Source organism: Agrococcus sp. GW821-FHT14H11 (genome assembly GCF_058803545.1).
On sequence record NZ_JBXAPA010000004.1, the window covers coordinates 109704 to 164149 of the forward strand.

Annotated in this window: 60 protein-coding genes and 1 pseudogene (2 of these 61 cut by a window edge); 19 read left to right on the top strand and 42 right to left on the bottom strand. The window is 73.2% G+C overall.

Annotated features, from left to right (window positions below; all coding sequences use genetic code 11):
- From AC1RNL_RS05945 to yczE, 4 genes are all read right to left on the bottom strand, one after another.
- A protein-coding gene (locus tag AC1RNL_RS05945; protein WP_492934714.1) for a bifunctional copper resistance protein CopD/cytochrome c oxidase assembly protein crosses the window boundary here: on the bottom strand, positions 1–1308 show its 5' portion. 681 nt of this gene lie to the left of the window's left edge; only the first 1308 of its 1989 coding nucleotides appear in the window; it begins with the start codon at positions 1306–1308; its stop codon lies beyond the left edge, outside the window.
- Positions 1309–1317: 9 nt separating this feature from the next.
- Positions 1318–2076: a hypothetical protein gene (locus AC1RNL_RS05950; protein ID WP_492934715.1), complete on the bottom strand. Its 759-nt coding sequence runs from the start codon at positions 2074–2076 to the stop codon at positions 1318–1320.
- 121 nt (positions 2077–2197) lie between these two features.
- Positions 2198–2482, bottom strand: coding sequence for an HU family DNA-binding protein (locus AC1RNL_RS05955; protein WP_128190407.1), 285 nt, complete (start codon positions 2480–2482; stop codon positions 2198–2200).
- Between the two features lie 194 nt (positions 2483–2676).
- Positions 2677–3378: a membrane protein YczE gene (yczE, locus tag AC1RNL_RS05960; RefSeq protein ID WP_310123071.1), complete on the bottom strand. Its 702-nt coding sequence runs from the start codon at positions 3376–3378 to the stop codon at positions 2677–2679.
- Positions 3379–3455: 77 nt separating this feature from the next.
- Here yczE and yczR point away from each other — a divergent pair, with 77 nt between their 5' ends.
- Genes yczR through AC1RNL_RS05975 form a run of 3 tightly spaced genes read left to right on the top strand, consistent with a single transcriptional unit; the run spans position 3456 to position 7597 of the window.
- Entirely contained in the window at positions 3456–4862 is a 1407-nt protein-coding gene (yczR, locus tag AC1RNL_RS05965; protein WP_128190406.1) for a MocR-like transcription factor YczR, read from the top strand.
- Between the two features lie 48 nt (positions 4863–4910).
- Entirely contained in the window at positions 4911–5912 is a 1002-nt protein-coding gene (locus AC1RNL_RS05970; protein WP_128190405.1) for a TIGR03885 family FMN-dependent LLM class oxidoreductase, read from the top strand.
- Positions 5909–7597 (top strand): alpha-amylase family protein, encoded by a 1689-nt coding sequence (locus AC1RNL_RS05975; RefSeq protein ID WP_492934716.1) that lies wholly within the window; start codon positions 5909–5911, stop codon positions 7595–7597. The genes AC1RNL_RS05970 and AC1RNL_RS05975 overlap by 4 nt, the downstream gene beginning before the upstream one ends.
- A gap of 70 nt (positions 7598–7667) precedes the next feature.
- Here the strand turns inward: AC1RNL_RS05975 and rpsN are convergent, their stop codons facing one another.
- The 9 genes from rpsN to AC1RNL_RS06020 form a co-directional block, all read right to left on the bottom strand.
- Complete coding sequence (rpsN, locus tag AC1RNL_RS05980) at positions 7668–7973, bottom strand: 30S ribosomal protein S14 (protein WP_128190403.1); 306 nt, start codon at positions 7971–7973, stop codon at positions 7668–7670.
- Positions 7974–8144, bottom strand: a complete 171-nt coding sequence (gene rpmG, locus AC1RNL_RS05985; RefSeq protein ID WP_123696729.1) for a 50S ribosomal protein L33 — start codon at positions 8142–8144, stop codon at positions 7974–7976. It abuts the gene before it with no gap.
- Positions 8144–8380, bottom strand: coding sequence for a 50S ribosomal protein L28 (gene rpmB / locus AC1RNL_RS05990; protein ID WP_128190402.1), 237 nt, complete (start codon positions 8378–8380; stop codon positions 8144–8146). The genes rpmG and rpmB overlap by 1 nt, the downstream gene beginning before the upstream one ends.
- A gap of 192 nt (positions 8381–8572) precedes the next feature.
- A complete protein-coding gene (locus AC1RNL_RS05995; protein ID WP_310123089.1) occupies positions 8573–9607 on the bottom strand; it encodes a hypothetical protein in 1035 nt (344 codons plus the stop codon).
- A gap of 97 nt (positions 9608–9704) precedes the next feature.
- A complete protein-coding gene (locus AC1RNL_RS06000; protein ID WP_128190548.1) occupies positions 9705–10121 on the bottom strand; it encodes a Fur family transcriptional regulator in 417 nt (138 codons plus the stop codon).
- Positions 10118–10993 carry a metal ABC transporter permease gene (locus tag AC1RNL_RS06005; RefSeq protein ID WP_310123096.1) on the bottom strand — a complete coding sequence of 292 codons (876 nt, stop codon included), beginning with the start codon at positions 10991–10993 and terminating at the stop codon, positions 10118–10120. Before AC1RNL_RS06005 ends, AC1RNL_RS06000 begins: the two co-directional genes overlap by 4 nt.
- Entirely contained in the window at positions 10990–11868 is an 879-nt protein-coding gene (locus AC1RNL_RS06010; protein ID WP_310123099.1) for a metal ABC transporter permease, read from the bottom strand. Before AC1RNL_RS06010 ends, AC1RNL_RS06005 begins: the two co-directional genes overlap by 4 nt.
- On the bottom strand, positions 11865–12686 hold the full coding sequence (locus tag AC1RNL_RS06015) for a metal ABC transporter ATP-binding protein (RefSeq protein ID WP_310123102.1): 822 nt from the start codon (positions 12684–12686) through the stop codon (positions 11865–11867). The genes AC1RNL_RS06010 and AC1RNL_RS06015 overlap by 4 nt, the downstream gene beginning before the upstream one ends.
- The gene (locus AC1RNL_RS06020) at positions 12683–13744 is read right to left on the bottom strand and encodes a metal ABC transporter substrate-binding protein (RefSeq protein WP_310123105.1); all 1062 of its coding nucleotides are present in this window, start codon (positions 13742–13744) and stop codon (positions 12683–12685) included. Before AC1RNL_RS06020 ends, AC1RNL_RS06015 begins: the two co-directional genes overlap by 4 nt.
- A 126-nt stretch (positions 13745–13870) precedes the next feature.
- Between AC1RNL_RS06020 and nadE the strand changes: the two genes are divergently transcribed.
- Positions 13871–14734, top strand: coding sequence for an NAD(+) synthase (gene nadE, locus AC1RNL_RS06025; protein WP_128190544.1), 864 nt, complete (start codon positions 13871–13873; stop codon positions 14732–14734).
- 15 nt (positions 14735–14749) lie between these two features.
- Here the strand turns inward: nadE and AC1RNL_RS06030 are convergent, their stop codons facing one another.
- From AC1RNL_RS06030 to AC1RNL_RS06045, 4 genes are read right to left on the bottom strand one after another with little or no spacing between them, the layout of a single operon-like run.
- Positions 14750–16087, bottom strand: coding sequence for a dihydrolipoamide acetyltransferase family protein (locus AC1RNL_RS06030; protein WP_492934717.1), 1338 nt, complete (start codon positions 16085–16087; stop codon positions 14750–14752).
- Positions 16088–16099: 12 nt separating this feature from the next.
- On the bottom strand, positions 16100–17062 hold the full coding sequence (locus AC1RNL_RS06035) for an alpha-ketoacid dehydrogenase subunit beta (RefSeq protein ID WP_310123958.1): 963 nt from the start codon (positions 17060–17062) through the stop codon (positions 16100–16102).
- 35 nt (positions 17063–17097) lie between these two features.
- Entirely contained in the window at positions 17098–18219 is a 1122-nt protein-coding gene (locus AC1RNL_RS06040; RefSeq protein WP_128190581.1) for a thiamine pyrophosphate-dependent enzyme, read from the bottom strand.
- Complete coding sequence (locus AC1RNL_RS06045; RefSeq protein ID WP_492934718.1) at positions 18216–19274, bottom strand: histidinol-phosphate transaminase; 1059 nt, start codon at positions 19272–19274, stop codon at positions 18216–18218. The genes AC1RNL_RS06040 and AC1RNL_RS06045 overlap by 4 nt, the downstream gene beginning before the upstream one ends.
- Positions 19275–19333: 59 nt before the next feature.
- Between AC1RNL_RS06045 and AC1RNL_RS06050 the strand changes: the two genes are divergently transcribed.
- Entirely contained in the window at positions 19334–19738 is a 405-nt protein-coding gene (locus AC1RNL_RS06050) for a phage holin family protein (protein ID WP_146354559.1), read from the top strand.
- 26 nt (positions 19739–19764) lie between these two features.
- On the opposite strand, the gene AC1RNL_RS06055 is transcribed toward AC1RNL_RS06050, so the two are convergent.
- Positions 19765–21393 (bottom strand): hypothetical protein, encoded by a 1629-nt coding sequence (locus AC1RNL_RS06055; protein ID WP_492934719.1) that lies wholly within the window; start codon positions 21391–21393, stop codon positions 19765–19767.
- The gene (locus AC1RNL_RS06060) at positions 21390–21647 is read right to left on the bottom strand and encodes a hypothetical protein (protein WP_146354563.1); all 258 of its coding nucleotides are present in this window, start codon (positions 21645–21647) and stop codon (positions 21390–21392) included. The genes AC1RNL_RS06055 and AC1RNL_RS06060 overlap by 4 nt, the downstream gene beginning before the upstream one ends.
- A gap of 125 nt (positions 21648–21772) precedes the next feature.
- On the opposite strand from AC1RNL_RS06060, the gene AC1RNL_RS06065 reads away from it, so the two are divergent.
- The 3 genes from AC1RNL_RS06065 (at position 21773) to AC1RNL_RS06075 (ending at position 24758) form a co-directional block, all read left to right on the top strand.
- Positions 21773–22285, top strand: coding sequence for a low molecular weight protein-tyrosine-phosphatase (locus AC1RNL_RS06065; RefSeq protein WP_225792633.1), 513 nt, complete (start codon positions 21773–21775; stop codon positions 22283–22285).
- A 9-nt stretch (positions 22286–22294) separates the two neighbouring features.
- Entirely contained in the window at positions 22295–23674 is a 1380-nt protein-coding gene (purB, locus tag AC1RNL_RS06070; protein WP_492934720.1) for an adenylosuccinate lyase, read from the top strand.
- A gap of 67 nt (positions 23675–23741) precedes the next feature.
- Positions 23742–24758 (top strand): zinc-binding dehydrogenase, encoded by a 1017-nt coding sequence (locus AC1RNL_RS06075; RefSeq protein ID WP_492934721.1) that lies wholly within the window; start codon positions 23742–23744, stop codon positions 24756–24758.
- A gap of 87 nt (positions 24759–24845) precedes the next feature.
- On the opposite strand, the gene AC1RNL_RS06080 is transcribed toward AC1RNL_RS06075, so the two are convergent.
- The 6 genes from AC1RNL_RS06080 to AC1RNL_RS06105 all read right to left on the bottom strand — a co-directional run bounded on the left by AC1RNL_RS06080 (position 24846) and on the right by AC1RNL_RS06105 (position 29349).
- Positions 24846–26351, bottom strand: coding sequence for a catalase (locus tag AC1RNL_RS06080; RefSeq protein ID WP_492934722.1), 1506 nt, complete (start codon positions 26349–26351; stop codon positions 24846–24848).
- A gap of 128 nt (positions 26352–26479) precedes the next feature.
- Positions 26480–26911 (bottom strand): Fur family transcriptional regulator, encoded by a 432-nt coding sequence (locus tag AC1RNL_RS06085; protein WP_492934723.1) that lies wholly within the window; start codon positions 26909–26911, stop codon positions 26480–26482.
- Positions 26912–27087: 176 nt separating this feature from the next.
- Positions 27088–27927: a sulfurtransferase gene (locus tag AC1RNL_RS06090; RefSeq protein ID WP_492934724.1), complete on the bottom strand. Its 840-nt coding sequence runs from the start codon at positions 27925–27927 to the stop codon at positions 27088–27090.
- A gap of 23 nt (positions 27928–27950) precedes the next feature.
- Complete coding sequence (locus AC1RNL_RS06095; protein WP_492934725.1) at positions 27951–28556, bottom strand: hypothetical protein; 606 nt, start codon at positions 28554–28556, stop codon at positions 27951–27953.
- Positions 28553–28825: an ABC transporter ATP-binding protein gene (locus AC1RNL_RS06100; protein WP_128190465.1), complete on the bottom strand. Its 273-nt coding sequence runs from the start codon at positions 28823–28825 to the stop codon at positions 28553–28555. The genes AC1RNL_RS06095 and AC1RNL_RS06100 overlap by 4 nt, the downstream gene beginning before the upstream one ends.
- On the bottom strand, positions 28822–29349 hold the full coding sequence (locus AC1RNL_RS06105) for a hypothetical protein (protein ID WP_492934726.1): 528 nt from the start codon (positions 29347–29349) through the stop codon (positions 28822–28824). Before AC1RNL_RS06105 ends, AC1RNL_RS06100 begins: the two co-directional genes overlap by 4 nt.
- A 166-nt stretch (positions 29350–29515) precedes the next feature.
- On the opposite strand from AC1RNL_RS06105, the gene AC1RNL_RS06110 reads away from it, so the two are divergent.
- The 3 genes from AC1RNL_RS06110 (at position 29516) to AC1RNL_RS06120 (ending at position 31784) form a co-directional block, all read left to right on the top strand.
- Positions 29516–30736: an amidohydrolase gene (locus AC1RNL_RS06110; protein ID WP_492934727.1), complete on the top strand. Its 1221-nt coding sequence runs from the start codon at positions 29516–29518 to the stop codon at positions 30734–30736.
- 99 nt (positions 30737–30835) lie between these two features.
- A complete protein-coding gene (locus AC1RNL_RS06115) occupies positions 30836–31414 on the top strand; it encodes an NADPH-dependent FMN reductase (RefSeq protein ID WP_492934728.1) in 579 nt (192 codons plus the stop codon).
- 103 nt (positions 31415–31517) lie between these two features.
- The gene (locus tag AC1RNL_RS06120; RefSeq protein ID WP_310123145.1) at positions 31518–31784 is read left to right on the top strand and encodes a YciI family protein; all 267 of its coding nucleotides are present in this window, start codon (positions 31518–31520) and stop codon (positions 31782–31784) included.
- 24 nt (positions 31785–31808) lie between these two features.
- Here AC1RNL_RS06120 and AC1RNL_RS06125 read toward each other — a convergent pair whose 3' ends face one another.
- Together AC1RNL_RS06125 and AC1RNL_RS06130 are read right to left on the bottom strand one after the other, a co-directional pair.
- Positions 31809–32702 (bottom strand): Fpg/Nei family DNA glycosylase, encoded by an 894-nt coding sequence (locus AC1RNL_RS06125; RefSeq protein WP_492934729.1) that lies wholly within the window; start codon positions 32700–32702, stop codon positions 31809–31811.
- 46 nt (positions 32703–32748) lie between these two features.
- A complete protein-coding gene (locus tag AC1RNL_RS06130) occupies positions 32749–33741 on the bottom strand; it encodes an NYN domain-containing protein (RefSeq protein ID WP_492934730.1) in 993 nt (330 codons plus the stop codon).
- A gap of 114 nt (positions 33742–33855) precedes the next feature.
- Here AC1RNL_RS06130 and AC1RNL_RS06135 point away from each other — a divergent pair, with 114 nt between their 5' ends.
- Positions 33856–34542: a Type 1 glutamine amidotransferase-like domain-containing protein gene (locus AC1RNL_RS06135; RefSeq protein ID WP_492934731.1), complete on the top strand. Its 687-nt coding sequence runs from the start codon at positions 33856–33858 to the stop codon at positions 34540–34542.
- On the opposite strand, the gene AC1RNL_RS06140 is transcribed toward AC1RNL_RS06135, so the two are convergent.
- A complete protein-coding gene (locus tag AC1RNL_RS06140) occupies positions 34532–35788 on the bottom strand; it encodes an MFS transporter (protein ID WP_492934732.1) in 1257 nt (418 codons plus the stop codon). The two genes, AC1RNL_RS06135 and AC1RNL_RS06140, sit on opposite strands and share 11 nt — an antisense overlap.
- A 128-nt stretch (positions 35789–35916) precedes the next feature.
- On the opposite strand from AC1RNL_RS06140, the gene AC1RNL_RS06145 reads away from it, so the two are divergent.
- Positions 35917–36198, top strand: a complete 282-nt coding sequence (locus tag AC1RNL_RS06145; RefSeq protein WP_128189654.1) for a Fe-S cluster assembly protein HesB — start codon at positions 35917–35919, stop codon at positions 36196–36198.
- 160 nt (positions 36199–36358) lie between these two features.
- On the opposite strand, the pseudogene dnaB reads toward AC1RNL_RS06145, so the two are convergent.
- The 6 genes and pseudogenes from dnaB to AC1RNL_RS06175 all read right to left on the bottom strand — a co-directional run.
- Positions 36359–37708 (bottom strand): annotated as a pseudogene (gene dnaB, locus AC1RNL_RS06150) (replicative DNA helicase); the annotation flags it as partial.
- A gap of 379 nt (positions 37709–38087) precedes the next feature.
- Complete coding sequence (gene rplI / locus AC1RNL_RS06155) at positions 38088–38540, bottom strand: 50S ribosomal protein L9 (protein WP_128189653.1); 453 nt, start codon at positions 38538–38540, stop codon at positions 38088–38090.
- Positions 38541–38552: 12 nt separating this feature from the next.
- Positions 38553–38807 carry a 30S ribosomal protein S18 gene (rpsR, locus tag AC1RNL_RS06160; protein WP_128189652.1) on the bottom strand — a complete coding sequence of 85 codons (255 nt, stop codon included), beginning with the start codon at positions 38805–38807 and terminating at the stop codon, positions 38553–38555.
- Positions 38808–38866: 59 nt separating this feature from the next.
- A complete protein-coding gene (locus AC1RNL_RS06165) occupies positions 38867–39406 on the bottom strand; it encodes a single-stranded DNA-binding protein (protein WP_128189651.1) in 540 nt (179 codons plus the stop codon).
- Between the two features lie 2 nt (positions 39407–39408).
- Positions 39409–39807 carry a 30S ribosomal protein S6 gene (gene rpsF / locus AC1RNL_RS06170; protein WP_128189650.1) on the bottom strand — a complete coding sequence of 133 codons (399 nt, stop codon included), beginning with the start codon at positions 39805–39807 and terminating at the stop codon, positions 39409–39411.
- 209 nt (positions 39808–40016) lie between these two features.
- Positions 40017–41483: a CCA tRNA nucleotidyltransferase gene (locus AC1RNL_RS06175; RefSeq protein WP_492934733.1), complete on the bottom strand. Its 1467-nt coding sequence runs from the start codon at positions 41481–41483 to the stop codon at positions 40017–40019.
- Between the two features lie 89 nt (positions 41484–41572).
- Between AC1RNL_RS06175 and AC1RNL_RS06180 the strand changes: the two genes are divergently transcribed.
- The 5 genes from AC1RNL_RS06180 to trxA all read left to right on the top strand — a co-directional run bounded on the left by AC1RNL_RS06180 (position 41573) and on the right by trxA (position 46987).
- Positions 41573–43564 carry a DUF6049 family protein gene (locus AC1RNL_RS06180; protein ID WP_492934734.1) on the top strand — a complete coding sequence of 664 codons (1992 nt, stop codon included), beginning with the start codon at positions 41573–41575 and terminating at the stop codon, positions 43562–43564.
- Positions 43561–45210: a murein biosynthesis integral membrane protein MurJ gene (gene murJ / locus AC1RNL_RS06185; protein WP_128189648.1), complete on the top strand. Its 1650-nt coding sequence runs from the start codon at positions 43561–43563 to the stop codon at positions 45208–45210. Before AC1RNL_RS06180 ends, murJ begins: the two co-directional genes overlap by 4 nt.
- Before the next feature lie 62 nt (positions 45211–45272).
- Positions 45273–45659 carry a hypothetical protein gene (locus tag AC1RNL_RS06190; RefSeq protein ID WP_246992843.1) on the top strand — a complete coding sequence of 129 codons (387 nt, stop codon included), beginning with the start codon at positions 45273–45275 and terminating at the stop codon, positions 45657–45659.
- A gap of 45 nt (positions 45660–45704) precedes the next feature.
- A complete protein-coding gene (gene trxB / locus AC1RNL_RS06195) occupies positions 45705–46679 on the top strand; it encodes a thioredoxin-disulfide reductase (RefSeq protein WP_128189646.1) in 975 nt (324 codons plus the stop codon).
- Positions 46676–46987, top strand: a complete 312-nt coding sequence (gene trxA / locus AC1RNL_RS06200; RefSeq protein WP_128189645.1) for a thioredoxin — start codon at positions 46676–46678, stop codon at positions 46985–46987. The genes trxB and trxA overlap by 4 nt, the downstream gene beginning before the upstream one ends.
- A gap of 68 nt (positions 46988–47055) precedes the next feature.
- Here trxA and AC1RNL_RS06205 read toward each other — a convergent pair whose 3' ends face one another.
- The 8 genes from AC1RNL_RS06205 to rpmH form a co-directional block, all read right to left on the bottom strand.
- Positions 47056–48093 carry a ParB/RepB/Spo0J family partition protein gene (locus AC1RNL_RS06205; protein ID WP_246992839.1) on the bottom strand — a complete coding sequence of 346 codons (1038 nt, stop codon included), beginning with the start codon at positions 48091–48093 and terminating at the stop codon, positions 47056–47058.
- Positions 48090–48923: a ParA family protein gene (locus tag AC1RNL_RS06210; RefSeq protein ID WP_492934771.1), complete on the bottom strand. Its 834-nt coding sequence runs from the start codon at positions 48921–48923 to the stop codon at positions 48090–48092. The genes AC1RNL_RS06205 and AC1RNL_RS06210 overlap by 4 nt, the downstream gene beginning before the upstream one ends.
- A 1312-nt stretch (positions 48924–50235) precedes the next feature.
- Positions 50236–50886 (bottom strand): 16S rRNA (guanine(527)-N(7))-methyltransferase RsmG, encoded by a 651-nt coding sequence (gene rsmG / locus AC1RNL_RS06215; RefSeq protein WP_492934735.1) that lies wholly within the window; start codon positions 50884–50886, stop codon positions 50236–50238.
- Positions 50887–50889: 3 nt separating this feature from the next.
- On the bottom strand, positions 50890–51372 hold the full coding sequence (locus AC1RNL_RS06220) for a Jag family protein (RefSeq protein WP_492934736.1): 483 nt from the start codon (positions 51370–51372) through the stop codon (positions 50890–50892).
- A gap of 1 nt (position 51373) precedes the next feature.
- Positions 51374–52333 (bottom strand): membrane protein insertase YidC, encoded by a 960-nt coding sequence (yidC, locus tag AC1RNL_RS06225; protein ID WP_128189641.1) that lies wholly within the window; start codon positions 52331–52333, stop codon positions 51374–51376.
- Between the two features lie 4 nt (positions 52334–52337).
- Positions 52338–52640: a membrane protein insertion efficiency factor YidD gene (gene yidD / locus AC1RNL_RS06230; RefSeq protein ID WP_128189640.1), complete on the bottom strand. Its 303-nt coding sequence runs from the start codon at positions 52638–52640 to the stop codon at positions 52338–52340.
- Positions 52637–52963, bottom strand: coding sequence for a ribonuclease P protein component (gene rnpA / locus AC1RNL_RS06235; RefSeq protein WP_146354605.1), 327 nt, complete (start codon positions 52961–52963; stop codon positions 52637–52639). Before rnpA ends, yidD begins: the two co-directional genes overlap by 4 nt.
- Before the next feature lie 8 nt (positions 52964–52971).
- Positions 52972–53109 (bottom strand): 50S ribosomal protein L34, encoded by a 138-nt coding sequence (gene rpmH, locus AC1RNL_RS06240; protein ID WP_071299798.1) that lies wholly within the window; start codon positions 53107–53109, stop codon positions 52972–52974.
- Between the two features lie 334 nt (positions 53110–53443).
- Here rpmH and dnaA point away from each other — a divergent pair, with 334 nt between their 5' ends.
- Positions 53444–54446 carry the 5' portion of a chromosomal replication initiator protein DnaA gene (gene dnaA / locus AC1RNL_RS06245; protein WP_146354607.1) on the top strand. Its footprint extends 407 nt past the window's final position, so the window shows 1003 of its 1410 coding nt (coding positions 1–1003); it begins with the start codon at positions 53444–53446; its stop codon lies beyond the right edge, outside the window.

Here is a 54446-nt window from a genome sequence, read left to right on the forward strand (position 1 = left end):
GAGCGAGAACTGGAACTCCTGGTAGAGGTTCAGCGCGCCGTTCGTGCACCACCAGAAGAGCGCGATGCCCGCGAGCCACGACACGGTGCGGCCGATCGGCCAGCGGTCGCCGCGCCGCGCGAGGCGCACGACACCGGCGACGTAGAAGAACGCGAGCATCGCGAGCGCCACCGTCCACAGCGGGTCGAGCGCCCACTGGTCGACGAGCCGCGCCGGCTCGAACTCGGGCGGCAGGGGCCGCCCCGTGAGGATCTCGGCAGGGCTCGCCTCGGCGCCCGGAGGCGCCTCGGGCACGGGCGTCGGCGTGCGGGCGAGCCCGGCGGCGACGCCGGCCGTCACGCCCATCACGGTCAGCTCGAGCGCGAGGAGCAGCGCGACCGCCCGGCCGGGCACCCGCGCGCGCACCGTGCCGGCGGGGCGCAGGATGCGCATCCGCTGCCACGCGCCGAAGGCGCCGAGCACGAGCAGCAGCGCGGCCTTCGTGAGCGAGAGCACGCCGTAGCCGCTCAGCCAGTCGCCCTCCATGCGCACCCACGCCGAGACGACGCCGGTGAAGGCGACGACGGCGAAGCTCGCGATCGCGAGGCTCGAGTAGCGCAGCAGCACGTCGCCGTAGGCGGCGTCGGGCACGAGGCCGGATGCGCCGGCCGGCCGGGGTGCGTCGCGGCCGGCTGCGAGGAGGCCGACGTGGATGAGCCCGCCGAGCCAGATCGAGACGAAGATGAGGTGCAGCAGCAGCGACGAGACGGCGAGCGTGTGGTTGGCGGTGCCGCCGGCGTGGCCGCCGGAGGCGATGAGCCAGAACGGCACCGCCCAGCCGACCACGGTGAACGCCGCCGCGGCGGGGCTGCGCGCGACGAGCAGCACGACGGTGAGCAGCGCGAGCGCGAGCAGCGTGCCGAGGATGAGGCGGCCGGTCTCGATCTCGACGAAGAACAGCTGCAGCAGGCTGCCGAACTCGTCGTCGGCGGTGACGGGGTTGGAGACGAGCTGCCGGAAGGTGCCGAAGGCGACGAACGCCTGCAGCACGGTCGCGACGCCGGTGGCGGCCGCGGCGAGGTCGAGCGTGCGGTTCCAGTCGCGGCTGCGCGGTGCGAGCGCGAAGCACGCCAGCACGAGCCCGCCGAAGGCTGCGGCGATGGCGACGTTGCGCACCATGGTCGCCGCGGGCAGCCCGTAGCGCACGAGCGGGCCCGGATCCTCGATGGGCAGCGGTGCCGCTCCCCCGCCGATCTCGAGCGCCGCCCAGGCCGCGGCCAGCCCCGCGAGGATCGCGAACGCTGGCGCGAGGAGACGGAGGCGCTGCACCGCTCCAGGCTAGTCGCCGCGGCTATGCGGGACCCCGGCGCGACGGGACGGCTGCTCCGGGCGAGGCTCCTCCGGAGCGTCCTCGGCGACGCGCGGGGGGGCGGGGAGCTGGTCGCGCAGGAAGAACGCGCCCAAGGAGCCGGCCAGCGCCGCGAAGACGGCGACCGAGTAGACCGCGAGGACGAGCTGCATCACCTTCGCGAACGGGTCATCGGCGGTGATCCCGGATCCGGTGACGGTCGCCATCGCCGTCTCGTGGAGCGCCGTGGTGAAGTCGGTGTGCGACTCCATGGCGTAGAGGAGCTGGCTGGAGGCCAGGACGACCACCAGGGTGACCGAAGCCAGCCATCCGATCCGGCTGGAGAGCAGGCGGCCTGCGGAGCGGGAGCCGCGGACGCCGGCGGAGAGGATGCCGCCCACCCGGGCCACGCGCGCCACCCTGAGGGCCCGCACCGCCTGCAGCGCGCGGAAGAAGCGCAGGAACGGGATCGCCAGGAAGATGAGCTGCCACCAGTTGCGGCGCCAGAAGGCGGCACCGAAGCCGCCGATGTACGCGCGCAGCAGGAACTCGGCGGCGAACAGCGCCCACAGCACCCATCCGGTGATCGACAGCACCCGTGCCCACCCCGGATCGGAGGTGAGCAGCTGACCGAGGACCACGAAGAGGAACACCACGCCGAGGAGGCCCATGGGGCGGTCGAGGCGGCTCGCGAGCGCCTCCGCGGCCTCCACCTGACGGGAGCGGGACCCGTCCCGTTCGTCGCTCACGCTGTGCCGACCTCCATGCCGGGCCCGTGCGCGGGACGGACCGTGCGCACCACGATAGCGATGCACGACGAGCGGGGCCCGGCCTCTCGGCCGGACCCCGCTCGCTGCTGTGTGCTGGTGCCTACTTGACGGCGGCCTTCAGCTTCGAGCCGGCGGTCAGCTTGACGCGGTGGCCCGCCGCGATCTTGATCTCCTCGCCCGTCTGCGGGTTGCGGCCCGTGCGGGCGGCGGTCTCCGTGCGCTCGGCGCTGAAGAAGCCGGGGATCGAGACCTTGTCGCCGGCCTTGACGGCCGACGAGACCTCGTCGAACAGCGCGTCGAGCACCGCGGTGACCTTGGCCTGCGAGAGGTCGGTCGTCGCTGCGATCTTCGAAGCGAGGGTGGTCTTGTTGATGGTCTCAGCCATGGTGTCCTCCTGGTGGTGGCATGTCCGTCCCGCCTGGGGCGGGCATTCCGCCGGGGCCCGTTGGGCTCCGACCACCCCCGAACGTAGCCCTGAGGCCCGGGTTCTCGCGGAAGAACACCCCGACACGCCGCGATTTCCGGGGTTTTTCGCGGTTCGCGAACGCGTTTCGGGCCTCTGGAGGGCCCAAGCAGCCCTCAGCGGGCGGTCGAGGCCGCGAGCCGCGCGGCGCGCAGCCGGCTCGCTCGACGGGTGCGCCGGCGCTCGAAGAGCGGCAGGAAGAGCCCGATGAGCGGCCCGATGCCGAACGCGAAGACCACCGTGCCGACGCCGACAGGACCGCCCAGCAGCCAGCCGATGAGCAGCACCGTGCCCTCGATGAGGGTGCGCACGATCCACACGCGCCAGCCGGTGATCCGCACGAGCCCCGTCATCAGCCCGTCCCGCGGGCCCGGGCCGAGGTGGGCGGCGATGTAGAAGCCGGTCGCGAACGCGAGCAGCACCATGCCGCCGGCGAGCAGCAGGATCTGCTGCCAGAGGGCGTCCACCTCCGGCAGCAGCCAGAGGCCGACGTCGGCGGCCGGCCCCACGAGCAGGGCGTTCAGCAGCGTGCCGATGCCGACGCGCTGGCGCAGCGGGATCCACAGCAGCAGCACGATCCCCGAGACGACCACGGTCGCGGTGCCGTAGCTCATCGGCAGGTGGTTCGCGATCCCGAGCGAGAAGACGTCCCACGGGCCGACGCCGAGGTCGGCGCGGATGAGCATCGCGAGCGAGAGCCCGTAGAGCACGAGGCCGCCGAGCAGCTGCCCGACGCGGGCGGCCGTGTCGGCCGGGCCCAGCGAGTCGATCGGCAGGAAGAGGCGGCGGATGCGGTGCACCACCTCATCACACCGCATCCGTCATGCCCGTGGCGCGGTCCACTCGCGGGCAAGTGGCTCTGCCGGAGCAGTCCAGTTGGCGGCAGACTGGGCGAATGGCTTCCCGGCTCGGCACCCAGCTCGGCGAGTGGCGCGCGACGACCGCCGTCGCGCAGTCGCTCGCCGACCGCATCCGCATGCTGCTGCTCGACGGCCGCATCACGGCCGGCGAGCGGCTGCCGAGCGAGCGGGCGCTCGCCGCCGAGCTCGGCCGCTCCCGCGCGACGATCGCGCGCGCGTACGAGCTGCTCGAGGCCGGCGGCTACGTGCAGCGCACCCACGGCTCCGGCACCCGCGCCGCCCTGCCGGCCCAGCGCATCCACCGCCCCGAGGCGGCGGACGAGGGCGTCATCGACCTGACGATCGCCTCGGTCGGCTCGACGCCCGGCCTCCACGCCGCCACCGTGCGCGCCCTCGACCGGCTCGCGGGGCTGCTCGGCACGCCCGGCTACTCGCTCGACGGGCTGCTGCCGCTGCGCGAGCGCATCGCCGCCCGCTACGCCGAGCGCGGGCTGCCGACCGATCCGGGGCAGATCGTCGTGACGAGCGGCGCGATGCACGCGATGACCGTGGTGCTCGCCGCCTTCGGCGAGCGCGGCCGGGCCGCCGTCGTCGAGCAGCCGTCGTTCCCGCACGCCCTCGACGCGCTGCGCCGCACCGGCCACCGCCTCGTGCCGACGCCCGTCTCGCCCGGCGAGGGCTGGGACGCGTCGCACCTCGTCGACACGCTCCGCGCCCAGCGGCCCGCGCTCGCCTACCTGATCGCCGACTTCCACAACCCCACCGGCGCCACCATGCCCGAGCTCGAGCGGGCGCGGCTCGCCGCCGTCGCCCGCACGACCGGCACGCTGCTCGTCGTCGACGAGACGTGCGCCGAGCTCGACATCGATCGCGGCTGGACGCCGAAGCCCTTCGCCGCGCACGGGCCCGCGCTGCTCATCGGCTCGATGTCGAAGATCGCCTGGGGCGGCATGCGCATCGGCTGGATCCGCGCGAGCCGCGAGCAGGTGCCGCAGCTGCTCGCCGCCCGCCCCTCCATCGACCTGGGATCCCCGCTGCTCGAGCAGTGCATCGCCGTCGAGCTGCTCGACGACCTGGATGCGCTGCTCGCGCGGGCGAGCGCGCGGCTGCGGGCGGGCAGGCAGGCCGTCGCCGACGGGCTCGCCGCCCACCTGCCCGGCGTGCCGATGCCCGAGGTGCCGGGCGGGCTCGCCGCGTGGATCGACCTCGGCGGGCCGTGGTCGACCTCCCTCTCGCTCGCCGCGCGCGACCGCGGGCTGCTGCTGCCGCCCGGGCCCCGCTTCTCGAGCTCGGGCGTGCTCGACCGCTTCGCGCGCGTCCCCATCACGTGGGAGCCGGAGGTCACCGCTGAGGCGATGCGCCGGCTCGGCGACGCCTGGCGCGCGCTGCACGCGGGCGAGCTGCCGGACTCGACGCGACTGGCCGCATCCGCCGTCGTCTGAGCGTCCGCCGCTTGACGCGGCGTGCGCTTCCGCGATTGCGTGGGGCGCATGGCCGACATCGGATTCCACGCCTCCCACGAGCAGCTGCCGCCGAGCGCCCTGCTGACCGCGGTGCAGCGCGCCGAGCAGGCGGGGTTCGACGCGGCGATGTGCTCCGACCACCTCGCGCCCTGGAGCAGGAACCAGGGCCACAGCGGCTACGCCTGGTCGTGGCTCGCCGCGGCGCTCGCCACGACGTCGCTGCGCTTCGGCGTCGTCACGGCGCCCGGGCAGCGCTACCACCCCGCGATCGCGGCGCAGAAGATCGCCACGCTCGGCGAGATGTTCCCGGGCCGCTTCTGGGCCGCGCTCGGCTCGGGCGAGGCGATGAACGAGCACGTCACGGGCGACGGATGGCCCGAGAAGCCCGTGCGGGAGCGCCGGCTCGTCGAGACGGTCGACGTCATGCGCCGGCTGCTCGCGGGCGAGGAGGTGACCCACGAGGGCGAGATCTCGGTGCACCGCGCGCGCGTCTGGTCGCTGCCGGTCGAGGCGCCGCCGCTGCTCGCCGCCGCCGTCACGCCCGAGTCGGCGGGCCGCCACGCGGCGTGGGCCGACGGGCTCATCACGGTCGCGAGCGACCCGGCGGGCCTGCGCGACATCGTCGCCGCCTACCGCGACGCGGGCGGCCAGGGGCCCGTGTGCGGGCAGCTGCACCTGTCGTGGGCCCCCGACGAGGCCGAGGCGCTCGCCATCGCCCGCGACCAGTGGCAGGGCAACCTCGTGCCTGCGCCCGAGGCGTGGGAGCTCGAGCAGCCGGAGGACTTCGAGCGGCGCACGGCCGGACTCGGCGAGGAGGAGCTGCGGAAGGCCGTCTGGATCTCGAGCGACCTCTCGCGCCACGTCGACCGCATCCACGAGCTCGTGGGCGCGGGGCTCGACCAGCTGTACCTGCACCACGTCGGGCAGGAGCTCGCGCCGTTCATCGACGCGTTCGGCGAGCACGTGCTGCCCGCGGTGCGCGATGCCGGCGCGGGCGCCGACGCGGGCGCCGGGCAGGGCGCCGCATGAGCCCCCGCCCGATCGAGTCGGCCGACCGCTGGTGGCGCAACACGGTGCTCTACTGCCTCGACGTGCAGGTCTTCCAGGACTCCGACGGCGACGGCATCGGCGACCTGCAGGGACTCGTGTCGCGCATCCACTACCTCTCCGACCTCGGCGTGACGTGCTTGTGGCTCATGCCGTTCTTCCCCACCGCCGACCGCGACGACGGCTACGACATCACCGACTTCTTCGCCGTCGACCCGCGGCTCGGCACCCTCGGCGACCTCGTCGAGGTCATCCGCGTCGCGCGGGCGCAGGGCATGCGCGTGATCATCGACTTCGTCATGAACCACACCTCCGACCAGCACCCGTGGTTCCGCTCGTCGCGCGCCTCGCGCACCTCGCCCCACCGCGACTGGTATGTGTGGCGCGACAACCCGCCGGCGAAGCAGGATCCGCCCGTGTTCCCCGGCGAGGAGGACTCCACCTGGACCGAGGATCCCCGCACGGGCCAGTGGTACCTGCACCACTTCCGCGCCCATCAGCCCGACCTCAACATCGCGCATCCGCCGGTGCAGGAGCAGATCGAGCGCAACCTCGGCCTCTGGCTCGAGCTCGGCGTCTCGGGCTTCCGCGTCGACGCGGTGCCCTTCCTGTTCAGCAACGACCCCGCCCACGGCACCGACACCACGGGCACGGCGCCCGAGTACCAGGGCCCCGACCACCTGCGCGCGATCCAGCGCTTCGTCTCGCGCCGCAACGGCGAGGCGATGCTGCTGGGCGAGGTGAACCTGCCGCACGAGGAGCAGCTGCGCTGGTTCGAGGCGGAGGGCGAGGCGTCGGGCCTGCACCTGCAGTTCGACTTCGTCTCGATGCAGCAGCTCTTCCTGTCGCTCGCGCGGAAGGACGCGCGGCCGCTCGCGAAGGCGCTGCGCGACCGGCCCGAGCTGCCCGAGGCGAGCCAGTGGGCGAACTTCGTGCGCAACCACGACGAGCTGACGCTCGACAAGCTCGCGCCCGACGAGCTCGAGGAGGTCTTCGAGGCGTTCGCGCCGGACGAGGGGATGCGGCTGTACGGCCGCGGGATCCGGCGTCGGCTGCCGACGATGCTCGGCGACGAGCGCGCCGTGCGGCTCGTCTACACGCTGATGTTCTCGCTCCCGGGCTGCCCGGTGCTGTTCTACGGCGAGGAGGTCGGCATGGGCGAGCAGCTCGAGATCGAGGGCCGCTACGCGGTGCGCACGCCCATGCAGTGGGAGCCCGACGCGAAGGGCGGCTTCTCGACGGCGCCGCCGCGCGCGCTGACGCGGCCCGTCGTCGAGGGCGAGTACGGCCCGGAGCGGCGCAACGTCGCCGACCAGCGCCGCGACCCGGGGTCGCTGTGGCGGCACATCCAGCAGCTGACGACCATGTACCGGGATGCGCCCGACCTCGCCTGGTCGTCGCTCGAGGTGATCGGCGTCCGGCAGCAGGCGGTGCTCGCGCACCTCTGCCGGGGCGACGACTGGACGATGCTCGCCCTGCACAACCTCGGCGACCGGCACGAGACGGTCAAGCTCGAGATCGCCGCCGAGGAGGGCGCGGTCACGCTGCACGACCGCTTCGACCTCTCGACCATGACGATCGAGGGCACGCTCGAGCTCGAGCTGGAGCCCTACGGCTGGCGCTGGCTGCAGGTGGCGCCCGCTGCCGCGACCATCCGGCGCGTGTAGCCGCCGCCGCAGCGCAGCACGACGAAGGGCCCCGACCGCGAGGTCGGGGCCCTTCGAGCGGAGCGGGTGGTTACCAGCTCGACTTGGTCACGCCGGGCAGCTCGCCCCGGTGCGCCATGTCGCGGAACCGCACGCGGGAGATGCCGTACTCGCCGACGTGGCCGCGGGGGCGGCCGTCGATGGCGTCGCGCTTGCGCACGCGCACGGGCGAGGCGTTGCGGGGCAGCTTCTGCAGGCCGAGACGAGCGGCCTCGCGCTCCTCGTCGGTGCTGTTGGGGTCGACGAGCGCCTTCTTGAGCGCGGCGCGCTTCTCGGCGTAGCGGGCGACGATGATCTTCCGCTGCTCGTTCTTGGCGATCATGCTCTTCTTGGCCATTTATCGCTCCTCTCGGAACTCGACGTGCTGACGCACGATGGGGTCGTACTTCTTCAGCACAAGTCGGTCGGGGTTGTTGCGACGGTTCTTCTTCGTCACGTAGGTGTAGCCGGTGCCCGCGGTCGAGCGGAGCTTGATGATCGGACGGACGTCCTGCGACTTCTTCGCCATCAGAGCTTCACCCCCCGAGCCTGCATGTCACGGATGACGGCCTCGATGCCACGGGCGTCGATGACCTTCATGCCCTTGGCCGAGACGTTGAGCGTCACGTTGCGCTTGAGCGACGGGACGAAGTAGGTCTTGCGCTGCACGTTCGGGTCGAAGCGGCGCTTCGTGCGACGGTGCGAGTGCGAGATGTTGTGCCCGAAGCCGGGAACGGCTCCGGTCACCTGGCATACGGCTGCCATGGTTTCCTCCAGATGGGTACCGTGGGCCGAGGCCCACCCAAGATCACTTGCCTGCCCACGCCCATGCCGATCCCTTGCGGGAGTTGGAGGGGGCGTGTGCTGTGCGGCCGAGACCGCACCAACGAGCAATCCTACGCGATGCGGATGCGCCGTGGCAATCCCCGCTTCGGCGGCGGCTCGGCGGGCGGCGCGTCAGCGGGCGGGCGGGAAGACCGGCTGCCCGTCCTGCCCCATCGGGTACGGCGTGCCGTCGGGGTAGGTCGGCCACGGCAGCAGGCCACCCGGCTGCGGCTGCGCGTGCGGCTGCTGGGCGGGCTGCGCGGCCGACTGCCCGGGCCAGACCGTCGCGCCCGGCTGCGCGGGCCAAGCGGTCGGCGCGCCGGTTGCCGCCGCGCCCGCGCCCACGGAGGCGGCGCTCGGCGGCGCGATGCGCTGCTGCGCGCCTGCGGGCCGCGCGTGCTCGCCGCGCGCCTCGGCCTCCTGCCAGTCGATGTTGCGGCGGTTCCAGTAGAGGAGCACGGTGATCGAGGCCGCGAGCGCCGTCACGACGATCGCGGCGACGGTCGAGCGCCAGTACCACTCCTCGACCGAGACGCCGAGGGCGTCGATCGCGAAGTGCAGGGTGAGCAGCACGCCGACGAGCCCGAGCAGGCCCGCCGCGACGAGGCCGATCACGCGCGCCATCTGCGCCCGCCCCCGGTTGCCGAGCGAGATGAGCCCCCACGCGCCCGCGGCGGCCGCGCGCACGACCAGGATCGTCAGCAGCACGATGCCGAACAGCTCGCCGAAGAGGAACCCCTCGTCCCACGGATCGCGATCCTCGCCGCCCGTGCCGCGCATCCAGATCACGATCATGAGCACGGCGAGCAGGTAGACGTTGGCGGCGACCCCGATCACGAGCGGCGTCGCCGAGCGCCGCGCGAGCAGCAGGTCGAGCGCCAGCAGGCCGGTGAACGCGAGGAAGACGACGACCGTCCACACGACGCGGGCCGCCTGGCTCTCGAAGTCGCCGACGAAGATGAGCACCACCGTGATGACCGTGACGATCGCGAGCAGGCAGATGCCGACGAAGAGCACGGGCTGGATGCCGAGGATCCGGCGGTGCGCGCGGGCGGGCCCGGGCGCGGGATCGGCGGACGGGCGGCGCCGCACGGTCGCGCCGTCGAGCGCGCCGTCGGGCTCGCTGCCGGGCCGCTGGGACGGGTAGGCGCTGGCGGGATGCGTCACGGAGTGCCTCCTCGGTCGGATGCTCTCAGTGTCACAGGAGCGGGCGCCGCTGCGCCATGGGGATCTCTGCCCCTGTGGACGCCGGTCGGGCGCGGGATCAGCGCGCGTCGTCGGCGGCGCGACGCGCGGCGCACTCGGCGCAGAGGCCGAAGATGTCGACGACGTGCTCCGGCTCGACGAACCCGTGCGCCGCGGCGACCCGCCCCGCCCACTGCTCGACCGCCGCGGCCTCGAGCTCGACGGTGCGGCCGCACGAGCGGCAGATGAGGTGGTGGTGGTGCGTGGGCGTGCAGGCGCGGTAGAGCACCTCGCCGCCCGCCTGGAGAGCATCAGCCTCGCCGTCGGCCGCGAGCGCCGCGAGCGCGCGGTAGACGGTCGCGAGGCCCACGGTCGAGCCGTCCTGCCGCAGCGCCTGGTGCAGCGCCTGCGCCGAGACGAACTCGTCGCTCGCCGAGAGCGCCTCGCGCACGGCCTCGCGCTGCTTCGTGGATCGGCGGGGAGTGGTGTCGGTCATGGGGTCCTCGCCTCGATGGTCCCACGGCCGGCGGCGCTCCGCGCGGCGCCGCCGCGCTCGGCGAGCGCGCGGGCGAGCCACGCGGCGCCGTACGCGAGCGCCGCGACGAGCGCGATCGCGCCGCCCGCGGCCACGTCGAGCCAGCGCGACGCGAGCAGCCCCAGCACGCCCGACCCGATGCCGATGAGCGGCGCGAGCACCAGCATCCAGCGGTAGTCGCGCACGAGCAGCCGTGCGGTGGCCGCGGGCGCGACGATGAGGGCGACGCCGAGGATGGCGCCGACGACCGGCATGATCGCCACCACGGTCGCCGCGATGAGCGCGAGCGCGACCGCCTCTGGCGCCCACGGGCGCAGCCCCGCGCTGCGGTAGCCCTCCTCGTCGACGCTCGAGAAGACCAGGTGCCCGCCGGCGAGCGCCCACACCGCGAGCGCCACGGCGAGCAGCACCGCGGTGAGCGCGATGTCGGCGCCCGTCACCGCGAGCACCTGGCCGACGAGGAACGACTCGACGTCGATCGCGAGCGGCGCCACCGACTGCAGGAACGCGCCGAGCGCGAAGCCCGCGGTGAGCATGACCCCGGATGCGACGGCGGGGCCCTGGGAGCGGATCCGGCCGATGGCGACGGCGACGGCCACGAGCGCGACGGCGGCGACCGCCGCGCCGAGCGGGATCGAGACCCCGAGGATCGCGGCCGCCACCGCGCCGGGGAAGGTCGCGTGCGTGAGCGACATCGTGAAGAAGGCGCGCTCGCGCAGCACGACGAGCACGCCGACGACGCCGGCGAGCGCACCCGCGAGCACCACCTCGACCATCGCGAGGCCGAAGAAGTCGAGCGCGGGCCAGTCGAGCACGGCGACGTCGGGGCTCATGCGGCCACCGCCGCCCGGCCCCGCACGCGGCCGCGCAGCGCGCCCGCCGCGAGCGCCACGAGGTAGCCGGCGATCATCGTGAGCGCGACGGTCGCGCCGGGGGCGGCGTCGACCCCCGCCTCCGCGAGCTGCACGACGGCCCACAGCCCGAGCCATCCGGTGACCGCGCCGAAGGCGACCGCGACGACCGCCGCCGCCCGCAGGGAGCGGGTGAGGGCGCGCGCGGCCGCGGCCGGGACGATCACGACCGCGAGCGCGAGGAGCGTGCCGACCGAGGCGGAGGCGGCGACGACGACGAGCGCCACCGCGACGGTGCCGAGCGTCTCGAGGCCCAGCACGGGCAGGCCGGAGCGGCGGGCGCCGGCGGGGTCGAACGCCGCGAACAGCTGCGGCCGGGCGGTCGCGACGACGAGCCCGACGCCGACGGCGACGAGCGCGATGCCCACCCAGAGGTCGGCCCACGTGATGGTGAGCAGGCGGCCGAAGAAGAAGTCGGAGACGCTGCCGGCGCCCTCGGAGAGCGACACGAGCACGATGCCGACGGAGAAGAAGGTCGTCAGCACGATCGCGACGGCGGTGTCGCGCGGCTGACCCCGGCGGGAGAGCAGCGCGAGCACGACGGCGGCCACGAGCGCGGCGCCGAGCGCGCCCGGCAGCAGCCCCGCGGCGCCGCCGAGCGCCGCGCCGATCGCGAGGCCCGGGAAGACCGCGTGCGTGAGCCCGTCGGCCGAGAACTCGAGCCGCCGCAGGTGCACGAGCATGCCGACCGTGCCCGCAGCGACGGCGAGCGCGAGCAGCAGCAGCAGCGGCCGCAGCAGGAACGGCACGGCGAAGGGCGTGAACGGGTCGAGCACCGCCGCGAGCGGCGCCGTCATCGGTGCTGGGCGCGGTCGCGCTCCGCGTCGTCGTCCTGCAGCAGGCGATGGTGCGCGCTGTGCTCGGACTCGTGGTGCGCGGTCGTGGTGAGCGTGTGGCCGTCGATCTCCATCACGTGCGAGGCGAAGGCGGCCTCGACGCGCTCGAGCGTGAGCACGCAGTCGGTGTCGTCGAAGGCGATCTGCTGCTGGTTGACGAGCAGGGTGCGGTCGCAGACCGCGCGCGCCAGGTCGAGGTCGTGCGTCGTGATGAGGAGGGCCACGCCCCGGGACTTCAGCGTGCGGATGGTCTCGAGCAGCGCATCCCTCGAGCCCTGGTCGAGCCCGTTGAACGGCTCGTCGAGCAGCAGCAGCCGCGGCTCGCTCGCGAGCGCCCGGGCGAGCAGGCCGCGCTGCCGCTGGCCGCCCGAGAGGTCGCCGAAGCGGGTGCGGCGCTGCGGGGTGAGCCCGACCGCCTCGATGGCGTCGGCGACGATCCGCCGGTCGCTCCGGCCCGGCCAGCGCAGCCCCAGGCGGGGCGTGCGCCCCATCGCGACGACCTGCTCGAGCGTCACGGGGAACGCGGGGTCGATCTCGCTCGACTGCGGCAGCACGCCGATCTCGCCGCGGCCCTCCGGCACGCGGAAGGTGCGCGCGTCGTGCTCGGCGAGGCCGAGGATGCCGGCGAGCAGCGTCGACTTGCCGGCGCCGTTCGGGCCGATGAGCGCGACCGCCTCGCCGGGCAGCACGGTGAAGCCGACGCCCGTGAGCACCGGGGCGCCGCCGTAGCCGAAGGCCGCGTCGACGATCTCGACGACGGCCTCCGGAGCGGTGCTCATGAGAGCGATTCTGGCACCGGCAGCGGCTCGGCGCCCCACGCGGTCACGATCGCGGTCGTGTTGTGCACGAGCGAGCCGATGTAGGTGCCGGTGGGCGTGCCCTCGGCGCCGAGCGCGTCGGCAGCGAGCGCGTCCTCGCCCTGCCGCAGCTCGACGCCCGCCTCGCGGGCGATCGTCGCGGCGAGCTGCGGGTCGATCGCGTTCTCGCTGAAGACGACCGGCGCTCCCGTCTCGCGGATCTCGGCGACGAGCTCGTCGATGTGCGCGGCGCTCGCGTCGGCGCTGTCGTCGAGGCTCGGCAGCACCGTGCCGACGACCTGCACGTCGAAGGCGCGCTCCAGGTAGCCGAACGTGTCGTGCGTCGTGACGACCAGGCGCTCGTCGACGGGCACCTGCTCGATCGAGGCGCGCATCCATTCCTCGAGCTCGCCGAGCTGCGCGATGTAGGCGTCGGCGGATGCGTCGATGTCGGCCTCGGGGTCGGCCGCCGTGACCGCGTCGCGGATGGCCTCGGCCTGCAGGATCGCGTTCGCGGGGTCGGTCCACACGTGCGGGTCGAACTCGCCGTGCTCGGCGTGCTCCTCAGCGGTCTCGCCCTCGTGGCCCGCCTCGTCGGCGTGCTCGGCCTCGTCGGCGTGCTCCTCGCCCTCCGCCTCGTCGCCGTGGTCGTGCCCCTCGTGCGGGTCGCCCTCGGCGGCGAGCAGCTCGAGGCCCTCGGAGGTGTCGACGACGGTGCCCGCGAAGCCGGAGGCCTCGACGGTGTCGTCGAGCCACTCCTCGAGGCCGGCGCCGTTCACGATCAGCAGGTCGGCGTCGGCGAGCGCGCCGAGCGCCGAGGGGCCCGGGTCGAAGGAGTGCGCGGAGGCGCCCGGCTGCAGCAGGCTCGTCACCTCGGCCGCGTCGCCCACGAGCTCGCTCGTGATGTCGGCGAGCTGGGTGGTGGTCGTCACGATCTCGAGCCGGTCCCCGGCCGAGCCCGCGCCGTTCGCCGTGCCGGCGCATCCGGTCACGGCCAGGGCCATCGCGCCGATCGCGCCGGCCGCTGTGAGGGTTCGCATCTGCAGTCCTTGTCCAGCACGGCACCCTGCCGCGCACCTCCACGGTAGGCGCTGTTGAGAACGATTGTCAATTTCGCGCAGCCCTCCGCAACACGCCCGACACACGGCGCGCGTAGGCTTCCGGCCATGGAGCGCTCCACTGAAGCAGCCGGCGCCGCGCAGTCCGCGATCATCGCCGCCCTGGGATCCCGACCGACCATCGACCCGCCCGCCGAGCTCGAGCGCCGCGTGCGGTTCCTCGTCGACTACCTCGCGCACACGGGGGCGAAGGGCTTCGTGCTCGGCATCTCCGGCGGGCAGGACTCGACGCTCGCCGGCCGCCTCGCGCAGCTCGCCGTCGAGCGCGCGCGCGAGGGCGGCGCCGAGGCGACGTTCGTCGCGGTGCGGCTCCCCTACGGCGTGCAGCACGACGAGGACGACGCGCAGCTCGCGCTCGACTTCATCCGCGCCGACCGGGAGGTGACCGTCGACGTCAAGCCCGGCGTCGACGCGCTCGAGGCGTCGGTCGAGGCCGCCATCGGCGAGGTGACCGACTACCACAAGGGCAACGTGAAGGCCCGCGCGCGCATGATCGCGCAGTACGCGATCGGCGGCCAGCTGGGCCTGCTCGTGCTCGGCACCGACCACGCCGCCGAGGCGGTGACCGGCTTCTACACGAAGTTCGGCGACGGCGGCGCCGACCTGCTGCCGCTCGCGGGGCTCACGAAGAGCCAGGGGCGCGAGCTGCTGCAGCAGCTCGACGCGCCCGAGCGGCTGCGCACCAAGCCGCCGACCGCCGACCTGCTCGACGACAAGCCCGGGCAGCTCGACACCCACGAGCTCGGCCTCACCTACGAGCAGATCGACGCGTTCCTCGAGGGGCAGCCCGTGCCCGACGAGGTCGCCGAGCAGATCACCACCCGCTACGAGCGCACCGAGCACAAGCGCCGCGTGCCGGTGACGCCCGACGACGAGTGGTGGCGCTCGCCGGCTGGGCCGCTCTTCGACTAGCGGCCACGCTGCTGCCTAGTCGAGCAGCAGCGCCGGCTCCTCGAGGATCGACGCGACATCGGCCAGGAAGCGGCTGATGACGTCGCCGTCGACCGCGCGGTGGTCGAACGAGCCGCCCACCGTCGTCACCCAGCGGGGGCGCACCTCGCCGTCGACCACCCACGGCTTCTGCCGGATCGAGCCGAACGCGAGGATCCCCGCCTCGCCGGTGTTGAGGATGGGCGTGCCGGTGTCCATCCCGAAGACGCCGATGTTCGTGATCGTGAACGTGCCGCGCTGCAGGTCGGCAGGCGGCGTGCGACCCTCGCGCGCCGTCGCCGTGAGCGACTGGATCGCGGCGGCGAGCTCGCGGAGCGACAGGTCCTGCGCGTCCTTGATGTTCGGCACGAGCAGCCCGCGCGGCGTGGCCGCCGCGATGCCGAGGTTCACGTAGTGGTGCACGACCAGCTCGTCGTCGGTGAAGGTCGAGTTGATGTGCGGCGAGCGCGCGAGCGCCCACAGCACCGCCTTCGCGACGATGAGCAGCGGTGAGACCTTCACGCCCTCGAAGTCGCGCGACGCCTTCAGCCGCTGCACGAACTCCATCGTGCGCGTCACGTCGACGTCGACGAAGACGGATGCGTGGGGCGCGGTGAACGCCGACGCGGCCATGCCCTGCGCGATCGCCTTCCGCACGCCCTTCACCGGGATGCGCTCCTCGCGCTCCCCCGTCCAGACCGGAGCCGCCGGGGCTGCTGCGGGAGCAGCACCGCCGCCGTCGGCCGCCTGCATGACGTCGTCGCGCGTCACCTCGCCGCGCGAGCCGGTGCCGGTGAGCGAGGCCAGGTCGACGCCGAGGTCCTTGGCGAGCTTGCGGGTCGGCGGCTTCGCGAGCGCGCGCCCGGCCGGGGCCGGGGCGGATGCGTCGGCGCCCGTGGGGCGCTCGGGCGCAGCCTGCGGCGCGGGAGCAGGCGCGCTCGACGCCGCGGGCGCCTCGCGCACCGTCCGCGGCTTCCGCCGCCGGGTCTGCGCGCCGCCGCGCACGCCGTAGCCGACGAGCACGGCGCCGCCCTCGTCGCCGGAGCCCTCCTCGACGACCGTCTGCTCGACGTCGCTCGACGACTCCACCGCATCCGCGTCCCCGCCGGAGACGCGGATGATGGGCGCGCCCACCTCGACGGTCTGCCCCTCCTCGACGAGCAGCGCCTCGACCGTGCCCTCGAAGGGGCTCGGCAGCTCGACGAGCGACTTCGCAGTCTCGACCTCGAGCAGCACGTCGTTGACGCGCACCGCGTCGCCGGGCTTCACGCGCCAGCTGACGATCTCGGCCTCGGTCAGCCCCTCGCCGGGGTCGGGCAGCCTGAACTCCTGCATCGCTTCCTCCGGTCAGTGGGCCAGCGCGCGGTCGACGGCGTCGAGCACGCGGTCGGCGTCGGGCAGGTAGACGGCTTCGAGCTGCGCGGGCGGGAACGGGGTGTCGAAGCCCGACACGCGCAGCACCGGCGCCTCGAGCGAGTAGAAGGCGCGCTCGGCGATGGTGGCGGCGACCTCGGAGCCGACCGAGACGTGCCCGGGCGCCTCCTGCGCGACGACGACGCGGCCGGTGCGCTCGGCCGACGCGATGATCGGCGCCCAGTCGATGGGCGACAGCGAGCGCAGGTCGACGACCTCGCACGACGTGCCCTCGGCCTCGGCGATCTCGGCCGCCTGCAGCAGCACGTGCCCCATCGCGCCGTGGCCGACGAGGGTCACGTCGCTGCCCTGGCGCGCGACGACCGCGTCGTGCAGCCCGGCCGTCGGCTCGGGCAGCACCTCGCCCTTCGTCCAGTACTTCGCCTTCGGCTCGAGGAAGACCACCGGGTCGTCGCTCTCGATCGCCTGCCGCAGCATCCAGTGCGCGTCGTTCGCCGTCGACGGGCTCACGACCCGCAGGCCCGCGGTGTGCGCGAAGTACGCCTCCGGGCTCTCCTGGTGGTGCTCGACCGCGCCGATGTGGCCGCCGTAGGGGATGCGGATCACGACCGGCATCGAGACGGCGCCGCGGTGGCGGGCGCGCATCTTGGCGAGCTGCGACACGATCTGGTCGAAGCCGGGGTAGACGAAGCCGTCGAACTGGATCTCGATGACCGGCCGGTAGCCGCGCATCGCGAGGCCGATCGCGGTGCCGATGATGCCCGACTCGGCGAGCGGCGTGTCGAGCACGCGGTCGCCGCCGAACTCGGCGTGCAGCCCCTCGGTGATGCGGAAGACGCCGCCGAGCGGGCCGATGTCCTCGCCCATGAGCAGCACCTTCTCGTCGGCGCGCATCGCCTCGCGGAGCGCAGAGTTCAGCGCCTTCGCGATCGGCATCGTGGTCGCCTGCGCGGCCGCCGCGCCCTGCGCGCTCACGACCCGCTCCCGAAGCCGGCCTCGAAGTCGGCGAGCGCCTGCCGCTGCTCGTCCATGAGCGGATGCGGCTCGGCGTAGACGAAGTCGAAGATGTCGTCGCTCGCGGCGGTGCCGGCCGCGAGCGTCTGCCGCCGCATGTCGGCGGCGAGCTCAGCGGCCTCCTGCTCCTGCGCGGCGAGCGCGGCGTCGTCGACGCCCAGCGAGCGCAGGTGCACGGCCATGCGCGCGATCGGGTCGCGGCGGCGCCATGCCTCCTCCTCGTCGGAGGTGCGGTAGCGGGTGGGGTCGTCGCTCGTGGTGTGCGCCCCCATGCGGTAGGTGTCGGCCTCGACGTAGCCGGGGCGTCCCTGCCTGGCCGCGTCGAGCATCCGCCGGGTCACCGCGAACGACGCGAGCGGGTCGTTGCCGTCGACCCAGGCCGCGTCGAGGCCGAAGCCGCGGGCGCGCTCGTGCAGCGGGAACCGGCTCTGCCGGCTCGAGGGCACCGAGATGGCCCACTTGTTGTTCTGCACGAAGAAGACGATGGGCGCCTCGTAGCTCGCGGCGAAGACGAGCCCCTCGCTCGCGTCGCCCTGGCTCGCGGCGCCGTCGCCGTAGAACGCCATGACCGCCTCGTCGACCGCCTCGTCGCCGGTGCCGCACGCGCCGTCGAGCCGGATGCCCATGGCGTAGCCGGTCGAGTGCAGGGCGTGGGTGGCGATGACGAGCGAGTAGATGCGCATGCCGCGCACCTCGAGCGGGCTCCAGCCGCCGTGGCTCGCGCCGCGGAAGATGTCGATGATCTGCCGCATCTCGACGCCGCGGTGCAGGGCGAGCAGGTGCTCGCGGTAGCTGGGGAAGAGCGTGTCCTGGTCGCGCGCGGCCCACGCCGCGCCGACCTGCGCGCCCTCCTGCCCGAGCGACGGCACCCACAGGCCGAGCTTCCCCTGCCGCTGCAGGTGGCCGGCCTCGATGTCGAACGCGCGGGTGCGCACCATCTCGCCGTGCATCGCGAGGCGGTCGTCGGTCGTCAGCTGCGCGGCGAGCTCGCGCCACTGCGCGTTCGCGTCGGTCTCGACGAGCGCGCCCTCCGCGTCGAGCAGGCGGATGGGCTCGGTCGCCGTGGCGGCACCGGTCACGGCAGCGCCCGGATCGCGGTCGCCGCCGCCAGAACGTGCTCGTCGGCCTCGGGCTCGCCGATCGAGATGCGCACCCCGTCGGGGAAGACCTTGGCGACGATGCGGTTGGCGAAGAGGATGTCGTGGATCGCCTCCTGCTGGTCGGTGCGGGAGGGCACCCAGACGAAGTTGCCGTGCGGCTTCGGCACCGGCACGCCCGCGTCGACGAGGCGCTGCCAGAGCGCGTCGCGCTGCTCGGCGAGCCGCGCGACCCGCGCCATCGTCTCGTCGACGTGCGCCATGGCGGCGAGCGCGGCGGCGGAGGCGAGTGCCGTCTGCGACAGCGGCACGCCCGTGAGGTCGGCGCCGCGCAGCACCGCGGGGTCGCCGACGGCGTAGCCGACGCGGAGGCCCGCGAGGCCGTGCGCCTTCGAGAAGGTGCGCAGCACGACGACGTTGTCGTGCGCGCGCTGGAGGGCGATGCCGTCGAACGTCGGCTCGCGCACGAACTCGACGTAGGCCTCGTCGAGCATGACGAGCACGTCGGACGGCACGCGGGCGAGGAACGCGTCGAGCTCGGCCGCGCCGACCATCGTGCCGGTGGGGTTGTTGGGGCTGCAGACGATGACGGCGCGGGTGCGCTCGGTGATCGCGTCGGCCATCGCGTCGAGGTCGTGCGCGTGCTGCGCGTCGTTCGGGACCTCGACCGGCGTCGCGCCGCCGGTGCGCACGAACAGCGGGTAGGCGTCGAAGGAGCGCCAGGCGTAGACGACCTCGTCGCCGGGGCCCGCGACCGCGTGGATGAGCTGCTGCAGGAGCGACGCGGAGCCGTCGCCGATGAGCACCCGTTCCACGTCGACGCCGAGCTGGGCGGCGAGCGCCGCCTTCAGTTCGGGGGCGCCGGGCCGCGGGTAGCGGTTCACGCGCTCCGCCTCCCGCTGCACGGCCTCCACCACCGCCGGCAGCGGCGGGAAGGGGTTCTCGTTGCTGGAGAGCTTGTAGCCGCCCTCCGGCGCGGGCCGCCCCTGCTGGTACGGGGGCACCGACGCGATCTCGGGTCGAAGTCGCACAGTCACCGGCTCAGGCTATTGCGAGTCTCGGCTCGGTTGGGGGATATGGGTGCCATGATCTGGCCATGCGCTTCCTGCTCCGCGTGATCTTCACCGCCGTGGCGATCTGGCTCGTGACCCTCTTCGTGCCGGGCATCGAGATCGTGCCGTTCGGCGGCCAGTGGTGGCACCTCGCGGTGACGACGCTCGGCGTGGCGCTCGTGTTCGCGCTCGTGAACGCCACGATCGGCAACCTGATCCGCATCGTCGCGTTCCCGCTCTACATCCTCACGATCGGCATCGTGGCGCTCTTCGTGAACGCGTTCCTGCTGATGATCGTGCACTGGCTCTCGCAGCTCGTCGGCTACGGGATCGACGTCGAGAACTTCTGGTGGGGCATGCTCGCGGCGGTCTGCATCGCCTTCCTCACCTGGCTGATCACGATCGTGACGCGGCCGATCTTCGGCAAGGAGCGTCCTCGCGAGAGGTGAGCCCGGAGCGCTCAGCCTCGCGCAGCTCACTCGCGGTGCACGTGCACCCCGTACCCGGCGACCGGCGTGCCGGCCTCGGTGACCGTGCGCATCCGCTCGGTCCAGCGCGCGACCACGACGTCGTCGCGCGCGGCCCGGTGGAGCGTCTCGACGTACTCGTCCTGCGAGTGGCGGGCGGCGAAGCCCGTGCCGTGGCCGCCGGCGCTCTCGACGAGGATCTGCGGCGGGCCGCCGCCGTCGGCGAGGCCGTCGGCCGCGGGGGTCGGGTCGCCCGCGTGCGCGACCGCGAGCACCGCGACCTCGGGCGGGATCTCGGCGGTCGCCGACGGGGCGCCGATGAGCAGCGCCGACTCGACGTCGAAGCGGCCCGACGCGGCGACGTTCGCGACCGCGGCGCCGCCCTGCGAGTAGCCGAACAGGTCGACCGGGTCGTCGGGCCCGACGCCCGCGGCCACCATCGCCTCGGCCACCGCGGCGTCGGAGCCGACGAGCAGGTGCGGCGTCGAGGCCGCGTTCTCGACGTTCGCCGGCCCGTCGAGGCCCGTCGCCGGGTCGGTGCGGAAGGTCTCGGTGCCGCGCACGAACACCTGGAAGCGGCGCGAGCCGTCGGGCATGCGCAGCTCGTGCACGACGACCTGCTGCTCCTGGTCGCGGATGATCGCCATCGCCTGCCCCGGCGACGAGACCGGCCGCACCGGCGGCTGCACCGGGGTGACCGCGCCCGCCCGCACCGGCGACAGGCCGCCGCCCACCCGGAGGCCGAGCGCGGCGCCCGCGGCGAGCAGCGCGAGCTGCTCGTCCTGCCCGATCGCCGACTCGAGCCGCGCCGCGACCGGCAGCGGCACGCCGAGGAACCCCGCGAGCGCCTCGTCGGTCGACTCCATCGCGAGCCCGAGCGCGCCGACGAAGCCGGGCTGCGCGAGCAGCGCCTCGCTCGAGCGATCCCAGAACGACGCCGCCTGCGCCATGAGCTGCTCGACCGAGACGCCCGCGGCCTCCGCGTGGGCGAGCAGCGCCGCCGCGTGCTGCGGATGCGTCGCCGCGAGCCGGGCGGCGAGCGGCACGGCGACGAGGCCGATCGCGAGCGCCGCGCCCGCGCCCACCGCGAGCAGCGGCATCCACGCCGGCGCCGAGCCGACCGCCCCGGCCACGAGGCCCCGCGCGGCGACGCCGGCGCCCCACGCGACCCCGCCCGCGAGCTCCTCGACGAGCCGCAGCACGGCATCCGACGCCAGCTCGTAGGCGCGGCCGGCGAGCATCGTGTCGTCGTGCAGGCGGTCGAGCTCGACGACGAGCGCCTGCGCGGCCGCCGCCCGGTCGTCGATGGCGGCGGCGCAGTCGCGGAGCGCCGCGACCCTGATGCCGGGTGCCGACGCGTGCCCGAGGGGCGGCGCGGCGTGCAGCGCGCGCACCGCGTCGCGCACGCGCCAGGCCGCGTCGCGCAGCTGCGCGCACGCGGCACCCGTGACGCTCGGGTCCCACGCGACCTCCACGCCGGCCTTCGGCGCCGCCGGGGCCGCGGCCGCGGCGCCCCAGCCCGGGCCGCCGAACGATCCGCCCCCGCCCTCGTGGCCGCCGAAGGCGCCGCCGCCCGCGACCGGCCCGCCGAACGCGCCCCCGCCGCCGTCGCGCGCCTCGCCCCGGCCGCCGCTCACATCGCCCCCTCGATCGCGAGCGCGAGCACGCGCAGCTCGTGCTCCTCCGCCGAGAGCCGGTCGCGCAGCGCGAGCCCGCGCGCGTCGAACGCGTCGCGCGCGGGTCCGAGCCACGCCTCCTGCCCGCGCAGCACCACGAGGGACGCCGCGTCGTCGAGCAGCCGGCCGGCGCGCTGCACCGCCGCGATCGCCGCCCGCGCCTCGCCGGCGGCCTTCGCGCGCATGGCCGCCGCAGCCGCATCCGTCATCGTCATGGGCCCACCTCCGAGCCGCACCGTCGCATCCACCGGCCCGCGCCCGTTGCGCCCGACGGCGCCCCTGTGGACAGCGCTGCCGGCGACCGCCCCCGCGGCGTCCCGGGTTTGCCACAATGGGGCGTGTGACCATCGACCGGGAGTTCGCCGATGCGACCCGCTTCCGGGTCTGCTTCGTGTGCACCGGCAACATCTGCCGCTCGCCGATGGCGGCGACGGTCTTCGAGCAGCTCGCCAAGCGCCGCGGCGTCGCCGAGCGGCTCCTGGTCGCGAGCGCCGGCATCAGCGAGTACCACGTGGGCGAGACCGCCGACCCGCGCACGCTCGCGGCGCTCAGCGACGCGGGCTACGACGCCGTCGCCCACCGCGCCAAGCAGTTCAAGGCCAAGTGGCTCGACTCGTTCGACCTCGTGATCGCCTTCGACCGGGGCCAGGAGCGCGCGTTGCGCTCGCTCGCCCGCACCGACGAGCAGCACTCCAAGATCCGGCTGCTGCTGTCGTTCGACCCCGACGCCACCGGGCCCGACGTGCCCGACCCCTACTACTCGGAGGACGCGTTCTTCGGCACCGTCCTGCGCCAGATCGAGACCGCCGTCGGCAGGCTGTTCCGCCAGATCCAGCCCGCCATGCGCCCCTGAAGGAGCCCCATGTCGCTGCCCGCCCAGCCCCTCTCCCCCCTCGACGGCCGCTACCAGCGGCAGGTCGGGGGGCTCGCCGAGCACCTGTCGGAGGCGGGCCTCAACCGGGCCCGCGTGCACGTCGAGGTCGAGTGGCTGCTCTGGGTGGCCGAGCACCGGCTCTTCGGCGCGAGCCCGGTCGACGCCGCGGACGCGGATGCGCTGCGGCAGTGGGCGGCCGCGTTCGGCCAGGACGAGGTCGACTGGCTCGCCGGCAAGGAGGCCGTCACGCGGCACGACGTGAAGGCGGTCGAGTACCTCGTGCGCGAGCGGCTCTCGGAGCAGGGCCTCGAGCGGCTCTCGGAGGCGGTGCACATCGCCTGCACGAGCGAGGACATCAACAACCTCTCCTACGCCCTCACGATCCGCACCGCCGTGCAGGATGTCTGGATGCCGGCGCTGCGCGCCGTCATCGACCGCCTGCGCGAGCTCGCCGTCGAGCAGCGCGACCGCGCCATGCTGTCGCTCACGCACGGCCAGCCCGCGACGCCGACGACGCTCGGCAAGGAGCTCGCGGTCGTCGCCTGGCGCCTCGAGCGGCAGGCGAGGCGGATCGAGCAGGTCGAGGTGCTCGGCAAGTTCGCCGGCGCCACGGGCACCTTCTCGGCCCACGTCGTGGCCGAGCCCGACGCCGACTGGCCGGCCACCGCATCCGCCTTCGTCGAACACCTCGGGCTCACCTGGAACCCCCTCACGACGCAGATCGAGTCGCACGACTGGCAGGCCGAGCTCTTCGGCGCCATCTCGCACGCCGGGCGCATCCTGCACAACCTCGCCACCGACGTGTGGACCTACATCATGCTCGGCGCGTTCACGCAGATCCCGGTCGCCGGCGCCACCGGCTCGTCGACGATGCCGCACAAGATCAACCCGATCCGCTTCGAGAACGCCGAGGCCAACCTCGAGATCGCCTCGGCCATGCTCGAGTCGCTCTCGGCGACGCTCGTCACGAGCCGCCTGCAGCGCGACCTCACCGACTCGTCGACGCAGCGCAACATCGGCGTCGCGCTCGGCCACTCGCTGCTCGCGCTCGACAACCTGCGCCGCGGCCTCGGCGAGATCGCCGTCTCGGACGCCGCGCTCGACGCCGCGCTCGAGGGCAACTGGGAGGTGCTCGCCGAGGCGATCCAGACGGTCATCCGCGCCGAGGTGCTCGCGGGCCGCTCGTCGATCGCCGACCCCTACGCGCAGCTGAAGGAGCTCACCCGCGGGCAGCGCGTCGGCCAGGCCGAGCTCATCGCGTTCGTCGACGGGCTCGACATCTCGGATGCCGCCAAGGAGCGGCTGCGGGGCCTGACGCCCCACGCCTACACGGGCGTCGCGAGCGCGCTCGTCGACCGCCTGCCGTAGGCGCGCGCCGCCCGCGCCCGCGCCCGCGCTCGCCGCGCGCGCGGGCACCGCGTGCCAGGCTGGAGGCATGCGAGCGACCATCCTGCATGCCCCTGGAGACATCCGCGTCGAGGAGTGGGCCGACCCCGCGCTCGAGCGGCCGACCGACGCCATCGTGCGCGTCGTCGCCGGCTGCGTGTGCGGCTCCGACCTGTGGCCCTACCGCGGCGCGAACGAGGTGCCCGAGCCCCGCACGATCGGCCACGAGGCGATCGGCGTCGTCGAGGCGATCGGTCCCGACGTCGCGCGCGTGCGCGTCGGCGACTTCGTCATCGTGCCCTTCGACCACTGCTGCGGCCGCTGCGTGCACTGCCTCGCCGGCCAGACGCAGGGCTGCGTCGAGCTCGCGATGACCGGCAGCGGCCAGGCCGAGCTGACGCGCGTGACGAACGCCGACGCCACGTGCTTCGTGCTCGACGAGGCGCCCGCGCCCGAGCAGCACGCGGCGGTGCTCGCCCTCAGCGACGTGCTGCCGACCGGCTACCACGCGGCCGTCTCGGCCGGCGTCGTGCCCGGCTCGACCGCGGTCGTCGTCGGCGACGGCGCCGTCGGCCTGTGCGGCGTGCTCTCGGCGAGGCGCCTCGGCGCCGAGCGCATCATCGCCCTCTCGCGCAACCCCGAGCGGCAGCGCATCGCGACCGCCTCCGGCGCGACCGACCTCGTGGCCGAGCGCGGCGACGACGCGGTCGAGGCGGTGCGCGAGCTCACCGACGGGGTGGGGGCGGATGCGGTGCTCGAGTGCGTGGGCACCGAGCAGTCGATGCTCACAGCGTTCGGCGCCGCCCGCCCCGGCGCCACGGTCGGCTTCGTCGGCGTGCCGCACGGCGTGCAGATCCCCTGGCCGACGGCGTTCCGCGGCAACATCGGGCTCCGCGGCGGCATGGCGCCGGTCGTGCGCTACCTGCCCGAGCTCGTGCCGGCCGTGCTCGCCGGCGACCTCGACGCATCCGCCGTCTTCGACCTCGAGCTGCCGCTCGACGAGGCCGCCGAGGCCTACCGGGCGATGGACGAGCGGCGCGCGGTGAAGGTGCTGCTGCGCCCCTGAGGCCTGCCATCGCGCCACACGCCCGACGCGACGCGGCCCGCCCCCGCGAGGTGCCGGTGCGGGCCGCGGGCGCGAGGGCGCCGTGGATCAGAAGACGGCGGGCGTGCGCACCGGCTCCGACGCGAGCGACGTGCGGGGCTCGTCGATCGGGGTCAGCCCCGCCTCGACGCGCGCGCCGAGGCCCGCGTCGACGCTCTTCCAGTACTGGATGGCGCGGGCGCGGATCTCGGGCACGCGCGTCTTGCCGACGTGGCCGACGATGTTCGCCACGAGCCGCTCGCGCTCGGGGTCGGTGAGCACCTCGCGCACGAGCGTGCCGGCCTGGCCGAAGTCGTCGTCCTCGGGGTGCAGGGTGGCGGCAGCGCGGATCAGCTCCCCGTCGCTCTGCCACCCGCGGTCGTCACCGGCCGCAGCCGCATCCGCCGCCGGTCCGCCGAAGGAGTTCGGCGCGTACACGGGCGCCGACGCGGGCCGGAAGCCGTGGCGCATCGAGCCCTCCTTGTCGTAGGAGTGCACCTCGGTCGCCCGCGCGGCGTTCACCGGCAGCTCGGCGTGGTTGACGCCGATGCGGTAGCGGTGCGCGTCGGCGTAGCTGAAGATGCGCGCCTGCAGCATCTTGTCGGGGCTCGCCGCGATGCCGGGCACGAAGTGGGCGGGGCTGAACGCCGCCTGCTCGATCTCGGCGAAGTAGTTCCCGGGGTTGCGGTCGAGCGTCATGCGGCCCACCTCGATGAGCGGGTAGTCGCCGTGCGGCCACACCTTCGTCAGGTCGAAGGGGTTGAAGCGGTAGGTCGCGGCGTCGGCGTACGGCATGACCTGCACCGAGAGCGTCCAGGACGGGAAGTCGCCCTCCTCGATCGCCGAGTAGAGGTCGCGGATGTGGTGGTCGGCGTCGCTGCCGGCGAGTTCGTCGGCCTCCGCCTGCGGCAGGAACGCGTTGCCCTGGTCGGTCTTGAAGTGGTACTTCACCCAGAAGCGCTCGCCGTCGGCGTTGATCCACTGATAGGTGTGCGAGCCGAAGCCGTCCATGTGGCGCCAGCTCTTCGGCAGGCCGCGGTCGCCCATGAGCCACGTGACCTGGTGCGCCGACTCGGGGCTCAGGGTCCAGAAGTCCCACTGCATGTCGTTGTCGCGCAGGTGCGAGCCCGGCAGGCGCTTCTGCGAGTGGATGAAGTCGGGGAACTTGATGCCGTCCTTGATGAAGAAGACGGGGGTGTTGTTGCCGACGAGGTCGTAGTTGCCCTCGGTCGTGTAGAACTTCAGCGCGAACCCGCGCGGGTCGCGCCACGTGTCGGGGCTGCCCTGCTCGCCGGCGACGGTCGAGAAGCGGGCGAGCATCTCGGTCTCGACGCCCGGCTGGAAGAGCGCGGCGCGCGTGTACGCGCTCACGTCGCCCGTCGTGACGAACCGGCCGTAGGCGCCGCCGCCCTTGGCGTGCACCACGCGCTCCGGCACGCGCTCCCGGTTGAAGTGGGCGAGCTTCTCGACCAGGTAGTGGTCGGTGAGCGCGATCGCGCCGTCGGCGCCGACGCTCTGCGAGTGCGCGTCGCTCGCGATCGGGGTGCCGACGCTGTTCGTGGTGGGTGTCGTCATGCTTCCTCTTCCGTTGCGTGTCGTTGGTCAGGTCTGGGTGCGCGCGGTCGCGCGGGCGCGGTCGCGACGTCGGCGGTGCGGATGGGCGACGGTGCCCGCGTCGTCGGGTGCGGCCCCGACGGGGCCGGTCAGGCGGCGTCCGCCTCCCGGCCGCCGCAGTCGGCGCAGACGCCGACGAACGTCACCTCCGCCGCCTGCACGGTGAAGCCGGGCGGGGCGTCGGCGTGCAGGCAGGGGGCCTCGCCGATGACGCAGTCGACGTCCTCGACGCGGCCGCAGCGCGCGCACAGCGCGTGGTGGTGGTTGTCGTCGACGCGGCGCTCGTAGCGGGCCGGCGAGCGCTCGGGCTCGAAGCGGCGCAGGAGCCCGGCGGCGGTGAGGTCGCCGAGCACGTTGTGCACCGACTGCACCGAGGTGTCGTGGCCTGCGGCCTCGAGCGCGCAGTGCACGCTCTCGGCGTCGGCGTGCGGCATGCGCTCGAGCACGTCGAGCACCGCGAGCCGCCCCTGCGTGACGCGGAGGCCCCGCTCGCGGAGCAGCTCGGCGTCGGTCTCGGTCACGCTCCCCACCCTAGCCACAATCGTGAACCGCTCAAAGAAGCGGCGCGCCGGTGCGCGTGCGCTGCGCGCCGCCCGCGCCGACTGGGGCGGCTGCGCCCGAGCGGGGCCGGCGCGCCCGACCTAGTCGGGCGCAGCGGCCCCACTCGCCGGCCGCTGGGCTGCCAGCAGCGGCCGCGTCAGGCGCCGGTCGCGACCGGGCGGCCCGAGTCGGCACGGCCCCACTCCGACCACGAGCCGTCGTAGACGGCCACCTCGCGGCCGGCGAGCGTCGCGGCCAGCGCGATCACGGCGGCGGTCACGCCCGAGCCGCAGCTCGCGACGATCGGCCGCTCCCCCGCCGCCGCCCGCAGCCGCTCGGCGAGCTGCTCCGGGGGCAGCATGCGGCCGCCCGGGGCGAGCGTCGCGTAGTGCAGCGATCCCGCGCCCGGCATGTGGCCGGCGCGCACGCCCTCGCGCGGGTCGGGCTCGTCGCCCGAGAACCGGCTCGGCGAGCGGGCGTCGAGCACCGCGGCCTCGCCCGAGGCGAGCGCGGCCGCGACGGCGTCCGCGTCGACGAGCGCCGACGCATCCCACCGCACGACGACGTCGCCGTCGCGACCGGTCGACGCCGCGACCGGTGCGAGCGGATGCCCCGCGTCGGTCCAGGCGGGCAGGCCCCCGTCGAGCACGGCCGCGTCGATGCCTGCGGCCCGCAGCATCCACCAGGCGCGGGCGCTCGAGAACAGCCCGGCCGCGTCGTAGGCGACGACCCGGTCGCCCGCGCGCACCCCGATCGCGCGGAGCGCGCGCTCGAAGTCGGCCGGCGCGGGCATGTCGTGCACGCCCACCGGGCCGAGCCCATCCGACTCGTCGTGGCGCGAGAAGGCGCCCTCGAGGTCGAAGCGCACGGCGCCCGGGATGCCGTCGGCCGGCAGCGGGTCGCCCGAGCCCGGCGGCGCCATGCTCGCGTCGAGCACGACGAGGTCGTCGTCGCGCAGGTGCTCGGCCAGCCAGTCGACGTCCACGAGATCGCGCATGCGACCCAGCCTGCCAGGCCGGGTCAGCGCTGCTCGTCGGGGAACGCCGTGATGATCTGGCCGGAGCCGAGGCCGACGCCGACCGTGACCATCCAGGAGCGCTGCACCTCGCCGCCCTCCACGTGCTCGACGAGCACGTCGTAGTTGACGATGTCGTCGCGGTACGCCTCGACGCGCGTCGGCTGCTCGAGCGCGCGGTCGATCGCGAACCACGCGACGTCCTCCCACTCGGCGCCGATGAGCGCCGCGAGCTCGTCGAAGTCGCCCGTGTGGCCGTCGGCGATGTGCCGCCAGCCCGCGCCGTCGGCGTTGCCGCACGTCATGCGCGCCTCGCCCGCGCGCACGTCGAGCTCGGGCCACGCGGCCCGGTCGAACAGCTCGAGCGTCTCGCGCCCCGACTCGCCCTCGCACTCGCCGTCGGGGTCGACGTCGTCGGCGACGGGGTCGAACACCCGCCCCTCGGCCGTCAGGTGCGGGCCGTCCGGTGCGGATGCGTCGCGGGGCGTGCCGCTCCCGGTCGCGGTCGGCTGCGGCGCAGGCCCGAGGGCCGACATCGAGCAGCCCGCGAGCGCGAGCGCGAGCACCAGCGCCGCGAGGGCGCCCGCGCCGACGGGCGCTGCGCGCCTCACCGCTCGAAGCCCTCGCGCTTGTCGAGGTCGGCCGCCGAGCGGCCCTTCGGCTTGATCGCGAGCATCAGCGTCGCCGTGATGAGGAGCGTGCCGATGAAGCCGACGCCCCCGAACACGAGCGCGAGCACGACGTCGCGCACCGACAGCAGGATCACGAGTCCCACGAACGCGCCCGCGACGGCGGCGAACGCCAGGTACTCGAAGGGCTTCAGCTGCTGCCGCCGCGTGGGCTGGATGGGTCCGTCGTCGTGCTGCTGCTGCTCGCTCATGCCTCGCTCCGCTCGCTCGTGGTGCGCGCCGGGCGTGCGGAGAGCGCCGCGAGCGCGTGGTAGACGCCGACGATGACGGCGTAGGCGCCGAGCATGCCGGTGAGGGTGACGGCGTCGCGCACGAAGGCGAACACCAGCCCCAGGATGATCGCGAGCACGCCGACGGCGCGCCAGTCGTGCACGAGCCGCAGCGTGCGCTGGTCGGTCTCGCCCCGCATCCGCCACCAGCCGCGCAGCTCCAGCGCGCCGGTGACGAGCGCCCACGCCGCGACCAGCAGGCCGAGCGATGTCTCGGTGGGCGCGGCGAGCGCGAGCACCACCGCGACGACGGCGACGAGCGCCGACCACGCAGCGGCCGGCACCGGCCAGCGAGCCGCGCCCGCAGGCACGAGCGCGCGGCCGAGCCACAGCGCCGCGGCGGTGCCGCCGGCCAGCACGGCGAGCGTCACGAGCCCGACGAGCGGCGAGTGCAGCGGGATGAAGGGCAGCGGCAGGCCGACGACGAGGGCCGGCACTGCGCGCATCGCAGGGAGGTGCCACGGAAGCAGCCTCTGCGAGGTGCTCGGTTGGGCGGTCACGGCTCTCCTCACGGTTCCCCCCGATCCTATCGCCGGTGCGGCACGCGGCCCGGCGCCGGAGCGCGGCGGCAGGACCGCCCCGGGCGGGCGCCGCCGCGGCTAGCCTGGCCGCATGACCCTCGAGCGCCACCGCCCCTTCATCGAAGACCTCTACCGCGAGCTGCACGCGCACCCCGAGCTCTCGCTGCGCGAGCACCGCACCGCGGCACGCATGGCCGAGCTGCTGCGCGAGGCGGGCTACGAGACGCACGAGCAGGTCGGCGAGTCGACCGGCGTCGTCGGCATCCTCCGCCGCGGCGAGGGCCCGACGGTGCTGCTGCGCGCCGACATGGACGGCCTGCCGGTGACCGAGGTCGAGCAGGTGCCCTACCGCTCGACCGAGACCGACGACTGGGAGGGCCAGCGGGTGGGCGTCATGCACGCGTGCGGCCACGACACCCACATGGCCTCGCTGCAGGGAGCCCTGCGCGTGCTCGCCGAGCAGGACGACTGGTCGGGCACGATCGTCGCCGTCTTCCAGCCCGCGGAGGAGCTCATCACCGGCGCGCTCACGATGCAGGAGGGGCTGCGCGAGCTGCTGCCCGACGGCATCGACATCGCGCTCGGCCAGCACGTCTTCCCGGGCGCCGCCGGCGAGGTCTTCACGGCGCCCGGCCCCGTCATGGCCGGCAGCGACCACGTCATCGTCACCGTGCACGGCCGCGGCGGCCACGGATCGCAGCCCGAGAAGACGATCGACCCGATCGTGCTCGCCGCCTCGATGGTCGTGCGCCTGCAGACGATCGTGTCGCGCGAGGTCGCGCCGTCCGACCGAGCGGTCGTCACGGTCGGCACGTTCCACGCCGGCACGAAGCAGAACATCATCCCCGAGCACGCGCGCTTCGAGATCAACATCCGCACCTTCGAGCAGCCCGTGCGCGACAAGGTGCTCGCCGCGATCGAGCGCATCGTGCAGGGCGAGGCGCAGGCCGCCGGCGCGCCGCCCGCGACGATCGAGGCAGGCCCCGCGGCACCCCTCACCATCAACGACGACGTGGCGGCGGCGAAGCTCGGCGTCGCGTTCGACGCGGAGTTCGGCGAGCAGCACCTGCCCCAGGAGCCCGTGCTCGGCTCGGAGGACTTCAGCGACCTCCCCGCGACGTGGGGCGCGCCCTACGTCTACTGGGTCTACGGCGGCTTCGACGCCGAGACGGTCGCCTCGGCGCGGGAGCGCGGCACCTTCGACGTCGACGTGCCCTCGAACCACTCGCCGAACTTCATCCCCGTGATGCAGCCGACGCTCGACACGGCGACCCGCGCGATGGTCACGGCCGCCCGCACCTTCCTGGGCTGAGCCGGGCCCGGGGCGCCGGGAATATCTGATATCCGACGGGGCGTTGGCCCAGACGGCGCAGCATCGCGCCGCACCCTGATCCACGTCCCGAGGAGACCCATGTCCCAGCGCCCCCAGGTCGGCATCATCGTCGGCAGCACCCGTCCCGTCCGCGTCGGTCGCCCGGTCGCCGACGAGATCGCGACGCTCATCGAGGCCGCGGGCGGCGACGCCGTCATGCTCGACCTGGCCGAGATCGCGCTGCCGCTGCTCGACGAGGCGCTGCCGCCGGCCTCCGGCGTGCGCAGCCAGCCGCACTCGGTCGCCTGGGCCGAGCGCATCGACGCGCTCGACGGCGTCGTGTTCCTCACCCCCGACTACAGCAGCGGCTACCCGGCGGCGCTCAAGAACGCGATCGACTACCTGAAGGCCGAGTGGGTCGACCTGCCCGCCGTCGTCGTCTCCTACGGCTGGTCGGGCGGCGCCTCGGCCGCCGCGCAGCTCACCGCCGTGCTCTCCTACATCGGCCTCGACCTGCAGGGCGAGGGCGTGCGGATGCCGTTCCAGCCGACCGACTTCGACGACGCGATGCGCATGGTCGACGCGAGCGCGTTCGTCGCCCGCTCCGCCGAGCCGCTCCGCGCGGCCGTCGCGCAGCTGGTCGAGGTCTCGGCGCAGGCGGAGCGCACCGCGGCCTGACCGCACCGCGCACACGACGGGCGGATGCCCTGCTCACCCGGGCGGGGCATCCGCCCGTCCGTCATGTGCGGGCGGGCCCGCCGCCACTGCCTAGGCTGAGTGCATGATCGCCGTCATCACCGCCTTCTCGGACGACCCGGCGCGCCTCGAGCTGCGCCCCCGCCACCGCGAGCTGCTGCAGGGCCTGCACGAGCGCGGCCTGCTCGCCGCCGCCGGCCCCTTCGAGGACCAGTCGGGCGCGCTGCTGCTCTTCCACTCGGACGACGTCGACGAGGTCAAGGCGGCCCTCGCCGAGGACCCGTACTACGAGGCGCCGGGCGTGCGGGTCGTGACGATCCAGCCGTGGACCGTCGTCGCCGGCAGCCTCTGAGCCGCAGCCCGCAGAGGGCAGCCGTCAGCGGCGCACGCCCAGCCGCGACAGCACGCGATCGGCGAGCGGCTTGCCGCCCGTCTGGCAGGTCGCGCAGTACTCGAAGGTGCTGTCGGCGTAGATGACCTGCCGCACGGTGTCGCCGCACACGGGGCACGCCTCGCCCTTGCGGCCGTGCACGCGCAGCCCCTGCCGCTTCTCGGCCTTGAGCGACGAGGCCGTGACGCCGCGCGCCCGCTCGACCGCCTCGCCGAGCACCTGCTGCAGCGCCTCGTAGAGGCGGTGCACGTCGTCGGCCGGCATCGACGCCGGGTGGAACGGCGACATGCGCGCCGCGTGCAGGATCTCGTCGGAGTAGGCGTTGCCGATGCCGGCGATGCGGCGCTGGTCGCGCAGGACGCCCTTGATCTGGGCACGGCCGGCGTGCGCGAGGATGCCGGCGAAGCGCTCCTCGGTGAACGCCGGATCCAGCGGCTCGGGACCGAGCGTCGCGATCGAGAGCACCTGGTCGGGGTGCGCGACGACGTGGATGGCGAGCCGCTTCTGCGTCGCCTGCTCGGTGATGTCGACGCCGTCGCCGCCCACGCCCTCGTCGCCCTCGCGCCGCTCGAGCACGATGCGGGCGGCGAGCGGACCCCGGCCGCGCCCCGCGGTCGGGCTCGGCGCCGCGTCGCGCCACCGCACCCATCCGGACCGCGCGAGGTGCACGACGAGGTGCAGCCCGCTGTCGACCGAGAGCACGAGGTGCTTGCCCCGGCGGCCGACGGCGGTGAAGGCCGTGCCGTGCAGCGCGTCGACGGGCGGGTCGAAGGTCTTGAGCGCGGCGATCGACGGCACGTCGACGCGGCGGATCGTGCGGCCGATCAGGCGCTCGCCCAGATCGGCCGCCAGGGCCTCGACCTCCGGCAGCTCCGGCATGCATCCATCCTGCACGCCACGGCTGACAGCGCGACGAGCGGATGGGCTACTGGCTCTTCAGCTTCAGCAGGCGCGCCTGCCCCTCCTCGCGCACCTCGACGAGCGCGCCGCGCGCGCCGATGAAGTCCGAGAAGGAGCGGTGGCCGAGCGACTTCTCGTTGAAGACCGGGTCCATGCGCTTCATCTGCTCCTTGACGACGTTGGCGTGCAGCCACTCGTCGTCGCCCTTCTGGTGCAGGATGCGCAGGGCCCGCTCGAGCAGGCCCGTCGCGGCGTCGCCGCGCTGCTCGGGCGTCATCGCGACCTCGTCCTGCGCCTGGGCGACCGACTCGCTCGTCGCGCGACGGCGGCGGCGGGCCGGCGGCTGCTCGGGCGCGGCGACGGCCTCCGCCTCGGCCTGGATCTGCTTCGCCTCGGCGGGCGTGGGCTCCGGCGCATCCGGCTCGCCCTCGGGCTCGTCGAGCGCGACCGGCTCGATGCCGGGCAGCGCGTCGTAGTCGGCGAACTCGTCGCACGCGGCGGCGAGGGACTTCGAGGTGCTGCCGGCGACGCCGATGCCGACCATGTAGCGGCCGAGCCGCTTCGTGCGCTGCGCGAGCGCGATGTAGTCGCTGTCGCCGGCGACGACGACGACGTGGGTGATGTTGTCGAGGCGGAAGAGATCCTCGACCACGTCGATCGAGAGGCGGATGTCGGCGCCGTTCTTGAGCGAGCGGGTGGTCGGGAACATCTGCACGAGGTCGACCGCGCGCGCGAGCAGCTGGTCGCGGTAGGCCGCGTGCGCGGGCACCGACCAGTCGGCGTAGGCGCGGCTCAGCACGATCGATCCGTAGCTCGAGGCGTAGTCGATGATGGCGCCGAGGTCGACGGTGGCCTGCGAGAAGCGCGTGCGCGCCTTCGACTCGCGGCCGTCGGCGGGCAGCGTGCGCACGCGATCGGTGTGGAAGGCGCCGCGGCCGTGGAGCTGGTCGTAGCGGGAGATGAGGATGTTGTCGAAGTCGATGTAGACGGCGACACGCGCCTCGGAGTCGGTGGGCATGGCCCCAGTCTGGCAGGCGCCCGCCCGCACCACCGCTGGCGGCCCCGGTGTACGCTCGGGCGCGCAGCGCGGCTCGGCGGATGCGCGTGCGCACGGCGACGACGGAAGGCCCTCGTGAAGCTCCTCCTCACCTCCTCGGGCATCAGCAACCCGAGCATCGCGGCGGCGCTCGAGGCGCTGCTCGGCAAGCCCGTCTCGGAGTCGACGGCGCTCCTCATCCCCACCGCCGTGCATCCGTTCCCCGGGGGCGGGTCGATTGCGTGGGAGGCGATCCGCGGCGAGGCCGACAGCCCGCTCGCGAACCTCGGGTGGAAGTCGGTGGGGGTCCTCGAGCTCACCGCGCTCCCCACGATCCGCGAGGAGAGCTGGGTGCCCGCGGTGCGCGAGGCGGACGCGCTGCTCGTCTGGGGCGGCGACGTGCTCTACCTCTGCCACTGGATGCGGCGGTCGGGGCTCGCCGATCTGCTGCCGTCGCTGACCGACGCCGTCTACGTCGGCGTGAGCGCGCGCAGCATCGCGGCGACCGCGCGCAACTGCGACGCCGAGTTCGACCTCGAGCTCGTGCCCGAGGGCAGCGACATGGCCTCGGAGGCCGACCGGACCCTCGGGCTCGTCGACGTCGCGCTCTACCCGCACCTCGACCGCCCGGGCATGGAGGACGCGGCGCTCGCCAGCATCGAGCGCTGGGCGGCGGGAATCCCGGAGCCGACCTACGCCATCGACGACCAGACGGCCATCGCCGTGGTCGACGGCGAGGTCGAGGTCGTCTCCGAGGGCAGCTGGCGGCTCATCACGCCCTGAGCGGGTCGTCCTCCCGCAGGAACGCCGCGGCGATCTCGCGCCGGTGCACGCCGAGCACCCACCAGGTGCCGAGCCCGGCGACCGTGGCGAGCGCCCCGCCGAACACCATCGCGCTCGGCAGGTCGAGGAGCGACGCCACCACGCCGCCGCTCACCGAGCCGAGCGGGATGCTGCCCCAGAGCACGGTGCGGTAGGCGCCCTGCACCCGCCCGAAGAGCGCATCCGGGATGAGCACCTGCCGCACCGACATGACCTGCACGTTGAAGGCGCTCACCGCGAGCGCGCCGAGCGGCCACAGGACGAGCGTCACCCAGAGGGTCGGCCAGAGCCCGATGCCCACGAGCGTCGCGCCGCACAGCGTGCCGCTCACGCCCATCGCGGCCGTGCGGCCGAGCAGGCGGGTGAGCGCCGGCGACAGCAGCGCGCCGAGCACGGCGCCCACGCCCATCGCGGCGAGCAGCAGGCCGAAGGCGGCCTCGTCGATGCCGAGCACGTCGAGGGCGAAGAGCACGGCGATGCCGTTCGCGACCGAGTTGCCGAAGGCGCCGAGCCCCGTCACCCACACGAGCTGCCGCAGGATGCGGTGGTGCAGCAGCCAGCCGAGGCCCTCGCGGATGTCGGCGGCGAGGGTCGCCGGCGCGCCGCGCTCGGGCGCGAACGAGCCGCGCACCGTCACGACGAGCGTCGCGGCGACGACGTACATCGCGATGGCGGCGCCGAGCGGCAGCACCGCCGTCAGCGCGAACAGCAGCGCGCCGAGCGGCGCGCCGAGGAACAGGTTGCTCACCGACTCGGCGGTCGACAGCAGCGAGTTGCCCCGCTCGAGCTGGTCGCGGCGCACCACGCGCGGCAGCAGCGCTCGCGCCGCGTTGTCGTAGACCGTCTCGGCCACGCCGAGCAGGAAGGCGGCGACGTAGAGGACGCCGATGCTCGCCCAGCCCGTCGCGAGCGCGACCGCGAGCCCCAGCAGGATCGCGGCGCGGGCGAGGTTGGCCCCCTGCATCGCGCGCCGCCGGTCGATGCGGTCGACGAGCGCGCCCGCGGGGATCGCGAACAGCAGCCAGGGCAGGAACGCGAGCGACGCCACGAGCGACACGAGCAGCGGATCCCGGGTGAGGCTCGCCGCGACGAGCGGCAGCGCCGCCTGCAGCATGCCGTCGGCGAGGTTCGAGCCGGTCGACGAGGCGAACAGGCGCCAGAAGCCGGTGCCGAGCCGGCGCGGCCCGGCTGCTCCATCGGTGGTCACGATCCCCGAGTCTGCCCTGTCGGCGGGCGGCGGATGCGCGCCGCCGACACGCCCGGGACCTGCCCGCGGGTTGCGTGGCCGGCCCGGGCACGGCATCGTGGCCGACTCGCCAATGGAGAGGAGCAGCCATGCTCACCCTGACCGACAACGCCCAGGCCGTCATCAACGGCATCGTCGCGAACGCCGAGGCAGCCCCGACCGGCGGCATCCGCATCTCGCAGGACCTCGAGGGCGCCGGCCTCAACGTGACCGTCGCTCCCGCGCCCGAGGCCGACGACCAGGTCGTCGAGGCTGCCGGCGCGAAGGTCTTCCTCGACCCGTCGGCTGCCGTCACGCTCGACGACAAGGTGCTCGACGCATCCGCGGCCCCCGACGGCCGCGTCGACTTCGCGGTCGGCCAGCAGGGCTGACCGCAGCCAGACGAGGAAGGGCCCGGCCGCTCGGCCGGGCCCTTCCTCGTGCTCAGCCCTCGACGGGCGGCGGCTCCTGCGGGGCGCCGTACGGGCTGCCGCCGAACGGCGTGCCGCCTGGCGGCATGGCGGGGGCGCCGCCCTCACCCGCGCCCATGCCCGGTGCGATGTCGACGAAGCGGGCCAGGTGGCCGTGGAAGGCGACCGGGATCGTCTTGGTGGGGCCGCCGCGGTGCTTGGCGACGATGATGTCGGCCTCGCCGGGGCGGATGTCGCGGTCGTAGGCGTCCTCGCGGTGCAGCAGCATCACGATGTCGGCGTCCTGCTCGATCGAGCCCGACTCGCGGAGGTCGCTGATCGCGGGCTTCTTGTCGCCGCGCTGCTCAGGGCCTCGGTTGAGCTGCGAGAGCGCGATGACCGGCACCTGCAGCTCCTTCGCGAGCAGCTTGAGCGAGCGCGAGAACTCCGAGACCTCCTGCTGGCGCGACTCGACCTTCTTGCCGCTCGTCATGAGCTGCAGGTAGTCGACGACCACCATCTTGAGGCCCGCCTGCTGCTTGAGCCGGCGGCACTTCGCCCGGATCTCGACGAGCGTCAGGTTGGGGCTGTCGTCGATGTAGAGCGGCGCGTCGTTGATGCGGCCGCGCACCTGCGCGAGCGTGGTCCAATCGCGGCCCTCGATCGCGCCCTTGCGGAGCTTCTGCAGCAGGATGCTCGACTCGGCCGAGAGCAGCTTCATCGCGATCTCCGTGCGGCCCATCTCGAGCGAGAAGAAGACCGAGGGCAGGTCGTTCTTGATCGAGCACGAGCGCACGAGGTCCATCGCGAGCGTCGACTTGCCGAGGCCCGGTCGGGCGGCGACGACGATGAGCTGGCCCGGGTGGAGGCCGTTCGTGAGCTCGTCGAGCTCGCGGAAGCCGGTCGGCACGCCGGTCATGACGCCGTCGAGGCCCTTCGCGGCCTCGATCTCCTCGATCGCCGACTCGACGGCGAGGCTGAGCGGCACGTAGTCCTCGGACTGGTCCTCGCCCATCACCGAGTAGATCTCGGCCTGCGCGTGGTTGACGAGGTCGGTGACCTCGCCCTCCGACGCGTAGCCCATCTGCACGATGCGCGTGCCGGCCTCGACGAGCCGCCGCAGCACGGCCTTCTCGGCGACGATCTCGGCGTAGTAGCCGGCGTTGGCCGCGGTCGGCACCATCGACGTGAGCGAGTGCAGGTACTGCACGCCGCCCGCGCGCGAGAGCATCGCGGTCTTCGTCAGCTCGTCGGCGACGGTGATGACGTCGGTGGGCTCGCCGCGCGAGTAGAGGGAGAGGATCGCCTCGTAGACGATCTCGTGCTTCGGCTGGTAGAAGTCGTTGCCCCGCACGGTCTCGAGGCAGTCGGCGACGGCGTCCTTCGACAGCAGCATGCCGCCGATGGCCGACTGCTCGGCGAGCATGTCGTGCGGCGGGGTGCGCTCGCTGTAGCGGCTCTCGTCGAGCCCGATCTCCGCCAGATCCGTCACGCGTCCCCCTTCGCTGTCGACGATGCCGCAGGCGACCCACACCGCGCGGGAGGGGAGCCTTCCACAGGCTAGGAGCGCTGCCGCGCGAGGGCGAATCGCTCTGTGGACAGGCTTGTGGAGAGCTGGGGACAACGCCGTGCGGCGCGCCGACGCGCGCCGGTCCCACCTGTGCACAGATCTGTGGAATCGAACGCGGGATCACCGTCCAAACCGCCTCTGACCGGGCATTTCCGTTTCCACACCCCGTGGGGAGAAGCGTGTGTCAAGTACACGTTGAGACTTTGCGTCGCGGGCTCGATTTGACACGCGTCCGGCCCGTCGCAGAACGACTAAGGGCCCGCATCCGTGATGGATGCGGGCCCTCGGCAGCGTGCGGTCGCTACTTGGCAGCGACCACGCGGACCGTGATCTGGGCGACGATGTCGTCGCGCAGACGAGCCGTCGCCTGGTGGTCGCCCACCGCGCGGATCGGCGTCGGGATCTCGATGACGCGCTTGTCGACGGAGCCGTGACCGGCTGCCTCGACGGCGTCGGCGATGTCCTTCGTCTGGATCGAGCCGAACAGGCGGCCCTCGGTGCCGGCCTTGACCTTCACCGTGACGGGGTTCGCCTCGAGGCGGGCGCGGAGGTCCTGCGCCTCCTCGATCGTGGCGTGCTCGCGTGCGACGCGGGCGGCCTTGATCTGCTCGACCTGCTTCTCGCCGCCGCGCGACCACGCGACAGCCAGGCCCTGGGGCACGAGGTAGTTGCGGGCGAACCCGTTCTTCACCTCGACGACATCACCAGCGGAGCCGAGGCCGGAGACCTCGTTCGTGAGAATCAGCTTTGCCATGGTTCAGCCCCCTCAGCGTCCGGCGCCCGAGTAGGGCAGGAGCGCCATCTCGCGCGCGTTCTTGATCGCCTTGGCGATCAGGCGCTGCTCCTGCACCGACACGCCGGTGATGCGACGGGCGCGGATCTTGCCGCGCTCCGAGATGAACTTCTTGAGCGTCGCGACGTCCTTCCAGTCGATGACGCCGACCCTGATCGCCTTCGCGGGGGCGAGGTTCTTGCCGCCCTTCGGGCCCCGCGGCTTGCGGTTCTGCGGCTTGCCAGCCATTGTTCCTTCTTTCGTGCTCGGGACTGCCGTCCCGGGAGTGCATAGGTGGGCGAGAGGCCTTAGAAGGGCGTCTCGTCGTTGTAGGAGGTGCCGGGCGCTCCCCAGACGTCGCCGCCCGACTGCTGCGCGGCCGGCTGGCCCCACGGCTCGTCGGCGGCCTGCTGGGGCTGGCCGAAGCCGCCGCCCTGGCCGACCTGGCCCTGCCCGCCGCCGGAGCTGCGGCCAGCGCCGCCGCCCGTCGTGCGGGTGACCTGCGCGGTCGCGTAGCGGAGCGAGGGGCCGATCTCGTCGACCTCGAGCTCGATGACGGTGCGCTTCTCGCCCTGCTGCGTCTCGAACGAGCGCTGCTTCAGGCGACCCTGCGCGATGACGCGCGAGCCCTTCGACAGGCTCTGCGACACGTGCTCAGCGAACTCGCGCCACACCGACGCGCGGAGGAACAGCGCCTCGCCGTCCTTCCACTCGTTCGCCTGGCGGTCGAACGTGCGGGGGGTCGACGCGATCGTGAAGTTCGCCACCGCGAGACCGTTCTGCGTGTAGCGCAGCTCCGGGTCGGCAGTCAGGTTGCCGACGACCGTGATGATCGTCTCGCCAGCCATGACTACTCGGCCTCGACCTCTGCGGCGGGCGCAGCGGGCTCGGCAGCGGGGGCCTTGGCGGCCTTCGCGGCCTTGGCCTCGGCGTGGCGCTTGGAGGCGCCGGTCTGCGTGACGGCCTCCTCGGCGCGGAGGACCTTCGTGCGCATGACGGCCTCGGACAGCTTCAGCTGTCGGTCCAGCTCGTTCGTGGAGGCCGACTCGGCCGTGAAGTTCACGACGGCGTAGATGCCCTCGGTCTTCTTGTCGATCTCGTAGGCCAGGCGGCGACGGCCCCAGATGTCGACGCTCTCGATCGTGCCGCCATCGTTGCGGATCACGCCCAGGAACTTGTCGAGCGACGGGGCGACAGTGCGCTCGTCCACCTCCGGGTCGAGAATCACCATCAGCTCGTACTGCTGCATGCTTCACCCACCTCCTTCGGACTAGAACGGCTGCAGACGGTCTGCAGCAGGAGGGTTGCATGGTGCGGGGGCCTCGCGCTCGAGGACGAGCGGAGCCCGCGCAACCTGGCGATCCTACCGCACCCGCGCATCCGCGCGCCAGAGCGGGATCCGACGCCCGCGACGGACGTCGGCGCTGGTCGCAGCGGAGACCCGAGAGGGTCTCCGCTCTAGAGGTCCACCGCGCGCGCCGCCCACCACTCGCGCAGGATCGCCTCGGCGCGCTCCTCGCCGAGCGGCCCGTGCTCGAGCCGCTGCTCGAGCAGCATCCGGTAGGCCTCCCCCACCTCGCGGCCGGGGCCGATGCCGAGCACGGCCATGATCCGCTCGCCGTCGAGGTCGGGGCGCACCGCGTCCATCTCCTCCTGCTCGCGGAGCTCGGCGATGCGCCGCTCGAGGTCGTCGTAGGCGAAGTCGAGCCGCTCGGCCTTCCGGCGGTTGCGGGTCGTCACGTCGGAGCGCGTGAGGATGTGCAGCCGCTCGAGCAGCGGGCCCGCGTCGCGCACGTAGCGCCGCACCGCCGAGTCGGTCCACGCCTGCTCGCCGTAGCCGTAGAAGCGCAGGTGCAGCTCGACGAGCCGCGCGACCGCCTTCACGGTGTCGTTGTCGAAGCGCAGAGCCTTCAGCCGCTGCTTCGCCAGGCGCGCGCCGACGAGGTCGTGCTGGTGGAAGGTGACGGTGCGGCCCTCGATGCGCCGCGTGGCCGGCTTGCCGATGTCGTGCAGCAGCCCCGCGAGGCGCGAGACGAGGTCGGGCGCCGCGCCGGGGCTCCGCGAGCCCTCGAGGTCGATCCCCTGCTGCAGCACGGTGAGCGAGTGCTCGTAGACGTCCTTGTGGTGCGCGTGCTCGTCGGCCTCGAGCCGCAGCGCCGGCACCTCCGGCAGCACGATGTCGAGGATGCCCGTGTCGGTCAGCAGGCGGATGCCCGGCACGGGGCGGGCGGTGAGGAGCAGCTTGGTGAGCTCGTCGCGCACGCGCTCGGCGGAGATGTCGCGGATGCGCGGGGCGAGCGCCGTCATCGCCTCGACCACGCGGGGGGCGACGTCGAAGCCGAGCTGCGCGGCGAAGCGCGCGGCGCGCATCATGCGCAGCGGGTCGTCGTCGAAGGAGCGCTCCGGCGCCTGCGGGGTGTCGAGCACGCGCTGCAGCAGGTGCTCGAGGCCGCCGCCGACGTCGACGAGCTGCGGCGACGCATCCGCCCCCGCTCCCCCGCCGCGCACCGGCGTCACCCGCAGCGCCATGGCGTTGACGGTGAAGTCCCGCCGCACGAGGTCGTCCTCGAGCGCGTCGCCGAAGGCGACCTGCGGCTTGCGCGAGACCCCGTCGTACTGGTCGGCGCGGTAGGTGGTGATCTCGATCGTCTCGGCGCCGATGCGCGCGGCGATGGTGCCGAACTCGCGCCCGACGTCCCACGTGGCCTCGGCGAGCGGCTCGACGATCGCGAGGATCTCGTCGGGCGTCGCGCTCGACGCGAAGTCGAGGTCGGTGACGGGCCGGTCGAGGAAGGCGTCGCGCACCGGGCCGCCGACGAGCGACAGCTCGTGGCCCGCGGCCGCGAACGCCTCGGCGAGCTGCGCCGTGGGCGCGGCGGCGACGAGCGCGTGCAGTCGCGCGGTCGCCTCGGCCATGTCGGTCACGACCGCCCATTCTGCCCCACCCGCGCGGCGGCGGGCGCGGCCGCCGTCGTCGCGCGGGACCCATGGCGGCACTCCCTACACTTGGGCGCATGCTGTCGGCAGGTCGCCTGGCGCGACGGCGCGCGACAGCGTGCGCCGCCGCGGCTGTCGCGACGGCGCTGCTCGCGGCCCCGCTCGCGGCCGCGCCCGAGGCCGGCGCGACCGCCGCGCCGGAGGCGCCGACGCTCATGATCGCGCCGGTCGACCCGCTGCTGAGCGAGGGCGAGAGCCTCGAGGTCACGGTCTCGATCGACAACCCGTCGATGGCCGTGCAGCCCGCGACGACCGTCGACGTGCTGCTCTCCGCCGACCCCATCTCGACCCGCTACACGCTCAGCCGCTGGTTCGAGGGGCAGGCGATCGTCGCGAGCTCTGCGGTCGCGTCGGTCGAGCTGCCCGCGGTCGCGGCGCTCGGGCGCGCGTCGGAGACGGTCACCGTCGATGCCGAGGCCCTGGGCCTCGACGGCGCGACGTGGGGCGCGTACGGGCTCGCGGCATCCGCCCCCTCCCTCTCGGGCGCCACGAGCGTCGTCGTGCGCGACGAGCCGGGCGAGTCGAGCCCCACGCGGCTCGCGCTCGCCGCGCCCATCGACGCGGGCGTCGGCTCGAGCGGCCTGCTCGACGCCGACGAGCTCGAGCGCGCCACCGAGATCGGCGGCGACACCCGCGCCGCGCTCGATGCGGCGCTCGGCGCGGGCGCCACGATCGGCGTCGATCCCGCGATCGGGGCGAGCGCCGAGGCGCTCGGCGACGAGGCCCCCGAGGCCGCGCTCGCCTGGCTCGAGCGCGCCGACCGCGACGACGCCTACGCGCTCGAGTACGCGAACGCCGACCCGATCGCGCAGGTGCGCGCGGGTGCCCACCCGATCGAGCCGCTCGGCATCCCGCGCGAGGGCGCCGACCCGCTGCCCGCCTCGGCCGGCTCCATCGGCACGCGCGAGCCCGTCATCGACGCGACCGCCGCCATCCTGCAGACGGGCGACCTGGCCGAGCTCAGCGCGATCGGCACCGTGGTGCTGTCGGGCGCCAACCTCGACGAGGAGCTCACCGGCAGCACGCCGAGCGCGCTCGTCGACCTCGACGGCGTCGAGGCGCTCGCCGCCGACGCGCAGCTCCAGGAGCTCATCCGCGCCGCGTCGGTCGACGACGAGGCGATGGCGGGGCACGCGCGCGCCCAGGCGATGGCGCTGCTGGCCGTCATCACGCGCGAGCGGCCGAGCGACGCCCGCACGCTCGCCGCGATGCTCCCCGCGAGCTCGCAGGGGTCGTCGGCCGCGATGCTCGCCGACCTCGCCTCCGCCCGCTTCGTGCAGACGGTCGGCATCGACGACGCGCTCGAGCTCGAGCCGCGCGACGCCACGCTCATCGCCCCGACCGACCCGGAGCGGGCCGTCGGGGCGGAGCTCGTGCAGGATGCGCTGGCCCAGGAGGCGGAGGTCGCCCACGTCGCGAGCATCGTCGAGGAGCCCCGCACGCTCCTCGCCGGGCTGCGGCTCGGCCTGCTCGCGGCGCTCCCGGACGCCGGCCGCGCGGTGACGCAGGCCGATCGTGACGCGATCGCCGGCCTCGGCGACGCGATGAGCGACGTGCGCAGCGCGGTGCAGATCCTCCCCGGCAGCACGCTGAACGCCACCGGCCAGAGCGCGCCGCTGCCGATCGCGATCGAGAACCGCCTGGATGTGCCGGTGCAGGTCGTGCTGTCGGTGCGGCCGTCCAACGCGCTCGTCACCGTGCCGCAGTCGCGCGTCGACGTCACCGTCGCCGCCGACAGCCAGGAGCGCGTGCAGGTGCCCATCGAGATCGTCGGCACCGGCACCGTGCTCATGATCGCCCAGCTGCACACCCCCGACGGCGTGCCGCTCGGCCAGCTGCAGACCCTGCGGGTGAACTCGCAGCCGACCATCGAGACCGCGCTCGCCTGGGTGCTGGGCGTCGCGATCGTGCTGCTCATCGCCTCCGGCATCGTCCGCTCGGTGCGCAAGCGCCGCCGCGGCCAGGCGCACGGCGACCTCGACGAGCCGACCCCGGAGGAGACCGCGTGAGCACAGGCAGGGCGAGCGCGATCATCGCGGCCGGGACGATGGTCTCGCGCGTGCTGGGCTTCGTGAAGATGGTGATGCTCGTCGTCGCCATCGGCCAGTCGGCCTCGCTTGCCGGTGAGGCGTTCGGCCTCGCGAACCAGCTGCCGAACAACATCTACGCGCTCGTCGCGGGCGGCGTCATGAGCGCGGTGCTCGTGCCGCAGATCGTGAAGGCGTCGAAGGCCGCCGACGGCGGCGAGGCGTACGTCTCGAAGATCCTCACCCTCGGCGGCTCGGTCTTCCTGCTGCTCGCGGTGCTGGCGACAGCAGCGGCGCCGCTGCTGGTCGAGCTCTACGCGGTGAGCGAGAGCGCCGACGGCGGCGGCTTCAGCGCGGCCCAGATGGCGCTCGCGGTGGGCATCGCGTACTGGTGCATGCCGCAGATCCTCTTCTACGCGATCTACACGCTGCTCGGCGAGATCTACAACGCGCGCGGCCAGTTCGGCCCCTACACATGGGCGCCCGTCGCCAACAACCTCGTCTCGATCGCGGGGCTCGGCGCCTTCATGCTGCTGTTCGGCGGCGAGGAGGTGCACCGCGACCTGGGCGTGTGGGACTGGGACCGCGTGATGGTGCTGGGCCTCGTCACGACCGGCGGCGTGGCGGTGCAGGCGCTCGTGCTCGTGCTGTTCTTCCGCCGGACCGGGCTGCGGTTCCGGCCCGACTTCGGCTGGCGCGGGGTGGGCCTGCGCGCGACCGGCCGCAGCGCGATGTGGCTGTTCGGCATCGTCATCATCGGCCAGATCAAGGGCCTCGTGCAGTCGCGCGTCGCGAGCACCGGCGAGGGCGCCAACATCCTCACGATGCAGAACGCGTGGTACCTCTTCTCGCTGCCGCACTCGATCATCGCCGTCTCGATCGCGATCGCGTACTTCACCCGCATGTCGCACCACGCGAGCGAGCACAACATCGCAGGCATCCGCACCGACCTGTCGAGCGCCCTCCGCGGCGTCGGCATGCTCACCACCATCTCGGCCCTCGTGCTCGCCGTGATCGCCATCCCGTTCGCCCGCCTGCTCGAGCCCACGTACGAGCTCATGCTGGCGATGGCGTGGGTCATCTGGGCGTTCCTGCTCTGCCTGGTCGCCTTCAGCGCCGAGTACGTCATCCAGCGCGTCTTCTTCGCCCTCGGCGACACCCGCACCGCCTTCCTCTACGCGTGCTTCGGCATGTTCGTCACGTTCGCCCTGCTGTGGTGGGCGTCGACGCTCCCGGGCGAGTGGGTGATCGCCGGCACCGCGCTCGCCGTCTCGATCGCCAACCTCGTGTCGTTCGCCATCTGGCTCGTGCTCGTGCGCCGCAAGATCGGCCCCTTCGGGTTCCGGCTGATCGGCATCCGGCACCTCCAGTACCTCGGCTACGGACTCGTCGCCGCAGCGGCCGGCGTGGGCGTCACCTGGGCGCTGGGCGGCTACGTGCCGGGCGGGTTCGGCACGTCGGGCATGCTCGGCAGCGCGCTCACCTGCACCGCCGCGGGCGCCGTCATGGGGATCATCTACTTCGGGCTGCTCTACGTGACCCGCAACCCCGACTTCCGCGCCACGGCCGACATCGTGGTCGGCAAGCTGCGCGGCCGCGGCCGCGACGACGACCCGCAGCCCGCCTGACGCGACGCTGGGCGCGCGCAGAGGCGCGGCCTCTAGCATGGGCGCGGCAGAGGGGGAACGCCATGGCACATCCGCTCATCCGCATCGGCGCGCCGCTCGCCGTCGGCGCGATCGCCGCCGTCGGCGCGATCGTCGGCGCGACGCTGAGCCGCGAGCGGCAGCGGCTCGAGCTCGAGCCGGCCGCGCGGCCGCTCGCGGTCGAGGGCTGGTGGTCGTCGGACGCCTCCTCGTCGCTCGCCCACGCGCATCCGGCCGTGCTCATCGTCGATGCCGACACCGCGCAGCTCGTCGACTCCTGGGATCGCCGCACCCGCAGCCGCGTCGCGCACCCGGTCGTGCGGCGCACGCCCGAGTGGCCGGCGGCGGGGCTGCTCGTCGTCGACGCCGCGACCGGCGACCTGCTGACGGTCGTCGGCGCTCGCGGCGACGCGGGAATGCCCGCGATCTAGACTCGGTTGACCCTGCAGCACCCCCGCAACGACCCAGGAGACGCAGTGCACGACGTCATCATCATCGGCTCCGGCCCCGCCGGATACACCGCCGCGATCTATGCGGCGCGCGCCAACCTGAAGCCGATCGTGCTCGCCTCGAGCGTCGAGATGGGCGGCGACCTCATGACCACGACCGAGGTCGAGAACTTCCCGGGCTTCCCCGAGGGCATCCAGGGCCCCGACCTCATGTTCGCCATGCAGCAGCAGGCCGAACGCTTCGGCGCCGACGTGCGCATGCAGGACGCCACCGAGCTCGAGCTCGACGGCGAGGTCAAGCGCGTCCACGTCGGCGACGAGGTGCTCGAGACGCGCGCGCTGATCTTCGCGACGGGCTCCGCCTACCGCAAGCTCGGCGTCGAGGGCGAGGAGCGGCTCTCCGGCCACGGCGTCTCGTGGTGCGCGACGTGCGACGGCTTCTTCTTCAAGCAGAAGCAGCTCATCGTGGTCGGCGGCGGCGACTCGGCGATGGAGGAGGCCAACTTCCTGACGAAGTTCGCCGACAAGGTCACCATCGTGCACCGCTCCGAGCACTTCCGCGCGAGCGAGGTCATGCTCGAGCGCTCGCGCGCCAACGAGAAGATCGACTTCATCATGAACGCGGTCGTCGAGGAGATCGTGGGCACCGAGTCGAACGGCACCGAGCAGGTGTCGTCGGTCACGCTGCGCGACACGACGTCGGGCCACACGTGGAGCATGCCCATCGACGGCGTCTTCGTCGCGATCGGCTCCGACCCCCGCACGCACCTCGTGCACGGCAAGCTCGACCTCACGACCGAGGGCACGATCGCCGTCGACGGCCGCTCGTCGCGCACCTCGGTCGAGGGCGTCTTCGCCGCGGGCGACGTGATCGATCCCACCTACCGCCAGGCCGTCACGGCCGCCGGGTCCGGCACCGTCGCCGCGCTCGACGCGGAGCACTACCTGGCCGCGCACGCCGTGCCGGCGCTCGTCACCAGCCCTGAGGAGGCAGCACTGTGAAGGAAGTCACCACCGCATCGTTCGAGCAGGATGTCCTGAACGCCGACAAGCCCGTGCTCGTCGACTTCTGGGCGGCCTGGTGCGGCCCGTGCCGCGCGGTCAGCCCCATCCTGGAGCAGATCGACGGCGAGACCGAGAAGCTCGACGTCGTGAAGGTGAACGTCGACCAGGAGCCCGACCTGGCGATGCGCTACAACATCACGTCGATCCCCGCGATGAAGGTCTTCCAGAACGGCGAGGTCGTGAAGGAGCTCATCGGCGCCCGGCCGAAGCCGGCGATCGAGCAGGAGCTCGCAGCCTTCCTGTGAGCAGCGAGACGAGGGCCCCGTGGATGCGTTCCACGGGGCCCTCGTCGTCGGTGCCTGCAGGCGTGCGGTCAGTCTGCCTCGGGATCGAGGCCTCCGCCGAAGCCCCGCTCCCCCAGCTCCGACAGGATGCGGTTGAGGTCGGCGACCGTCGCGAAGTCGATCGTGAGCTGCCCCTTGGCGCGGCCGAGGGCGATGCGCACGCGGGTGTCGAGCCGGTCCTCGAGCCTCGTGGCGATCTCATCGAGGCCGTGCTGCACGGCGCCCCGGGTCGGCGCCTTGCGCGGGCTGCGCGTCTGCACCAGGCCCGCGGCTGCCTCCGCCGCACGAACTGAGAGATCTTCATTGATGATCTTCGCCGCGAGCTGCTCCATCGCCTCGGGCGTCGGCAGCGAGAGGATCGCGCGCGCGTGGCCGGCCGAGAGCACACCGCTCGCGACCCGCGACTGGATCGGCTCGGGCAGCTTCAGCAGCCGGATGGTGTTCGAGATCTGCGGGCGGCTCCGGCCGATGCGGCGCGAGAGCTCCTCCTGCGTGATGGCGAAGTCCTCCATCAGCTGCTGGTAGGCCGAGGCCTCCTCGAGCGGGTTGAGCTGCGCGCGGTGCAGGTTCTCGAGCAGCGCGTCGCGCAGCATCGCGTCATCGGGCGTGTCCTTGATGACCGCCGGGATCGTCTCGAGCCCCGCGCGCTGGCTCGCGCGCCAGCGGCGCTCGCCCATGATGAGCTCGTAGTGCGTGCCGTCGTCGCCGACGGGCACGGGCCGCACGACGATGGGCTGCAGCACGCCGAACTCGCGGATCGAGTGCTCGAGCTCGGCGAGGTCGTCCTCGTCGAAGGTCGTGCGCGGCTGGTTGGCGTTCGGGCGGATGTCCGTGGGCACCACGGCGGCGAAGCTCGCACCGGGGATCTCGAGCAGCGCGTGCTCGTCCTCCTCCCCCGAGAAGAACACGTCGACCGGGCGGCTGCCTGGCTTCGCCGCTCGGCGCGGCCGTCGCGCCGGCGCGGGCTGGCTCGTCTCCTCCGGCTCCGCGGTGTCGGTCGCCGTGGCCGGCGGTCCCGAGGGGATGAGGGCGCCGATGCCGCGCCCGAGCCCTGCCTTCTTGCTCATGCCGCTCCTCTGCGTGCGATCTCTGCTGCCGCTTCCCGGTACGACAGCGCGCCCGGGGAGTTCGGGTCGTAGGCGATGACGGTCTGGCCGTAGCCGGGCGCCTCGGAGACGCGCACCGAGCGCGGGATGACCGCCTCGAGCGTCTGCTCCGGGAAGTGGGAGCGCACCTCGTCGACGACCTGCCGCGAGAGCAGCGTGCGCCCGTCGAACATCGTGAGCAGCACTGTCGACACGTCGAGCTTCGGGTTGAGGTGCGCCTGGATGCGGCCGATGGTGTCGAGCAGCTGCGAGACGCCCTCGAGCGCGTAGTACTCGCACTGGATCGGCAGGAGCACCTCGGTGGCGGCGGTGAAGGCGTTGATCGTGAGGAGCCCGAGCGAGGGCGGGCAATCGATGAAGACGTAGTGGGGCGGCTCCCCCAGGTCACGCAGATGCGCATCCAGCGCCTCGCGGAGCCGGTGCTCGCGCCGCTCCATGCCCGCGAGCTCCAGGTCGGCCCCCGCGAGGTGGATCGTGGACGGGACCACCTGGATGCGGTCGCTCTGAGGGCTGATCGCGATCGCAACCGCGAGCGGCTCGCCGTCGATGAGCACGTCGTAGGTGCTCATCACGTCCGCATGGTGGTCGATGCCGAGCGCCGTCGAGGCGTTGCCCTGGGGATCGAGGTCGAGCACGAGCACGCGAGCGCCGGCCTGCGCGAGTGCTGCGGCGAGGTTGACCGCGGTGGTCGTCTTGCCGACCCCGCCCTTCTGGTTGACGACGGTGAAGATGCGCGTGCGCTTCGGCAGCGGCAGCTCCTGCGCCGAGAGCGCCTGACGGCGCCGGGCCATCGCGGCGAGCTCGCGAGCGATCGGGGTCGTGTCGAACTTTCCCGTGGTCACGCGTGCCTTCCTGATCGATGTTTCACGTGGAACATCGCCGCGCGCGCGACGGGCTCCGGGTGAGAGGTGTGCAAGAACCCCAGTCTGGCGCGTCCAGCCCTGTTCGCCAAGTCGACACCGGCACATCTTGATGGATATTCATAGCCGTTGTCCCCACGCAGTTCTCCACAGGGCTGTGGAAAACACTGTTGCCGTTCGCTGCAGGATGCGCTGACCCTCAGCCGGAGGTCGAGTGCTGAAGACCCGCGTGATTCCGCGGAATACTGGGCCGTCTGCCGTCCGGATGCAGCGCAGGGCCACCTGCGTCCACTGGTAGTTCTCCACAGTTCTCCACAGTCCACGACCGGTGCCCGTGCCGTAGGTCGGCTCGATCCCGGGCGGTGGGACGACCTCGTCTCGATGGCGGGGCGCGTAGCTCGGTTCGTCGCAGTGCGCGGGCTGGTGATGTTTCACGTGGAACATCGCGAGTGCACCGCTGCGCGATTCGCAGGTGTCTGCTGCGCTTCGAACTCTCTGCAGCAGCTTCACGCGTCAGGCCGTCTTTGTTCGGCCCCGAGAGACGCGGGGACCGTGGCACGCTCTGCACCCTCCGCGAAGTCGCCGGCATCCGGGCTCCCACCAGATGCGCAAGGCCGGGCAGGCGATGTTCCACGTGAAACACTGCCCCGCGCAGGATTGCGCGGCGCGAGCACGAGGGGGTCCACAAGCAACCTGCACGGCGCTTCGCCACGAAACGTCGGGGACGTGCATGGCTCACATTTGCAGGTTGGAGCGCCGCGGGCGACGCAGGCGACGCAGGCGCAGCTCTCGAGATCAAAGTCCTTCCGATGCCAGTGCGTTTCAAAACGGATGCCGCCGGCACAACCTCTGGTTCCCCTGGGCGATGTCTTCCACCGCCGCGGAGCCCCAAGCTCGCCCGCGACCCATGGCCGCGCGAGCCCGGAGCGACGTTTCACGTGAAACACGGCGCCCACCGGGCGCGCACGAGGTCGCGATGTTCCACGTGAAACGCTCGCCAGCGACCCCAGGGGTGAAGGCCGCACGCAGAGCCGACAGGGCGAAGCACCAGCATGCGTCCGCGCGAGCGTCCGTCGAAGCAGGCGGCCCCATCTGCACGGCCCAGCCACTGCACCCAGTGGGCGTGTACGCCGCCTCGGCCCGCCGGGCGCCCCATCACCTCGAGCACACGGACCGACCCGCTGCAGGCGCGCGCTGCAGCCCGCCACGGCGGGACCGCGATCCCGCAACCGCGGGACTGGCGCTACGGGTCGACGGTCGCGCGGATGACGCGCGTGATGTCGACGCCGACGTCAGCGCCGAGCTCGAGCACCTCGACGTCGTGCAGCCGGTGCTTGCGGATCGCCTTCTGCGCCGCAGCGATCTCGTCCTGGGCGCGGCCGCCCTTCAGCAGCAGCAGCTGCCCGCCGCTGCGCACCAGGGGAGCGGTGAGCGGGATGAGGGAGCGGAGCGCCGAGACCGCACGCGCGGTCACCTGGTCGAGCGGGGCGAGGCGCCCGCTCCCAGGCAGCTCCTCGGCACGGGCGCGGAGCACGGTCACGTTGTCGAGGCCCATGCGATCGACCTCGGCCTGCAACCACTCGGTGCGTCGCTCCATCGGCTCGATGAGCGTGAGCTCCACGTCGGGCCGCGCGATCGCCAGCACGAGGCCAGGCAGCCCGCCACCGGAGCCGACGTCGCCGACGCGGCCGCGCAGCAGCGGGGCAAGCAGCGCAGAATTGAGGATATGTCGAGTCCACAGCTGCGGTAGCTCGCGGGGGCCGATCAGGCCGAGCGTCTCGCCGTGCCGGGCGAGCGAGTCGGTGTACGAGCGGGCGAGCTCGATGCGATCGCCGAACACGGCCGCCGCGACGGCGGGCTCGGCCTCGGGCAGCGGGGGAGTGGCGTCAGCCATCGGTCACGCAGGCAGCACGACGATGTGCCGGTCGGCACCCTCGCCCTGGGACTCGCTCGTGAGCCCGTGCTCGCGCACCAGGTCGTGCACCAGCTTGCGCTCGTACGACGACATCGGCTCGAGCGCGACGCGGTCGGCGCCCTCGGCGATCTTCCCGGCCGCTGCATCCACGACCCGCTGCAGCTGCTCCGCGCGCGCATCCCTTGAGCCGGCCACGTCGAGCACGAGCCTCGAGAACTCGCCGGTCTGCTGCTGCACCGCGAGCCGGGTGAGCTCCTGGAGCGCTGCGACGACCTCTGGGCGCGACAGCTGGCCGAAGTCGTCGCCGGACTCGCCCACGACGATCGTCGTGCGCGTCTCGCTCTGCTCGATCTCGATGTCGCCGTCGAGATCGGCGATGTCGAGGAGGCCCTCGATGTAGTCGGCGGCGATCTCGCCCTCGTCGACCTGGTCGTCGGCGTCCACAGCCGCACCCTGCTCGGTCATGTCAGTCCTCTCGGCGCGACTTGGGTCGCTTCGCGCGCGGCTGCTGCCGCTGGGTCTTGAGCTCGACCGACGGCTCCTCAGCCGCGGTCGCCTCGTCGATCGGAGGCAGGCCCATCCGCTGGCGCTTGCGGGCGAGGCGCGCCTCGCGGGCGAGCGCGGCCTCGGAGCCGGGCGTCGGCAGCTTGTTGATGATGATGAGCTGCTGCACGAGCGTGTAGATGTTCGAGACGAGCCAGTAGAACATCGTGCCGAGCGGGAAGAGCCACGCCGACACGAGCAGGAAGACGGGGATGATGTACAGCAGGATCCGCTGCTGCTTGTACATCGGGGACTCCTTCATCGCGGGAGTCTGGTTCTTCGTCATGATCTGCAGCTGCGTGTAGAACTGCGTGACGACCATGATGAGCGTCAGGAGGATCGCCACCCCGATGACCGGGAGGCTGCCCTCGGCGAAGCCGTCGGCCATCGTCATGTGCAGCGGCACCACGCCGAAGAGCGTCGACTCGCTGAAGAGCGTCGCGAGGCGCTCGGTCAGGAGCCCGACGCCCGGCATGCGGTTGTTGGCGTCGGTGAGCACCTGCACCAGGCCGAGGAAGATCGGCATCTGGATGAGCAGGGGGAGGCACGAGGCGAACGGATTCGTTCCGGCCTTGCGGTAGGCCTCCATCGTCTCGCGCTGCATCGCCTCGCGGGAGAACTGATCCTTCTTGCCCTTGTACTTCTTCTGGATGCGCTGGATCTCGGGCTGGATCTCGAGCGACTTGCGCGACGACACGATCTGCCGCACCGTCAGCGGGATCATCGCGCTGCGGATGACCAGCACGAGCCCGACGATCGACAGCACCCACGTGAGGCCGGACCCCGGGTCGCCGCCGAGCGCGGTCACGAGCGTGTGGAATCCGACCAGGATCGCCTCGATGACCCACTTGATGGGCCACATCAGCAGGGCGAAGATGTCCAAGCTGTCACTGCTCCTTGTGAGCGAGGACGAACCCCGCCCGAGTCGTTGCGAGCCGCGGGTGCGGCTCTGGGATGTCGTCAACCCCGCCGGCCGCCCACGGGTGGCAGCGGAGGATGCGTCGAGCGCCCAACCAGATGCCGCGCACGACCCCGTGCTGCTGGATGGCCTGCAGGGTGTAGCTCGAGCAGCTGGGGTAGTAGCGGCACACGTCGCCGTAGAGCGGTGAGATCACCGCGCGGTAGGCGACGAGGATCGCGACGCAGATGTTGCGGGGCAGCAGCCTCAGCCTCTGCAGGCTCCGACTCATGACCGACGCACCAGCAGCGGCACGATGTCGGCCCTCAGTCTAGCGAAGTCGGCATCGGCGGCGGCAGGCAGGGCCCGGATGACGATGTCGGCCTGCTCGATCGCCGGCAGCTCGGCGCGCACGATCTCGCTCAGCCGTCGGCGCACCCGGTTGCGTACCACCGCGTTGCCCACCTGCTTGGACACGATGAACCCGAAGCGGCTGACTGCCGCTTCGGGCTTCGCACGGTGCACCACCGCGACCTGGCAGCCCGCGCGGCGACCAGAGCGCACGATGCGACGGAAGTCGTCGCCGCGCACGATCCGGTTCGCCTTCGCGAGCACCTCGAGCGCTACGCCGAGAGCTCGGTGCGCCCCTTGGCGCGGCGGGCGGCCAGGATGGCGCGGCCCGCGCGGGTGCGCATGCGGAGGCGGAAGCCGTGCTTCTTGGCGCGGCGGCGGTTGTTCGGCTGGAACGTGCGCTTGCTCATGATGGATCTCCCGGTGTCCGGCGCGTGCGCGCCGCAAGTCGTGGCGGTCGAGCCGTCGGGCTCGACGATGTGCCGCAGACTCGTGCGGCAACCTGACAACCATACGCGAGGAGCGGCTCCCGGTCAACGGCGCCGGCCCGCGTTTCCCGCCACGCCGCCCGCGCTGCGATGGGACTTGCACGGCGTCCGCTATGCGTGCAGACTCTATGAATCCGCGCCGCGGCAGGTGCCCGGGGAGCACCGCAGCCCGCGGACGACTCGTGCACAGCACCTGTGGATAATGGTGTGGAATCGCATCCGCACCAACGATCCCACGCGAAGGAACCGCATCCCGATGGCCCCGGACGAACGCACCGGACAGCTCTGGTCCTCCGTCCTGTCGACCCTTGTCGGCGATGCCCGGATTCCCCCGTCGTTGCGCGGATTCCTCGATCTCGTCGAGCCGCAGGGCGTGATGGGCGGCGACCTCTACCTCGAGGTGCCGAACGATCTCACGCGCGACATGCTCGAGCAGCGCCTCCGGCTCCCGATCACCGAGGCGCTTGTGGACAACGCTGTGGAGATCTCGTCGTTCAAGATCGTCGTGAACCCGCAGCTCGAGCACGAGGAGCCCCTCCCGGACGTCATCGACGACCCCGCCTCCGAGCCGGTCGTCGCACCCGTCGCGAGCTACGAGCGGGAGCCGTCCGAGATGTCGTCGCGTCGCGGCGACTCGCGCCTCAACCCCAAGTACGTCTTCGACAACTTCGTCATCGGCGGCTCGAACCGCTTCGCGCATGCCGCGGCCCTCGCCGTCGCCGAGACGCCGGCCAAGGCCTACAACCCGCTGTTCATCTACGGCGACTCCGGCCTCGGCAAGACGCACCTGCTCCACGCCATCGGCCACTACGCCGAGGGCATGTACCCGGGCATCCGCGTCCGGTACGTGTCGAGCGAGGAGTTCACGAACGACTTCATCAACTCGATCGCCAACAACCTCAACCAGTCGTTCCAGCAGCGCTACCGCGACGTCGACGTGCTGCTCATCGACGACATCCAGTTCCTGAAGGGCAAGGAGTCGACGCAGGAGGCGTTCTTCCACACCTTCAACACGCTGCACGACCACAACAAGCAGGTCGTCATCACCTCGGATGTCGCGCCGAAGCACCTCCAGGGCTTCGAGGAGCGCATGGTGAGCCGCTTCGAGTGGGGCCTCATCACCGACGTGACGGTGCCCGACGTCGAGACCAGGATCGCGATCCTGCGCAAGAAGGCGGAGGCGGAGCGGATCCAGATCCCCGCCGAGGTGCTGTCGGTCATCGCCGACAAGGTGCAGTCGAACATCCGCGAGCTCGAGG

Bases quoted from the DNA above. Each gene is read 5' to 3' on its own strand.
- AC1RNL_RS05955 (WP_128190407.1), bottom strand. From the start codon at position 2,482: ATGGCTGAGACCATCAACAAGACCACCCTCGCTTCGAAGATCGCAGCG.
- yczE (WP_310123071.1), bottom strand. From the start codon at position 3,378: ATGCGGTGTGATGAGGTGGTGCACCGCATCCGCCGCCTCTTCCTGCCG.
- yczR (WP_128190406.1), top strand. From the start codon at position 3,456: ATGGCTTCCCGGCTCGGCACCCAGCTCGGCGAGTGGCGCGCGACGACC.
- AC1RNL_RS05970 (WP_128190405.1), top strand. From the start codon at position 4,911: ATGGCCGACATCGGATTCCACGCCTCCCACGAGCAGCTGCCGCCGAGC.
- AC1RNL_RS05975 (WP_492934716.1), top strand. From the start codon at position 5,909: ATGAGCCCCCGCCCGATCGAGTCGGCCGACCGCTGGTGGCGCAACACG.
- rpsN (WP_128190403.1), bottom strand. From the start codon at position 7,973: ATGGCCAAGAAGAGCATGATCGCCAAGAACGAGCAGCGGAAGATCATC.
- rpmG (WP_123696729.1), bottom strand. From the start codon at position 8,144: ATGGCGAAGAAGTCGCAGGACGTCCGTCCGATCATCAAGCTCCGCTCG.
- rpmB (WP_128190402.1), bottom strand. From the start codon at position 8,380: ATGGCAGCCGTATGCCAGGTGACCGGAGCCGTTCCCGGCTTCGGGCAC.
- AC1RNL_RS06000 (WP_128190548.1), bottom strand. From the start codon at position 10,121: ATGACCGACACCACTCCCCGCCGATCCACGAAGCAGCGCGAGGCCGTG.
- AC1RNL_RS06005 (WP_310123096.1), bottom strand. From the start codon at position 10,993: ATGAGCCCCGACGTCGCCGTGCTCGACTGGCCCGCGCTCGACTTCTTC.
- AC1RNL_RS06010 (WP_310123099.1), bottom strand. From the start codon at position 11,868: ATGACGGCGCCGCTCGCGGCGGTGCTCGACCCGTTCACGCCCTTCGCC.
- AC1RNL_RS06015 (WP_310123102.1), bottom strand. From the start codon at position 12,686: ATGAGCACCGCTCCGGAGGCCGTCGTCGAGATCGTCGACGCGGCCTTC.
- AC1RNL_RS06020 (WP_310123105.1), bottom strand. From the start codon at position 13,744: ATGCGAACCCTCACAGCGGCCGGCGCGATCGGCGCGATGGCCCTGGCC.
- nadE (WP_128190544.1), top strand. From the start codon at position 13,871: ATGGAGCGCTCCACTGAAGCAGCCGGCGCCGCGCAGTCCGCGATCATC.
- AC1RNL_RS06030 (WP_492934717.1), bottom strand. From the start codon at position 16,087: ATGCAGGAGTTCAGGCTGCCCGACCCCGGCGAGGGGCTGACCGAGGCC.
- AC1RNL_RS06035 (WP_310123958.1), bottom strand. From the start codon at position 17,062: ATGCCGATCGCGAAGGCGCTGAACTCTGCGCTCCGCGAGGCGATGCGC.
- AC1RNL_RS06050 (WP_146354559.1), top strand. From the start codon at position 19,334: ATGCGCTTCCTGCTCCGCGTGATCTTCACCGCCGTGGCGATCTGGCTC.
- AC1RNL_RS06060 (WP_146354563.1), bottom strand. From the start codon at position 21,647: ATGACGATGACGGATGCGGCTGCGGCGGCCATGCGCGCGAAGGCCGCC.
- purB (WP_492934720.1), top strand. From the start codon at position 22,295: ATGTCGCTGCCCGCCCAGCCCCTCTCCCCCCTCGACGGCCGCTACCAG.
- AC1RNL_RS06075 (WP_492934721.1), top strand. From the start codon at position 23,742: ATGCGAGCGACCATCCTGCATGCCCCTGGAGACATCCGCGTCGAGGAG.
- AC1RNL_RS06080 (WP_492934722.1), bottom strand. From the start codon at position 26,351: ATGACGACACCCACCACGAACAGCGTCGGCACCCCGATCGCGAGCGAC.
- AC1RNL_RS06090 (WP_492934724.1), bottom strand. From the start codon at position 27,927: ATGCGCGATCTCGTGGACGTCGACTGGCTGGCCGAGCACCTGCGCGAC.
- AC1RNL_RS06100 (WP_128190465.1), bottom strand. From the start codon at position 28,825: ATGAGCGAGCAGCAGCAGCACGACGACGGACCCATCCAGCCCACGCGG.
- AC1RNL_RS06105 (WP_492934726.1), bottom strand. From the start codon at position 29,349: ATGCGCGCAGTGCCGGCCCTCGTCGTCGGCCTGCCGCTGCCCTTCATC.
- AC1RNL_RS06110 (WP_492934727.1), top strand. From the start codon at position 29,516: ATGACCCTCGAGCGCCACCGCCCCTTCATCGAAGACCTCTACCGCGAG.
- AC1RNL_RS06115 (WP_492934728.1), top strand. From the start codon at position 30,836: ATGTCCCAGCGCCCCCAGGTCGGCATCATCGTCGGCAGCACCCGTCCC.
- AC1RNL_RS06120 (WP_310123145.1), top strand. From the start codon at position 31,518: ATGATCGCCGTCATCACCGCCTTCTCGGACGACCCGGCGCGCCTCGAG.
- AC1RNL_RS06125 (WP_492934729.1), bottom strand. From the start codon at position 32,702: ATGCCGGAGCTGCCGGAGGTCGAGGCCCTGGCGGCCGATCTGGGCGAG.
- AC1RNL_RS06130 (WP_492934730.1), bottom strand. From the start codon at position 33,741: ATGCCCACCGACTCCGAGGCGCGTGTCGCCGTCTACATCGACTTCGAC.
- AC1RNL_RS06145 (WP_128189654.1), top strand. From the start codon at position 35,917: ATGCTCACCCTGACCGACAACGCCCAGGCCGTCATCAACGGCATCGTC.
- rplI (WP_128189653.1), bottom strand. From the start codon at position 38,540: ATGGCAAAGCTGATTCTCACGAACGAGGTCTCCGGCCTCGGCTCCGCT.
- rpsR (WP_128189652.1), bottom strand. From the start codon at position 38,807: ATGGCTGGCAAGCCGCAGAACCGCAAGCCGCGGGGCCCGAAGGGCGGC.
- AC1RNL_RS06165 (WP_128189651.1), bottom strand. From the start codon at position 39,406: ATGGCTGGCGAGACGATCATCACGGTCGTCGGCAACCTGACTGCCGAC.
- rpsF (WP_128189650.1), bottom strand. From the start codon at position 39,807: ATGCAGCAGTACGAGCTGATGGTGATTCTCGACCCGGAGGTGGACGAG.
- AC1RNL_RS06180 (WP_492934734.1), top strand. From the start codon at position 41,573: ATGCTGTCGGCAGGTCGCCTGGCGCGACGGCGCGCGACAGCGTGCGCC.
- AC1RNL_RS06190 (WP_246992843.1), top strand. From the start codon at position 45,273: ATGGCACATCCGCTCATCCGCATCGGCGCGCCGCTCGCCGTCGGCGCG.
- AC1RNL_RS06205 (WP_246992839.1), bottom strand. From the start codon at position 48,093: ATGAGCAAGAAGGCAGGGCTCGGGCGCGGCATCGGCGCCCTCATCCCC.
- AC1RNL_RS06210 (WP_492934771.1), bottom strand. From the start codon at position 48,923: ATGGCCCGGCGCCGTCAGGCGCTCTCGGCGCAGGAGCTGCCGCTGCCG.
- rsmG (WP_492934735.1), bottom strand. From the start codon at position 50,886: ATGGCTGACGCCACTCCCCCGCTGCCCGAGGCCGAGCCCGCCGTCGCG.
- AC1RNL_RS06220 (WP_492934736.1), bottom strand. From the start codon at position 51,372: ATGACCGAGCAGGGTGCGGCTGTGGACGCCGACGACCAGGTCGACGAG.
- yidD (WP_128189640.1), bottom strand. From the start codon at position 52,640: ATGAGTCGGAGCCTGCAGAGGCTGAGGCTGCTGCCCCGCAACATCTGC.
- rpmH (WP_071299798.1), bottom strand. From the start codon at position 53,109: ATGAGCAAGCGCACGTTCCAGCCGAACAACCGCCGCCGCGCCAAGAAG.